This is a genomic window from Streptococcus penaeicida, from assembly GCF_002887775.1.
GTDB lineage: Bacteria > Bacillota > Bacilli > Lactobacillales > Streptococcaceae > Streptococcus > Streptococcus penaeicida.
This window is the reverse complement of the sequence record NZ_LOCM01000030.1, coordinates 57,672-115,342: the sequence shown is the minus strand read 5'-3', so window position 1 is coordinate 115,342 and position 57,671 is coordinate 57,672. Positions and strand designations below refer to the sequence as shown.

Genomic DNA, 57,671 nt, shown 5'->3' with positions numbered 1-57,671 from the left:
TTATCGAACATCACATTACTGGTACTTTTATAGAAATTTTCCAGCTCTTTATCCTTTTCTTTACCTATAGACATCAAGAAAATAACTTGAATCTCATTACTTTCCCATAACATAGGTTTCTCCAAAATTGCTACACAGACAAAATTCTTAGTCGTCATCACCTTATAGGGGTGAGGTAAGGCAATATAACCGAAATTTGTTTGACCAAGAGCTTCACGTTTCATTACCGCCTCATAAAAATCATCAGGTGCTAAGCCATAATGACTAATATGTTGGCACATTTGTTTTAGAGCTTCTTCTTTAGACTCTGCCTTTAATTGAGGCATAAACAGATTAGTAGAGTAATAGTCTAGAAGATAATTCTTTTCCCCTTCTTCAAAGAACTGCTTATAAGTCAGGATGTCATTAGTATCAATAAATAAGTTAATCTCATAGATTGGGACAGGGTATTTCTTATTCAGAGAAACAGTCGTAAAGATATAGTCAATCTGGTGACCTTCAAAATCAAAGAAATCTAAATCTGAAACAGAAGATTCATAAACATGGTCAATGTATTCCCCAAAGGCTTGCAAATATTTGTATTTAAAGAGCTGTGAGCTGCTGGTTCCTGAAATACAGACTAAAAGGATATTTTTTCTGGCTAAAGCACGGTCTCGCTTCTCAGTGGCCAAAGCAAAAATTAAAGCAATGTAGGCAACCTCAGCCAAAGGAATCTCTTTTTGATAATATTCACTGAGAACAGTCACTGCCGTATTAGCAATCGTATAAGGAAAGGGGTACTCTTTAAGAATTTGCTCAGTCAAAGGGTTTTCAAGCAACATATTATAACGCAAGCGAATATCCATAGGAACAAGGTGCTGGCTAAGGGACATGCGCAAATCTAAATTACTGCGAAAATCAAGGTTTAAGGCCTTATTAACTTGTTCAAGCATTGAAAAGGCCAACTGATCAATGTGACTACTAATAATAAAGTTAGGACCAAATTTACTTAAGGAATTTGAAGACAACTTTGATGTAAATTGCAAAGCAATATAGTCGCGCTCATATTTATTGAAGTAGACCCCATTTACCTTATTGAGATAGTTGAGATAATCAGAAATAATCTTTTGCGAAGCAGGACTAATTTCTTTACGACCAGCCAAAGGTGTTTCAATACTAAAATTCTTTTTTATCCGTTGAATAGCAACGAAAACATAATGAATAAAAGCCTCGAGTGCCACTTCAGACATATGAACTTGATAAACTTGGTTACCAGCAATAATATATTCCATCAAGTTTCTAGTGAGCTGGCTATTTTCAATAGCGGCAAAATTATTGGTAACAATAAAGGTTCGAATATCAAACTCATTGCCCAAAAGCTTAATTCCATAATGCGGTTTGCGATCAATCTTTAAGTCATATAAGTCTAGTAAGTTTTCTAACTTCTTGATATGGCTGGAGACAATCCCGCGAGACACATACAATTGACCAGCAATCTCATCGATAGTCACATAATCTTCCGCATCTAAAAGCAAGTGGACCACTTCTTCATAAATCTCACGTTTCTGATTAGACTGGATTTTACTAGAACGGTTGACCTTTTCCAAAAAGAGCTTCTTATCCGAAATTTGGATAGTATAACCTTTTCCTCTTTTTGAAGAAATGGTGGCCCCAAAATCAGATAATATAGCATTTAATTCTTTGATTCTAGTTCTAACCGTTTTCTCACTGATGCCAAGCTTTTCAGATAGTTGCACCGATGAACAATAACTATCCTCGGATAAAAGCTCTACGATTTCATAATATTTTTCTTCCATATCACGCTTTCCTCTTCTAGGGATAGACCATTAATAAGTGGCTACCTGATGAATAGACAAAACCATGCATAAGCATGCATGGAAAATTAAAGTTTCAATTAATTATAACTGTCTTTCTTTGAATAAGCAATAAAGCGTTTTCGTATTTTATGGGAAAAGAAAGTAAAAAAAGCTATAATACTTCAAAAATTAAAATATAAACACCACTATTTTTATCGTTCCTCAACAACTTTTTATTAAAAAACGATATTTTTTTATTGATATTCGATAAAATTGTGCTATACTGGGTTCAAGAAACAGAGGAGATATATTTATGAAACCCCAAAATTATGAAGATTTTTCAATTCTTTTAACTAAAATTTGCTTGATTTCCCTTTTCATTGGAGCAGTCGGTCTCTTGTCAACTGGGACTTGGGTGGTGGATCTAGCCATTATTTACCCATCGCCATTTCTCCATGGTTCAGCCCGTTACCTGACCATGTTAATCATTGGTTATAGTATTGGCTTGATGTCACTCGTTTTTCTCTATCACCTATACAGCTTGGTCAGTCGTATCGGTAAGGAACAAATTTTCATTGAGAAAAATGTCCGTTGCCTGCAAATCCTTGGCTGGGAAGCGGCTGCCATTACCCTCTTATCATTTCTAATGGGGGTTACTTGCTACATTCCCATGCTCCTTATTACAGCCTCTGGCCTAGCCCTAACCCTGGTGATCCGCGTTATTCGCAATGCCTTCGGGAAAGCCGTCCAGTTACAAGACGAAGTCGATTTCACCATATAAGAAAGGGGACATATGATTCGTATTAATTTAGACTTGGTCATGACTCAGAAACATATCAGCGCCGGTCGATTGGCCGAACTGATTGAACTGACGCCCGCCAATCTTTCCATTTTGAAAAATAATAAGGCCAAAGCTATTCGCTTCTCCACCTTAAATGCCCTCTGCCGTGAGTTAGACTGTCAGCCTGGTGATATTTTGGAATATGTGCCCGACTCAGAAAGCGAGGCTATGGAAGAATGATTCTGCCTCAAAGAAGATCTCGCCTGTTGACGCCTCTTTTTATCCAAAAATTGAGCCAAAGGGAGCTGAGACACTATAAAATTGGTGCCTACCTCTCCTATATTCCAGCCTACCTCTACATTGTCAATATCTTTTCGGACAATCGCAGCCATTTGATTCTAGCTGCCTTAGCAGCTATTGGTTTAACCGAGTGGAACCTGGCCCATTTTGACTATCAACACTATTGGAAAGAAAAGAGACTTGAAGATACCTTACTTCTCTTCAGCTTACTGGCCCAACTCCTAGCTATCGGACTTTGGGGCTTGCCAGAAGAATTAGCTATTTTACAATTGCTTGGTCTACACATCACTTTCATCTATTACGTTCTTTCCCGCAACAACTTACTAATTCAAGGACGCTTCGGAGTTCTCAGCTTTATCGACGCCTTTCGCGGTTTTTGGACTATCCCTTTTGGTCATTTTCGCTTTCGTTCACGCATGCGAAAAATAAAAATGGCAACAGAAGACGCAAAACCAGCCATTAACCCCGGAATTCTAGTGACTGTCTTAGTCAGTCTGATAGTAGCCAGCATTTTAGGCTCTTTTGCCATTAGCCAGCTACAAGTGGTCTCAGAAAATTTTAAAGATGTCACACAAGAAATAGCTCATTTCTTTGGCTCCCTTTTTAGTAATCTAACTTGGTTAGATTACCTTTGTGACCTTTTCATCTATGGTCCCTTATCCCTACCATTAGGAGCTTATCTCTACGGATTAATCATTGCGCCAGTCATTCATCAAAAAGCAAGCAAACCAGACTATGCTAGCATTCAAGGCAATCTCAGTAATTACCGTGTACTTCCTCACTATAGTACTTACATCATTATCGGCAGTCTTTGTTTGATTTACAGTCTTTTCCTAGTCACAAGTATCTTTGATTTACAGTCCCTATTACAGTTGAATCACATCAGCCCTGAAGATGCTTCCTCAACAGCCGTCGCTGGCTTTTGGCAGCTGGTTCGCATTGCTTTATTAAACTTTACCATTTTGGCCCTCTGCTACTTTTTCTCCAGTGTCTTTATCTGGGACAAAAAAATAGGTAAAATCTTCCTAACTTTGCTATTTACATATACCTTGGCCTTTGCCCTCCTAGCAGCTTGGAAACTCTTTGGTATCTATATCAACCTTTACGGCCTAACGCCCCTTAGACTCATTTCCGGTTGGTTTATCATGGTTCTGATTTTTTGGACCTGTCTAACCTTAGTTAGACTCTATAAGTCATTCGACAGTATTCGTCTCGCTATCTTCTATACCCTGATTTCCTTTAGCTGCCTACCTTACCTCTTTGGTATCTTTATTAACTAATCAAATAGTCTCCCAGAATTCTGGAATACTATATTTTTATTTTGCCTTACTCTTCTAAATATCATCCCCGATTGGAAATATAAACCCCAAGCATAATAAGTAGGACACCAAGTATCTGAATAAATGTGAAGGATTCACCTAAAAGGAGGACACCTGATAAGATTGCTACTGCTGTTGAGACACCTATAAAGGAGGACACCTGATAAGATTGCTACTGCTGTTGAGACACCTATAAAGGAGGCTGTCCGATTGACCCCTAATTGGCTAATAGCATAATTAGATAAGAAGAAAGCTAGAACAGAACAGGCAATTCCTTGGTAAAGAACCGCCATGCCAAAGGAAGCTTGCTGCAATGGCAGAGCCCAAAGCTCCGCTAAATTACCTGTAGTCAGTCCCTCTATAATGGCCAATATGCTAAAGACGCAGAATCCCACCAAAATCATGACAAAGGTTAGCTCTACTCCCGAGAAAGCCTGGGATTTCTCAACCAAGACACAGTAAAAAGCATAGGATAGGACTGCTAAGAGCAGCATGGCATAGCCAAAGAAGGAAAAACTAGCCTGGACGCCAACCGCAAAGACACTAATCAAAACGCCTAAAACCGTTAGACTAATCCCCATCATTTGGCCCTTGGTCGGTTTATCCTTGAGCACCAAACTGGCCATTAGCAAGGTCACAACTGGAATGGTGGCCAAGAAGGCCCCACTTTCCGAAGCTGTCGTACTCTTTATCCCATAAGTTTCACCCACAAAATAGAGAACCGGACTAAAGAGACCCAATAAAATAGCTTGCCCCAACCCCTTTTTCTTAAGGTTTAGGGAAATGAGACCAAAGGCCCACATGACAAGCATGATTGCCAAAGCAAGAGCAAAACGCCAACCCAATAGAGCCATGGCAGACGCTTGACTAGCAGCCTCCTTGGTAAAAAGATAAGAGAGCCCAAAAAGAACCTCACACGAAAAGGCACTCAGGAAACCCAACAACATATTTTTCTGAGATTGATTATTCATGAGAATATTATAGCATGAAGAGATCCTTTCAGGAATTGTGTTTAAACTTTTTTACAAATGAGTTCAATCTAGACACAAAAAGAAACCTATTATTAAAAATGGGCTTCTTTTTTCTTACTATACCCAACCTTTTTCCTGAGCAATTTTGGCGGCTTCGGTTCGGTTGCTGGCATTGAGTTTGGTAAAGATACAGGTTAAGTAATTACGAACAGTGCCGTTTGATAAAAAGAGTTTTTGAGCTATTTCTTGGTTGGAGTCTCCTTGCGCAACCAGAGTCAAAACTTCTTGCTCTCGTTTACTTAAAGGGTTGCTTGAAAAAGTGACTTCCTCAATCAGCTCGGGTGAGTATTCTTTGCGTCCTTCGAGAACATTATGAATGGTCTGCATCAATTCAGAAATGGAACGGTCTTTCAAAACATAACCATCGACGTGAGCGGCTAAAGCACGTTTAAAATAGCCCTTCCTCTTGAAAGTGGTCACGATAATGACTTTAAGCTCTTGATGTTCCCGAACCCATTCTAAAACATCGAGGCCTGATTTTTCTGGCATTTCGATGTCGAGAATAGCCACATCAACAGTTTCTTGTTCCAGTAAATCAATAGCCTTTTGACCATTTTCGGCTTGAAAGACAGCCTCAACACCTGATTGATAAGTAAGGAGCTGACAAAGGGCGTCTCGTAACATGGATTGATCATCAGCAACTAATAATTTCATTTTTTACTCCTTTACAGGGATCCGAATGCTTATTTGAGTAGGATTTTTAGCTGAGCTAATGACAAGCTCTCCCCTCAATGGCACCAAACGGTCTTTGATACTATGTAGTTCTTGGCCAGTCAGATTTGAAAAACCAATACCATCATCTTGATAATTGAGCAAATAATCCGATTTTGTTTGACCAAAGGCAAGTTGACATGCTTTGGCCTGACTATGTTTCATAAGATTATTAATCAATTCTCGGATAATCATGCTCAATTTACTTTGAATAGCCAAAGGAAAAGTTTCTGCCACTTCTGCACCTTTTACTTGGAGGTCAATGCCAGCTAATTCTAACATATTAGATATGACTACCAGTTCCTCACTGATATTATGGTCCTTGAGACTTTCGACCATTTGTCTGACATCACTCGTCGCATTTTTGGTGATTTTTTGCAAATCAGCTACTTCCTTTTGAGCCTTGGCGATTTCACCATGATCCAAAAGGGTTTGGATTAAGTCAGCCTTAACCGTTAACATGACAAAGACGTGTCCCAGGGTATCGTGTAAGTCTTGGCCGATACGATTACGTTCATTTTCTGCCAAAAGGAGATTAATGGACTTGTTTTTTTCCATCAAGAGTTCTTTGGCTTCATCCCGTTTACGTTCCAACGTCCAAAAAATCAACATGGCAAAGTTGAGGATGGGAATGAGTAAGGTAAAGGTTTGGACCGCAATATCATGGACCTTGATAAAGACATATAGAATGACGAAAATGGTGCTGACAACATAGGAGATAAACCGAAAACTCTTAAAGTCATCCTGTAATCGGTAGACATAGAGGTTGTTGAGGTAAAAGTAGAACCAAATCATTCCACTATTGACCGTTAAGGTCATAAAGGTAATATAGAGCAGCATATAGACCCAAAGAAAGTTGGTCAGCCAGCTGATTTCTTCATGAACTATAATTAGGTAAGCCAGTAAAAATAAGAGGCTAAAAGGCAAGGTCCACAAAGGGTATCCGAAAAAGTAGATTCCCCCAAAAGGAAAAACCATAAACACTAAAGGGATATAATAGAGGGGATGTTGCCAGTGCCATTTGAATGTCATACCGTTACTTCTTTCCTTTGTTTAATTGCAAGCGCTATTATCATCATTATTATGGCATAGGCAAAGACAATAAGCAAGGATTGCCATTGGATGTGCGTTTTCTCAGCAAATGTTTTGACCAACTCATTAACATGGTAGGTTGGTGTTAGTTTCGAAACCTGCTGCATCCATTTCGGGAAAATGGAAATAGGCATCCAAGAACCCCCAACAATGGCTAATAAGAGAAAGGCCACATTCCCAACAATGGACATTAATTGAGGAGAAGGTATCTGAGCAATTAAAAGCCCTATAGCCAAAAAGACTAAGCCTGAAATCAGTAGTAAGATGACTGAACCAATCCATTGTTCCAAAGTCATTTCAACATCTCGGAAGACTTTGGCAATGGCAAAAGTAGCTAGGATAGAACAGGTAAAACTGATATAAACTCTAATAATTTTCGATAGATAGTATTGCAAGATACTAACATTGGCATGTTCCAAATAGAGTAGCCAGTGATTCTTTTGATCCTCAAATAACATGGAAGGAAAAGAGAAGAAGCCGAAACTAGACATGGAAAAGGCGGTCATGGTCAACATATAAGATTGGACAAACTCTTTTTGAACCTCAGGATCTGGTGACATGCTCATACCTGAGTAGAAAAGGAAGAAACCAACCGGCATGCCAATAGCCAGAATGAAAATGGGCCACTCACGCCATAATTTAATCCACTCAATTTTTAATAATGCTTTCATTCTCTTTCTCCTTGTGTTTGTTCAAATAAGCTATCTAAAAGCGACTTGTTTTGAATTTGAATCTCTTGAATGCTAACACCTGCAGCTTCTAATTGGGGCCATAGCTGAGCCAAATCCTTAGTTCTAAACTGCAAACTTTCTTTTTTCAGGATAAGGTGATTAATCAATGGTGAAGGCTCGAGTAAATCCTCATATTTGCGTGGCAAGGTAATTTCTTTTTCCATTTCCTCATTACCCAAAAGATAAGGACTGGTATCTTTCAATAATTTCCCCTGATGTAAAATCAAAATCCGTTCAGCCGTGTGTTCTACTTCTTCAATGTAGTGACTGGTGTAAAAAATAGTCTTTCCTTGCCCTTTTAAATCAGCAATGATTTCCCAAAATCGTTTGCGGGTTGACGTATCCATACCGGCTGTTGGTTCATCTAAGAAGAGAATATCGGCTTGACCGATGAGAATGAGGACAAATGAGAGCAGTCTTCTCTGGCCACCAGATAACTTTTCCGCAAGAAGATTTTTTTGCTGCTGCTCAAAGCCAAGCAAGGCATCAATTTCTTGAAGGGATAGTGGGTTGGTCGCAATATCTCTAAAGAAGGTTATCAACTCTTTAACTTTCAAATGATTAGGAATGGTATTGTCTTGTTGTAAGACAGCTATTTTTTCTTTCAAAGCTTGGTCCTTAGGGTTCTTGGATTGAATACTAATTTTACCTTGATTAATTTTTTTATCACCCAACATGGCACCAATAAGGGTTGACTTGCCGGCACCATTAGGACCAATCAAAGCAACACATTCACCTTCTTCAAGCTTAAAGGAAACATCCTTTAAAATCTCTTTCCCTTTAATCACTTTAGTGATCTTTTCAACCTTAATCATACTAGCCCTTCTTTCATTTAATCCTTTTGATAGTTTAAGTATAGTGAAAAGCTGACTTGACAACTAGTAAAAAAAGTCATGATGTCATATGACAAATGTCATCAAAAAAAGCCCTTCCGGGCTTGACTTAAATGCTCAGCTATTTTCCAAAGAAATCTCAGAGGTTGAGGTCTTTTTTTCTTGGCTTAATTGCCAAGCCAAATAGACACTTCCTACAAGCAAAACAAGACTTGCCAGTAAACTGCCTTCTGTCCCGAAAGCTCCGCCCGAAATCCAATCGGGAGCTCCCATTTTTTGGCCAAAATGCATGAGTGATGGTCCTGCCTGGGTACCAGAAACGGAAATGCCAAAGATGTTCCCTTGGGTAAAATTCCAGGCGCCATGGATACCAGCCACACCCCAGATATTATCCGTTTTGAGCATGTACAGAGCTAGAAAAATACCGACCATGATAATACTTAGAACAGAAAAGAAAGTGACATTATCATTACCTAAATGCATGATTCCAAAGAGACTACTTGAAATTGCAATAGCGATAATCAAGTTGGTTCGTTTGGCAATAATAGGTAATAACCAACCCCGAGTTAAGAGTTCTTCTGTCCCACCTTGGACCAACCAGAGGGGAATAATGAGGAGTAAGTAAGCCAGGGTTTTCAATGAGAAATCAAAGGATTTAAATTCCAAACCACCAAGGAGATAACTCAGACCAAGAGTCACTGCAAAGAGAAGAGTTCCAAGCAACCAGCCTTTCACTAACTGCCAAGCCACTTGTCCCTTGAAAAAACCTAAGCTACTAAAAGGACGTTTTTCGAACCACTTAACCCAAGCAAATAAAACCAGGACAACAAAGGGAAAAATACCCAATTCTACGAAAATACTTTCAGAAATTGCTTGAATCTCTACAACAAAGTCTGAAGTACCTTTAGCCAAGACTGATATGACAATCCCCATTCCCAGAATGAGACCGGCCAGCAAACTACCTGCAATGAAGAAAAGCTCTACCATCCCACAGGCTAATAGGGTCATGACCAGCCTGGAAATTTCTGATAACGCTCTGTCTCAACTTTTAAAATACGTTTTTCCATGACAAGCATCTCCTTGCTTTTTAATCACTTTCATTATAGATTAATTAAAAGAAGATAGCAATGATAATTAAAAATAAAAAACGCTTAATCATGTAACCATTTGATCCTGTCATTCGTTATACTAGTGAAGATAGGAAATGATTGAAAGGAGGACGTCCATATTAATATTGATGCATATGAAAAGGAAATAATGGCCTATGCCAATGAAATTATTGCTTATTTAATAAAATCTGGGATTTCTCCCCACCTAGCACAAGATGTAACCCAGGACGTCTTCATTCAGATTTTGGAAGCTAATTATAACTTACCCTTAAGTAAACATCGGGCATGGATGTATCGCACAGCCATTCGTCGCTATATTGACCTTTACCGTCGAGATAAACACTACTACGACATCCTTAAGCGAGACTTCTTTTCCCAAGAAAGCCTAAATCCTTATGATCACGAAGGATATGATTTTCTTTATGAGACCTTGAGTCAAATGCCTGAAAATTTCCGAATTCTCCTAGATCTCTACTATTTTCAAAATTTCTCCATCAAGGAGATTGCTGAAATTACCGGTAAATCTCAGTCTAATATTAAAATCACATTGATGCGCGCTCGTCGTCAGCTCAAACAGGAACTCCAACTGAAAGGATACACTCATCATGAAATCAAATGATCCCTTAGCTCTTCTAGCCAAAAAACGCCGAAGAAAAACCTTTTTAATGACCATAGTCTTCAGTCTTCTAGCTACTCTTCTCCTCTTTGGTCTTTGTTTTAAATTGCTGAGCAATATGACCGCTAAAAATGGGCAAAAAGTTTATAATGACTACCAACAATTGGCTGAGATTGCCTACCCAAATATCTCTTATAATAGTCTTTACTATTTTCCAACTGGACAATTTTCTGGTAAGGTTCATGCCGACCGTTTCAAAGATTTAGATGGCATTCCAGTCGCATACTCGCCTTTCGAAGCCAATTATAGCTTGACAGGTGCTTTTGATGCTGGAGCAAGTGATGTTTTTTCCAAGAATAAACTCCTTTATGATAGAGGTAATCTACAGAAAATTCCTCAGTTTTATAACACAAAGGTGAAGTTTAGCAAAAATGATGTCAAAACAAGTCCAAGTCAAGATCTTAAATACCTTAACCAGCTAGAAAATAAGGTAATTGAAGTAGCTATCACGTTTGATAAACCTTATTCTTACAAAGAAATAAAGACCATGCTCCCAAAAAACCTTAAGCAGAATTGGCTTTGGATTGGTACCTATACTACACTGGATACCTCGCAATGGCCAAATCAATTTGGTACAGATACCGAGAATATACATTCAACTATAAACACAATGTTCAAAGTTTCAAAAAATAGTCCTCAGGTTGGAATCAATAATGTTAACATCTACTCTGATTTAGATAACTACTTGAAGGATAACAAACACATTAAAGATGTTAATCAACTCAAATTTGCTGGAATAATTTTAACCGGAAAGTCAGAAAACTTTAATAGCCTTAAAGGGGAAAAATGGATATATGGATCTAGCTTAGGATCCAGTATTGATTACCAACCTTATTATCAGTTAGATGTTGAATAATAAAAAGCCCTTACGGGCTTTTTAGAGTGAATACAAAGACTGAGTCTTCACTTTTTTGATGCTTTTCTATGGTAGTTCCGGACGGTAGGTCAAACAGTCAGTGAATTGACTGTTTGAGGAAATCCCAGCGATTCCATGCCTAAATCTCGACCCCTGAGGTCTCAAGATTTCCGAGTGACTTTTTGAGAAATCTGCCACTATCACCACTATAGAAAAGCATCATTTCGGTTTGTAAATTATTAAAATTTTCCGTTAGAATCCCTTTAATTAAAGTTTTATAGTTATTCAGGAGTATATTACAGTATCTCATAAGGAGAGTTTTTCAAATCCTCCATAACAGATAGAACAGACTATTATTGCTACCAATAAGACTACTATGCTCTTGATGAATTGGTTCCAAAAAATTCATTTTCTTTGTCTAGAATTTGGGGCTAATATTTTTATTGTATTTATCACTTTAAATCAATAAACCGAAAAACAAACCTCAAAAATGAATCTTGTCTTCATTCTTAAAAGCCCTTGCGGGCTTTTTCTTTTAGATGCCAAATATCATATTTTGAGTCACTGATATTTTTACTATTCAAAGCGAATGACTTGCTCGTCAGCATCGACGTGAGCCATTTGACCAAAGGGAACAATTGCTCTTGGTGTTGCATGTCCGACATTGACATTGTAGAGAATGGGGATATCATTATCAATAACTTCTAAGAGATTCTCTTTGTATGCTTGGTAATGACTCTCATCTTGAGGTTTGCCAACAAGTAGACCATTGATGACATTAAAAATACCACTTGTTTTTAGGCTCTCTAGCATTTTACGATGACCTTCGACACTAGGCTTTTCTTCACTAGTTTCTAACAAAAGTATTCTACCATGCCAATCTTCAAGGCTAGGGAAAAGCTGATACTTTTCGCAGAGCTCAACAGTATCTTCATAGCGGCTATTGTCAAAGATATCATAGATAGACTCTAGACAGCCCCCTAAAATTGGTCCTGAAAATCTTGCTGGTCCTCTCAATAATTCGAAGCCCTGATTTGGATGGGCTGTCCTCTGCGTCCCTAGGGCATTTTCACTAAAATCTTGACGCTCTTCATACCACAAATCACTTGGCCGAATTTCAGAAATACTGCCTGTTTGAATTAATTCTCTGAAATAATGCTCAGAATAAGGTAACATCTCTATATCTAACTCACAAATGTCAGCGATAAAAGACTGCCCATAAAAGGTTTTTACCCCAACCTTATGTAACATAAAATGGTTCATTGTGGTATCTGAAAAGCCCAGAAAAGTCTTCTGTTTTGCCACTTTTTCCAGTTGATTATTTTCAAAAAGATAAGGCAAAAGACGATAGGTATCATCACCGCCAATAGCACATAGAATCATATCAAGGGAGTCATCAGCCATGGCCTCAAGTAAATCCGATGCACGCGCTTCTGGGTGTTCTTCTAAATACTCAATCCCTTTCAAAGCATTGGGCAAGAATTTGACTTCTAAGCCATAGTCCTCAAGTCGTTTGATTCCAAGGTCTAATTCATGCTTAATAAAGGCTTCACCCAACAAGCCACGCGAAAGGCTAACAATACCAACGGTTTTAATCATAGATACCTCCTCATGCTTTTTTATATCATAGCACATGAAAAGAAGAATGCAAGAGAAAATATACAAGCTTAGAGTCATTTTCAAAATGGAAAAGTACAACTAAAAAGCCCTTACGGGCTTTTGTCCTGTCTGTATCGAAATGGTTTTGCCTGCAAAGCATTTAGTCAGCAGTCATTCCTGTAGTTGCATAGTAGGCTGATAGAACATCTTTGGTGATGCCAAATTTTTCGTAGATACGATCTACTTGAGCTGTTAAGCTCACTAATTGCGCATCTTCACTGGCAACTGATTGCTCAAATGACGAATAGAGAATATCTAATTTATTTTGGATGCTTATGCTTTTTTCAAAGTAGCTGGTTAAAGCTTTTTTATCATTAGCTGATAAATGACTTGCAGCCACCAAAGATTTGACCTCTTCTAAATTGGACCAAGTTTTATCAGGCATTTCTTGGCGAAAAGAACTCAGAAGCGCACTATTGTCCTCATTTAGCTTTTGCAATTCTTGATTAAGACTATTTTCATCAGGTGTTAAGTTTTGAGCTTTTTTACTGGCAATAGAAGCTTGCAAACTGTCCATTGTTTGATAGATTGGTTCTGCTTCTTTGTCTGCCAAGGCCAATTTATCCTCAACACTCTTGACATTAACCTTGACCTGGCTAGGGTTTTGCCCTTGTTCCGCATAGGCAATACTTTGATAGCCAGCAGCTAAGGCCAATAATGAAAAAAGACTAATAAGGGCGTAGGATTTGATACGAGTAGATGATAACATGACTAGGTCTCTCCTTTTTTATCTTTGATTTATATAAAGTATAGACCTAAATCCCAAATCATTCTTCGACATTTTGTGGTAAAACTGTGGCAAATTTGTGGCAATCACAATTGAGTGGTAAAAACAGTTCTCTTTTCATCAGAAGTGACAGAAATCTGACCCTGGTGCTGAAGAATAATCTCCTTAGCCATGGCAAGGCCAATCCCCGTTTGCCCGCCTTGCCCCTTATAGAAACGCTCAAAAACGTGGGGTAAATCAGCTTGGCTAATAGCCGGACCATCATTGCTAATCGTAATGGTCCCTTGCTTTTCTTCAATGGCAATCCGACTCTTTGCGTAACGCAGGGCATTGGTCACGATATTGGAAAAAGCTTTTTCTAGTAGCTCCGCATTGCCCTCAATCATAAAGGGTTCTTCTTCAACATGTCCATCTAAAACAAGGTCTTGCTGCTTGGCAATTGGGCCGAAATAGGCCATCATGTCAGCCAGTAAATCTGTTAAAGAAAGCCTGTCTTTCTTGAATTCTGTCCTACTATCAATACGAGAGAGGAGTAAGATGTCATCGACCAATTGACGCATCTTTTGGCTTTCTTGCATCAGAACCGGATAGGCTGTCTCTGGCGGAATGATGCCGGTTTGAAGGCCCTCCGTATAACCTTGAAGGGACATTAAAGGCGTCCGTAACTCGTGAGAAGCATTTTGGAAAAATTGGGCTTGGCTAGCTTCGGCCTTTTGAATCCGGGCAGCCATTTCCTGACTCTCCTGCAAAAGAGGATCAAAGTCAGAAAAAACCAGTTCTTCTTGCTTCTTTTGGCTTTGACTGTCACGCCAAAGGCTAGAAATATAAGTTTGGACCGAGTGAATGGACTGTCGAATATCACGGAAAGTCTTAAAGACGACCAACATCATCAAGCTAAAAGTCGCAATCAGAATCGATAGAAGAAATAGGTGAATCCTATGAATTAGCTTTTGCGTCTTAGTAACATCTGAAAAATTAATAACGCGGAATTTTTGATTGGAGCCAGAGGCACTTTTTACCACTTCACCATCCTGCAAACGACCGAGATAAGTTTTAGTCATGACAAAATAGGTTTGTTCCCCTATAGTCACCAAAATCCCATCTTTTTTGCCTGCCCTCTGCCACAAATGCTTCGTGCTCAAGTAGGCATAAAGCTGATCACTGACACCCTTTTTTACTTCATTAGTGAAGGTCCTCTGTCCTAAATCACTATAAGTAGCGTAATAGGACCAGACGAAGATACTATCCTGCTCCTTATCTGTATTATCCGGAATTTCTTGGCCTTGATTAAGACTGTCCAAAATCGAAAAATTAGCCTTCATGGACGTTTTGGTCAGTTGGTAAACATAGTCCTTAATCACGTGGTTAACCGACAAGTAAATGAGCCCAAAAGTCAGCAAAAGTGTCAGACAATTGACCAGCAAAAGCCGATTCATTAAATTTTTCTTCTTCCTCATTCTTGCTCACCCAACTTGAAACCATAACCCCAGACGGTTTTAATAGCCACTTGGGCCTGTGCTTGGCTCAATTTTTTGCGCAGCCGTTTAACCGTATCATCCACCGCTCGACTTTCCACATCGTCGAAACCCCAGACCCGATCCAGCAGGGTTTCTCGGGAATAAGCAGAGCCTGCCTCTTCCATTAGCACTAAAAGCAGGTCAAACTCCGTCTTAGTTAGAGGGAAATCCGTGCCCTTTAAAGCAGCCTGACGTTTGTCACAATCAAGCACTAAATCTAAGAATTGATAAGCCTTGCTGGCCTGAGCCGGCTCCTGATGGCTCCTCTTCAAGAGGGCCTTGACGTGGAGACTTAATTTGATAGGTGAAAATGGTTTAGTGAAGTAATCATCCGTCCCCAACTGAAAGGCCCGAATAAAATCAGCATCCGAATCACGGGCCGTCAAAAGAATAATGGGCGTCGCCTGGTCAGTCTGACGAATTTTTTCCATAATGGCCAAGCCATCAGGCCCCGGCATCATGACATCCAAAATAATCAAATCCGGTTTCTGACGCAAATAGGCCTCATATAAGTGGTCGCCCCTTTCAAAAGCTTGCACCGAAAAACCATCATGCATTAAAAAAGGCACCAAGAGGTCACGAATATTCTTTTCATCATCCGCAAAATAGATAAGCTCAGCCATTTAGTCTCCAATCTATGGTGAATTTTACAGATACCATCATAGACTAGAAAAAGGCCTTAGTCAACCGAAAATCGTTAGTCGACCCAAAGCCCTAATTCAAGTGGAATTTTCCAAAAATTAAAACAAATAACTGACAAATAGATTTTAAAAATTCCCTGAATTTCTAATCTTCATCAAGACATGAAATAGTCAGACTAATCTAAAGTAAAAAAAGTGTATAATAGGACTATCAAAAGACAGAAAAGGAAAGACCATGTTAGCTTTTAGTCAAACCGCCAAGTACTTTACCTGCCCCATCTGCCAAGAGCAGCTTAAACTGACAGGTAAAAGCCTGATTTGCCCTAAAAATCATACCTTCGACTTGGCCAAACAAGGCTATGCCAACCTGATTCTCAACGCCAAAAAAGACCCCCATTACGACAAAGAATCCTTCATCAGACGGAGTCACATCTTGGAAGCTGGCTACTACCAGCACATCCTTAATGCCATCAGTCAAGAGCTTCCTCAAGACCAGCCTGTCACCATTCTTGATGTCGCCTGCGGCGAAGGCTACTATGCCCGCACCCTCGCCCAAACCCCGACCAACCAAATCTTAGCTTTTGACCTATCTAAAGATTCCATCTTAATGGCAGCCAAAAAAGACCCCCAGCGATTAGTCACTTGGTTTGTCGGCGATTTGGCCAAATTGCCCTTGGCAGAACAGTCTGTTGATATCATTATTGATGTTTTTTCACCAGCCAATTACCAGGAATTCAAGCGAGTGCTCAAACCAGGCGGAAAAATCATCAAAGCAGTTACAGCCAGTGACCACCTCAAAGAATTACGTCAGGCTGCCGCTGACCAACTGCTACATCAAGACTACAGCAATGACAGTGTCATCAATCATTTCGCCCAGGCCTACCCAGACTACCAAGTCGTCCATAGGAGTCAAACTTACCCTATCAACCAAGCTGATTTGGCTGATTTCATTGAAATGACGCCCCTCTTCTTCCATGTCGATAAAAGTCAGCTTGAGTTGGAAAACCTGAAAGAAATCACTGTGGCAGCTGATATTTTAGTGGCTAAACATAAAAATTAAGATGTTCAATAATTAGATTGAAAAAGTCTTAAAATGATAACCAAAGATGCTAAGATTTTAACATAAACAAACAACCAAGTCCCCCGGGAGCTTGGTTGTTTGTTTATTAGGGTCTTTGAGCTTATAACAATTTTAACTGAAGTATCGTTTTAATCGTAAATGCCTTGGTGTAAAGAAATAATTGAATCATGTCCAGGTAAGGGCGGTAAACCTCCTGAATCCTTAAGGGTAAAGATTTCCTGTAGCCCCTTGCTCCAGAAGGTCTTTTCAAGTTGTTCTGGCGAAATGGTTTGAACAATATCCTGTCCACGACCTTCTTTAATTTTCAACCAGAACTGAGGATCAATCAAGGTACCGCGACCAACCCCAATTAAATCAGCATGTTGGTCAATAGCATCACGGGCTTGGTCTTCTGTAAAGACAGAACCAACGACCATGATTTGAGTGTCTGGACCTACTATTTCTTTAAAGAGTTGGCCAAAAGATTGCTCACTTCCCGCAGGTTTGGCAGCGTAGCCACCCCAAATGGATAAACTGATATAATCTAATTCCTCTTTAGCAACCTCTCTGATTAGTGCTAACGATTCTTTAAAAGTATAACCGACAACATCACCATGAATTTCTTCAGGTGAAATCCGGTAACCAAGAATAAAATCTTTCGGGGCATGGGTTGCTATGACTGCTTTGACCTCTTTAATGACTTCGAGTGCGAAAGTCATCCTTTTTTCCAAACTTCCTCCCCATTTGTCTTGGCGCTTATTGGAAAAGGCAGAGAAAAATTGTTGAATTAAGTAATGGTTTGCACCATGAATTTCAACACCGTCATATCCTGCTTCAATAGCCCGTTTGGTTGCACGCCCAAAATCTTTGATGATATCCTCAATCTCTTTATTGGTCATTTCGCGAACGGGGTATGGGAGAAAATCAAAATCAATAGCACTTGGCGCCAACACTTCTTTTCCTTCTGCTGCACGAACCCCAGCTTGACGACCTCCATGATGGATTTGTAAAATAGCCTTGTTGCCATCTTTTTTGATAGCGTCTGCGATAGCTTTAATCGATGCTGTATGCTCATCATCATAAATGGCTAATTGTTCTGGATAACCTGGCTTAGAACAAGGCCCACCATTTTCTGAGACATAATGAAACTCTGTAATAACCATGGCAGCTGACTGTGAGCGGGCACCATAATAAGTTAAAGTTTCATCACTAGCAAAACCATCTTTAAGACCTGAGTAAGAAAGCATTGGCGGTTGAACAATACGCCCATCTAATACAGCACCGTGGCGTAAAATCATTTGATCAGTCACTAATTTCATAAGTCTCTCCTTTTGTTCTTTTTCAACATTATAACAAATATAGAAAGGAAAGTTACTTTCTGACTATGCTTGTTTATCAGCAGGGAATAGAATGCCGTTTTCCAAGCGGGCTTTGGTTTGGATCTTGCTGACCATTAAGCTACGTGACATTGCATCTTGATAAAAGTTTTGATCATTACTATTAATAGCATTGATAAAGGCCGTAAATTCTGGTAGTAAACGATTTTGAAAAGTATCTTCCTCAAACTCTAAAACTGTCCCATCATTTTTCTCAAGTATAACTTTCCCAATGGCATTTGGCGAAAGACTGGTTCTAATGACACCTTTGTCCCCTTGAATAATGGCTCCAATCATGCCCTTACTGTCTTTAGCTGCCAAACAGAAAGCTTGGAAGTCAGGATAATGAAGGGTCAGAATACCATTGGTATCAATCCCTCTTTCAATGGTTGGGAAATAATGACTATCCTCTGGTTGACCAAATAATTCTAAAACTAAATGAAGGTTATACAAGTTCAAATCCATAAGAGCGCCGCCTGATTTGCTTGGGTCAAAAGCTGGCAAAATTTTTCCTTCTTTAAAGGCATTATAGCGGCTCGAATATTGACTATATTGACTCTGGACAAGTTTGATTTGACCAATTTCAGGCAACCACTCTTTAATTTTAGCGAAGCCTTTGAGGTAGCTTGTGGTGACCGCTTCAAAAATGAAGACCCCATTTTCTGCGGCTAACTGAGCTAATTCTTTTAGCTCTGCCTCATTGCTTGTAGCTGGTTTTTCAACGATAACATGCAAGCCTTTTTGGAGTGCCAATTTGCTGTAATGAACATGCAGGAAATTGGGCACGGCTACATAAACAGTATCAATTCCCAAAGCCACTAAAGCCTCGAAATCACTCACTGCATGGGCAACTCCGTTAGCATCAGCTAATGCCTGAACCTGTTCCATCTCTTGAGGAATGCCTTGCAAGCCCAGCACCTCAATCCCAGGAATAGTCACTAATGTTGGGAGAAACTCTTGCACAATCATTCCTGTTCCAATAATACCTAATTTCATCTGAATGACTCCTTTTAATCTTTTGATAAACTCATCTTACCCCTTTTTTACCAAAAGAAAAGCCCTTTTACCGAACTGGGTAAAAAGGTTCAAACTTGGCAAATGATTAGCTCATATTTCTGGAAAAAAAGTTCACTTCAAAGACTTACAACCCTGAAAAAGGAAAGTGTAGATGACATTCAAGAGGTAGTCAAAAGCCAACTGTGAATAAAAAGTACCGACTTTATCATCCTTCTCCAAATCCGGAATCAAAAGATGACTGGAACTCCATGCAATCAATGGACTCTTCTGATTAGCCGTAATGACTTGAATGGTCACGCCTTGACGGCGCAATTGCTGCGCATGAGACAACATTTTGTCATTGTTGCCACTATAAGAAACAAATAGTGCTACGTCTCCGGCTTTCAAATGAGTAATAATGCGGTGTTCCTCATCATTGTCCGTCGCCAGAATCGGAAAATAATTGATTTTAACCAGCTTATTACTAAAGCTCTTTAAAGTCAGTTTAACATCGCCATATCCAAAAAGAAAGAGACGGTCAGCAGCTTTAATCTGCTCAGCCATTTTCTCCAATTGATCAAGAGACAGTAAGGACTGGACCTGATCCATGGTGTTTTTGTAGAGGGAAAAAAGCCCATTAACAATTGCCTGACTAGACTCCTCTTGAAAAGGATGGGTGAAATCCACCTCTTTATCCAAATAACGCGAAGAGGTCAACTCGGCTACTAAGGCCAAACGAAAATCGCGAAAACCCTGAAATCCTAGCTTATGGCAAAGACGAATAATACTGGCATTAGAAGTAAAAGTCGCCTTAGCCAGCTGACTGATGGTCAAACTCTCAATAGACTGAAAATGAGCCTGTAAGTAGTCAATAATCGCTACTTCCGTCTCCGTAAAGGCATCCCGCTCCTCAAAAGCTTGTAAAATGGTCATTCCCTACTCCTTGCATCCTGATTTTCTCTATTTTAGCAAAAAAAGCTATTCAAAAATAGCTTTTAGCGACTCCATCTTGAGGTTTTCTTGAGCATCATTGGGTAACTTTTCGTCATCATCCACTTAGCAAGAGCATTTCCGGGACTAGCTTGAATGCCCGCCTGCCCCTTAGCAACCATCTGCTCAAAAGTAATATCTGGCTCAGTAAAACGGCCATTAACATAGCACATGTAGCAATAAGTATCTGATTTGCTGCCATCGGCATTGTTCCCTCTTAGGTCTTGACCTTTTGGCATTAATGGCATCGCGCAAGATTGGCAAAATTTTTCCATCACATTCTCCTTGTTTACCCTATTTTACCATAGCTGTGCTTTAAAAATAATATTTTCAAAAAATTAATTTTACCCTGATGCATTCACCAAGACTTCTCGTTTCCTAGTCCTGTCAGGACACAAAAAAACCATGATCGCTCATGGGTTCTTTATTAGTGACTTATTTGTCACTTTTTATCTCTCCAACTAAAGTTGACAAGGCCTTAATCACACGATCTTGCTGCCCAGAAGAAAGTTCTTTAATTTGGTCCATCAAATCGGATAAGTCTTCATTTTTTTCGACTAAACTAATGTCAAAAAATTCTTCAAAATCAACTTCCAAGGCTTTCATAACCTTTTCTAAAGTTTTAACTTTAACATTTGTCGACTGGTTTTCCAACTTATAGACATAATTAGTACCAAGGTCAGCTTTTTCTTCTAATTGTTCCTGTGTTAACCCCTTGTTTAACCTTAACAGTCGTATTCTTTTTGAGATGTACTCCTGCAATACCTTATTTTCCATACAAATTTTCACCTCATGAAATCAATTCTACACAGATATATAATATTTTTTAAGTTTTTAAAATCTCATTTTTCCATCCAATCAACTTTTAAACGTCAAGTTATCATTTAAATGGATAAAGTGTCTAAAAATGGAACTTTTTTCAATAAATTATCTATATTTTCCTATTATAACGTATATTAAAAAATTTTTTGACATTTAACCTAATTTTGCCCAAAATTTAATGAAATCGAGATATTGTTATCCATTTCTTGACCATTTTTACAAATGAGTATCTTTCCCGGACTATGATATAATGACACTATAAAGGAGGTTATTTATGAAAAGTGATGCACAATTAAAAGAAGTCGCAACTCAGCTCTTATTAGAACGCGGTGTCCAACATGAGGATATTGCAGACTTAGTTATGTCCCTTCAGAATAAATACATACCCGACTTAACCAAAGAAGAATGTCTGGAAAATATCCGTGCTGTTCTTAAAAAAAGAGAAGTTCAAAATGCTATTATCACCGGTATCGAATTTGACAAGCTGGCAGAAGAAAACAAACTATCCCAACCTCTCCTAGAAATACTAAAAAGCGATGAAGGACTCTACGGTATTGATGAAATCCTAGCCCTTTCAATTGTTAATCTCTATGGCTCAATTGGCTTCACCAACTATGGTTATTTAGACAAAACAAAGCCCGGCATTATCGCCAAATTAAATGCCAAAGATGGCAAATCCTGCCACACTTTCTTAGATGACATTGTCTGTGCCATTGCTGCCGCAGCAGCCTCACGCCTGGCTCACAACGACCCTGACAAGAGCGCCATTGCTAATAAAAAATAATGTCGTCAAAAGGAAGATCTGAATCAGATCTTCCTTTTTTTATTGGTTTATTCGGTGATTTGGCAAGTACACCGTCACAGTCGTTCCTTTACCAACTTGACTTTGCAATGAAATCTTACCCTCTAACAAAGTAATTATCCGTTTAACAATAGCTAGTCCAAGCCCGTTACCCTCACGGTTATGAGATTGGTCAGCTTGATAAAATTGTTGGAAGAGGTATCTTTGTTTACTCTCTTCAATTCCTATACCATGGTCAGAAATCAGTATTTCTAACCCTTTATCTTGCTCAATCAAATAGATTCCTAGCTTAACTTTATCTCCAGAATATTTAATGGCATTATCTATTAGATTAATCCATATTTGCATGCTTAAGTCAGCATCTGTCCCTAAATAAATAGCTGGCTATCAAAATCAATTATGATATCTTTGTCTCGCCATTTTTCACTAAGTAAAATGAGAACATGTCTGATTTGTTCATCAATTCTAACTTTTTCAATTCTTAAATCGGTCTGTCGATCCAGTCTTGATAAGTTTAAGATATCGTCACAAAGGCGACTAAGTCTTAAGGTTTCTGATTGCATTAATGCTAGTAGCTCGGCCTGCTCCTGACCCTCTAAGTGAGAATCAGACAAGAGGTCTGTCAAGCCAACTAGAGAAGCCACTGGCGTTTTCAACTCATGGGAAATATTCGAAATAAAATCCTGTCGTAGTTGGGCCAAATTCTTCAAATCTTGCGCCATTTGATTGACGTTCTGCGACAACTGATCGATCTCGTTATGGTAAGTAGCCTTATCCTTTGGATAAGTTTTGCGAATGATTTGATAGTCGAAATTGCCTTGGGAAACCTCAATCACAGCCTGATTGAGTTCTTGAATGGGACGGGTCAAATGGATGGAGCCTTGCCACATGATGACTCCTCCGACCAAGATGGTCAAGAGTGTATAAAGCATGAGCCAGAAGAATAAAGGAGCCTCTACCTTCAAGCCTTCTTTCAAGAGCATAATGACTGCAAAAGAAATTAGGTTAGTGATGATGATAATGGCAATAAATAAAAAGACAAAATAGGAGCGCAATGACCACTGTAATTCTTTAGATTTTGTCATCTACTACCCTCCCCTTGTAGCCGAGGCCACGAACTGAAACAATCTCAAAGTCAGGATTACCCTTGCATTTTTGCCGAAGTCTCTTGACACAAGTATCAACCAAACGTTCGTCCTTATCATCTTCCATGCCCCAAATATCATCCAACAAATCGAGTCGCGTAAAGATTTTTTCAGGACGACTTAAGAGTTTAAAAAGCAAATAGAATTCTTTTGGGGGCAAATGAATCGTCGATTGATCTCGCAAGTTATTCATGCTTAGTTGGGCATAGTCCAATTTAGTCTGACCCAAATGCAATTCTTGCTCGGCCTCTAAACCGGCTCGTCTTAGCAATGCTTGCACGCGCAACAATAGTTCCGGCAAACGGATGGGTTTGACTAAGTAGTCATCAACGCCCAATTTAAAGGCCTCTTCCAGAGAGTCCAACTGGGACTTAGCCGTAATCATCAGAACAGGCCGCTTATCGCCAACCTGACGAAGACTTTCTAATAGCTCGTAACCGTCCATAACCGGCATCATAATATCCGTAATGATCAAATCAACCTGCTGTTTTTCCATCAAATCAAGGGCTTCTTGCCCATTAAAAACGGAAAAAACAGTGAAGTGATTCTGTTGCAATTTGGTGCTAATAATTTTATTGAGGGAAGCATCATCCTCAGCAACTAGTATCGTAAACATGACCTCTCCTTTGCCAAAATTATACCACAACCACTCAGCCCTTCACTAGTTTCCGCTCTTGCAACTCATAAACCGTATCCACCAAGTCCAAAATAGAATGGTCATGGGTCACCATCAAAGCTGCTTTTTCCTTATTTTTAACCTCAAACTGGATCTGCTGCGCAATATCACGCCCCCGTTTAGTCTAATGAAGCTGTTGGTTCATCAGCAAGAATGACTTGAGGATTCCCAATAAAAGCTCGCGCAATGGCTGCCCGCTGCTTTTGCCCACCAGACAACTGACCCGGATATTTGTCCTGACAAGCAAGAATGTCTAATTCTTCCAACAAGTGCAGAACTTCTTGAATCATGCTTTGCTTATCCTGACCACCCTTCATTTTTGCCACCATTAGCAATTGGTCTTTAATGGACATAAAGGGCAAAAGCTGATGGTCCTGAAAAATAAAGCCGAGTAACTCCTGTCTTTTTTGGGTCCACTGCTTCTGCTTCAAAGCTGATAAGTCCTGACCAGCAATAGCAATACGGCCAGAATCAGCTGACAAAAGGAGCCCTGCGATAGACAAAAGCGTTGATTTTCCTGAACCTGAGGGTCCTAATATAGCCACAAATTCATTCTTAGCGATCGATAAGCTCAAGTCAGCTAGGACCGTCTGACGACCGTCGCCATCCTGAAAACTTTTACTGATATGTTCTAATTCTAATAGTGCCATCTTATTCTCCATTTCCACCTATCACATCCAAAGGATCGACTTTACTTACCTTGATTAAAGACAGTGCTCCACAAAGCATTGAAATCATGATAAAGCTAGCCGAGACAAAAGCCACATGATCCCACTTGAGGAAAAAGGCCATACTAGCCGGCAATCCTTGGGATAAGCCCCAAGCAGCAAGCACTCCAAAAGCAACTCCAAAGAGGGACAATAAACTGATTTGAGCCATTTGAATGCCGGAAATCTGACGCATGGACATGCCAATAGCTTTTAAAACACCAAATTGTTTTAATTTCTGCAAGGTTAAGATATAGAAGAAAACTCCTAATATTGCTGAAGAAGCTAATAAAAGCACCCAAGTTATCATGGTTAGGGTAAGGTGTTCTGCCTGATAACCAGGAATTTTTTGAATCAAGGCATTCTGTCCCAATTGACTAACTTCTTTAGGTAATTCTTTCTTGGTCACTTTTTTCTTGGTCACAAAGGCTTGTGCTTGCCACTTGAAACCAGGCATACTGTCTTTTTTAATCTCTTGATAAGTTGATGGTCGCATAAAAGCAATCGCACTATGCCCATACATAGCATCTTTTGCGAAGCCTATCACCTTAAGTGATTTCTTACTGTTGCTATCAAGGATTTTATCACCCAGCTTGATGCCGTGGCTCTTGAAGGACTGATCCAGAACTATCTGTCCTGAGTCTGTTGACAGGGAGTGGCCTGATACCACTTTAGGATTTACCAAAGCACTATCCTCAACCACAAAGTAAGTGACATCAATTGTCTCTGATTTGGCTGTTTTTTTGAGGCCAGCTCTTTGAATCGCCAAGCCTGCCAATTGATTTTCAGGCAAGTCTTGGATCTCTTGCAAAGACTGATCAGAAAAATGAGAAAAACTGATAATATCTTCCGCGTCCTCGGACAAGAGGTAATGAACCTGTCCATAGTTCTCGATTTGAGCACTAACTGCCCGACCCAAACCATTAGTCAAACCGGTCAAAAAGACCACCATAAAAATCATCAATACAATTAAAAATTCAATTAAAATATATTTCTTGGGCTGATAGGTCAGCTCTTTCCAAGCAACTTTCATCTTTATACCTCCTGCATTTCTTACAGTCAGTATAAAACAGAAATATGACCTGAATATGACCAAATGAAAAAGTCATACAAAAAGAAACTCCTCCTGATGAAGGAATTTCTTTAAAAAATTATTCTTTATCTTTTGGTGCTTCTAGCCCAACTCCACTAGGTTTTTGAGCTTTCTTTTCGACTTTTTTATTAGCTTTTGAATCCTTGCCATTAAAGCCCATGGCTTCCGCAACACGAATAGCGACATCGGTATCATCATATTCACCATCAAACATGATTGCACCTGAACCCATGGCATAGACAGGAACTTTTTCACCAGAATGGTCTGTTGTTGACCAAGCAAGTCCTGCTTTTTTATCTAAGATGCGAGTTGCTGTGATGGATACAGGAATGTACTCGCCATAATTAGTATTTTGTTGTTCTGGAGCTTTTTTAGATTCTTCAAAGGCATCTTCTAAAGCTTTGTATTCTTCTTGTGAACAAAGCGATCTGTTTTCTTCTTGTTTTTTAAGATAGTCCTCTTCTTGCTCAACACTTACTTTTTCTGAAGGGGCACTCTTATCAAGTTTTAAACCAAAGAATTCTTCAATTTTTGGTGCAAATTCTTCGAAAGTCATATCTGGATTTTTCTCTAATTCTGAGGTAACAGTCTTATCAAATTCAACTTGTGACCCTTTTTGCTTTGTCAATTGATCAAAGTAAGTTTCATAACCTGTTGACTCATTTCCAATGGTAAAACCACCTGTTGAATGGTCTGCTGTGACAACAATTAAAGTTTCATCTGGATGCTCATTATAGAAATCGATAGCTGTTTGGATTGATTTTTGGAAACCAATGACTTCATTAACCGCTGTTGCACCGTCATTGGCATGTTCAGCCCAGTCAATCTTCCCAGATTCTGCCATCATGAAGAAACCTTCAGGATCATCCTCCATGACTTCAATCCCTTTTTTCACCATGTCATCAAGGCCTTGACTATCTTTTTTCTTATCGATTTGATAAGGCATAGCCCCATCATCTTGGAGTTCTTCAGAAACAATATAGGTCTTCTTAGATTTAGCGTTTACTTTTTCAGCATCAGCTTTTGTGTCAACAACATTGTAACCTTTTTCTTTCATGACATCATAAAGGTCTTTTTGATCCTCATTTTCCCCAGTGCGGTCTTTTAAAGATCCACCTGCAAAGAAATCAAAGTTAGAATCAGCCATTTGTAAACCGATGTCATAATATGACGAGCGGGACTCTTCATTCGCATAAAAGGCTGCCGGTGTTGCATGATTAAGTGTTACTGTTGTTAAGATTCCTACAGATTTACCTGCCCGTTTAGCTTTTTCTGCAACCGTATCACTGGATTTTTTAAAGTCTCCCGAAAGTCCAACTGTATTGGTCTGCGTTTTAATCCCTGAAGCAAAAGCTGTTGCTGTAGAGGCAGAGTCTGGAATGAAAGAATGGCAATCATACTGAGATTTCAAACCGATAACAGGCATCTCTGTAAAATTCATTCTAGTAGGGTAAACCTCATCTTTATTGGTTTTGGTATAGCAAGGTAATCTTCAGCTGCAGTGACTGGCGTTACCCCCATCCCGTCGCCAATAAATAAAAAGACGTATTTGGCTTGCTTGTCATTAACTTTTGAATAGTCTTCTGTTTTTGCACGTTTACTATCATACATTTGAACGGATTTCCCGTTAGCTGATTTCTTAGCAGCACTGCTACTATTAACTGCCTTTAAGTCTAACTTCAGACCGCTACCACTAGCTTGATTGCTACAAGCACCAAGAACCATTGTTGAGGCAAGCAATAGCATACTTAATTTCTTGAAGGTTTTTCCTTTTTTCATCATAATCTCCTTTGATAACCCTAAATAAATAACCTACATTTCTATTTTAGGCTTCAATTGTAAAATACCATTAGGATTTTTGTAAAAGTTCTGTGAAAATTCAAAATATTTAATGAACCGGTAAAGAACCAGTTAAGTTTACCTTTGGAAATGGAAACAATAATATTTATTCAATAGCATATAAAAAGCCTACTGATTTTGGATTAGGAATCAGTGGGCTTGGTCTCATCTTTGTTTTTTAGGAGGAAAACAGAGATTCGTTTTTTGTCTTATGGATTCAGAGGAGTCTTTTTGGATTAGGAAAGGCCCTCTACATCTTCATTATATACCTTGAATGTAAATCTTTAATGCTCTTTATGTAAAAGTTTGGTAAAGATTAGTTTTTTAGCAGACCAACTTTGATTTGCTTGATGATTTGTGCTATTTCATCCTCTCGTTTTCCTGATGGACTTCCTAAGAATAAGACTTGCACGACATAAGTCATGATGGGGCCTGTTAATCTTCGGACAAAAATTGGGAAGGGGACTTCTGCATCCATTTGAGGATTGGCTTTGAGCAATTTTTGATGCCACTGCATCAATACCGTATCAATCTCTTGCTTGCGGATGCTGGTCAAAATGGTCTTTTTCAATTCTGGATTGACTTGGACCTCTTGAAACAAGATGGTCAGTATGCTCTGATTACGCTCGATGAAGGCGATTCGGTCCTGGACGAGGACAGGGATTAATTCTTCAAGTTCCGAAATATCTTTAATCACTATGAAAAAATCTGTAAAGAGGGCTGGTATGACTGGTTCAAGCATCTCTAGCAGTAATTTTTCCTTAGTCTTAAAGTATTTAAAAAGGGTTGCCTGGCTGACGCCTGCTTGATTGGCAATCTGGGCTGTGCTTGTTCCATGGTATCCCTGTCGAGAAAAGAGTTCTAGACTAGCAAGGATCAACTTGCGCTTGCCAGCAGGCATTTTAGCATCATCCAGCAAAGTAAAATAATGGTAAAAACTGGTTTCCGTCATAAAAAACTCCTTTTAAACTTTGCGGTAACGTTTAAGGCCGATAACATTAGCAACTGTTAAGACTACTAAGAAAATCAGTAAAATCCCAATATCTTTGGTAATGGCATCCAGTCCCTTTCCTTCAAGAACAACAGCTGATATAGCGTGACCTGAATAAGATAGGGGCAGGAATTTCCCTAAGGTTCTCACCCAACTAGCCATGGAATCCAAAGGTATTAAGCCTGAAAAGAAGAGTTGGGGAAGGACAACAAGTGGGATAAACTGCATCATCTGGAATTCTGACTTAGCTAAGGTCGACATCAAAATGCCAAAAGCTAAAGCAACTAAGGCTAAGACTTCACTAACCAAAATAATATGAAAAATATTGCCTAGAACTTGTAAATGCAAGAGGTAGATGGCTGAGGTCACAATGATTGAGGTCTGAATCATGGCAAGTAGACCATAAGCAATCATATAGCCTAAAACAATTTGTGCCCGTCTAACAGGGGTCGCCAAAAGGCGATCCAAAGTGCCAGAGGTGCGTTCTTTTAAGAGGGCCATCCCTGAAATGAGAAAAACAAAGAAAAAAGTCAAAAAGCCAATCAGTACAGGCATCATCTTAGCAAAGAAGCCTGTATCCTTATCACCATAGAAGTATTTTTCTTTGATACTTGTATTGTCCTTCTTAGGATTAACTGTCATGGCCAATTTAGGATTAGCTACAAGTAATCGTTTCAAAAGTTCTTTCATGTCCTGACTCTTATTAAGCATCAAAGAAGACTTAAGAATCTGTCGACTGACTTGTGTTTTAGAGACATCTTGGTTAGCGTAAGTCACATTAAATCCATCCGCTTTAGAAGAAACAATTAAAGTATCTAGTTGGCCATTTTTTAAAGCCGCCTGGCCTTTTTCTTCTGAAGAAAAGTCGCTCACATCAATATGTTTTGCCTTATCCAAGGTGCTGACTAAATGAGGATCAACTCCCACTGCCCCGAGTCTAACATCAACCTGAGACTCGGCCGAAAACATGATGTTCATCAAAAACATGATAAAAATGGGGGCTACAAACATGAGCACCACTGTCCGCTTATCCCGAAGAAGTTCCAAGATAACCTTTTTTACAATCGCTACTACTCTCATCTCATTCACCCTCAGCCTTCAAAAAGACTTCCTCAATACTATCCACCTGATAGCTCCTTTTGAGCTCGGCCGGACTATCAAAAGCAATCATTCGTCCGCCTCGCAATAGACCTACAAAGTCTGTTTTTTCCGCTTCATCCATGACATGGGTGGTCACCAAAATGGCAACCCCTTTCTCTTTCAAGAGCCTTAATTCACGCCAAATCTGTTTACGCAATGAAGGATCAATTCCAACAGTTGGCTCATCCAAGATTAACAAGTCGGGTTCCCCTAAAAGAGCAATAGCCAGAGAAAGTCGTCTCTTCATCCCACCAGAATAACCGCTGACCATTTTGCCTAAGTGATCAGTCAGATCGACAATCTCCGCTACGTGGGCAATGGATTCTGCTAGCGCAGCTTTTTGAAGACCCAACATTTGGCCGAAAAAGCGTAAATTTTCATAACCAGACAGACTAAGGTAGAGGCATCCGATTGTGCCATATAACCCAACTGGCCTAAAACCTGACGATTGGGCATTTTTTTGTTAAAAATTTGAACTTGGCCTTGGTCGGCTTTTTCCATACCAAGTGCAACCTTAATCATAGTCGACTTACCAGCACCTGAGGGTCCAATCAATCCAATAATTTGTCCCTTATTGAGGGTAAAATTAATCTGGTCAAGAATCCGCTCTTTATCATAGTCTTTACTAACATTTGTCAGACTGAGTACAGTTTCCATAAAAGCCTCTTTCGCTTGGTGAGTAAACACTCACTCTTTTTGTTATACACATTATAGTGAGTGAACACTCACTTGTCAATCATCATTTTTCAGAAGATTTAACTTTTCCTAATCAATACGATTCCAATCACCTTTCATTATTTTTTCATAATGTACGAAATTTTTAATTCGATTTTCTAGAAACATTTGTCAAATATTCGGATTTATTGTAAAAGATTTGTAAAACCTAACCATTTAATTGACACCCCTTACATGATGTTGATACAATAATCTAGAGGGGGTTTTGGTATTATTTGATGATGTTTTTGAAAAGCTGTCTTTCTTTTCAAGAAAGCAGAAGCAATCTTATTGCTTTGATAAATAAGAATGGGATTAAAATTTTATTTTTTTCATTGTTTAAATGGATAAGATATTTTAATAACATGCATATAGTCTAGCAATTTTAATTTTGCAAAGTTGGCCGATCTATAGTTTTCATTAGGAAACGAGATAACGCTTCAAGAAAAGTTTAGGAGAAAGGTTTATGAAAAAAAACAAAATTGGTTTAGGATTATTAACATTAACTTCAGTTCTCGTACTAGGTGCCTGTGGTGGCTCAAGTACTAATGGAAAAGACACTTCTACCACTAAAAGTGGTTTAGAAGTAAAAGTTCTTGATGGCGAATATATCACTTCTAAAGACTTAACACCTTCAAGTTCATCTAAAGGTTTCTTAGCACTTCAAGTTAAATTAACGAACAATGGTGATGAGAGTATTACTTATGGACAAGATAACTTCACTTTAGCAACAAAAGATGAAGACGAAGACTTAGAACCAGAAAATGTCTATGATAGTCTAGATCATTTTAAAACACTCACTTATGGTAAAGTTTCAAAAGGCCGTTCTAAAACAGGTTATGTTGTCTATGAAGTCGATAAAAAAGAGAAAAAATACGACCTTCTTATTGATGCCGCACCAATTGGTGAAGATGAAGAAGAAATTAAAATCCCTGTAAATGCAGCAAAATACCCAGATAATTCAGAAAAAGTGAAAGAGCTTGCCAAGACTTTTGTTACTCAAACTTTCTTAGACGGTAGTGCAACTGTTGATGGTTCTGATGCGGAAGCAGCAAGTACCACTGGTGGAGCCCAAGTGGAACTTCTTGCTAAGAAAAAATCAAACAATAAAGATAAAGAGTGGAAATTAGCAAACAAAGCTGATGAAGATAAGGCAACTTATATGAAAGCCTTTATTGAATCAGCTAAAAGCGGCTGGTCATATTACCAACCAAGTGATAGTGACGCTGAAAAATTTGCACAACAATACATTACAGCAAACTCAAAACGGGCTCAAATTGAAACCACAATTATCGACTACTTACCAACTTCAGCTAAAGTAGCTATTAAACCGTCAATTATCAATTTCAAAGATCTTGACACCGACAGTTTAAAAAATGAGTACATCGATAAACATAAAGGGGATAACTTCTCAGATTATGATGCCCTCTATAAAGATGCGGAAAAATATATCTTTGAAAATGTTCATACTCGTTATGATGGTGCTAAAATTGCCACACCTGAATACATGGATGGTGAAGGCTACGAAATCAATTTAACTAGAGATACTGACACTGGCGAATGGACAGTTGATACTTCAGATGATACTGGAAATTACGACTACAAACAATTAGTTCAAGCATTTATCGGCGGCCTCTAAAAACATCAAATACCAAAAGCCAAACACAATGAAAAAAGCCTAGTCATAGGCTTTTTTTATGTCTTAATTAACAAGTGCTATTTCAGATGCCTTGTCAAAAAGGTAGAGGGCATCTTCAGGGAATCCCAAGTAAACCGTCTCATCAACCTGATAAATATCTTTAGCAGAAGATTTAACAACTAAATCTTTTTTACTTGCTTCTAAACGAACATGGACGATGGCATCTTCACCAAGCATTTCATAAACTCTAACTTTACCAACTAAATAGCCTGGATGCACTTCTCGACTAAGTATGACATCATTTGCTCTAATACCAACGATAAGATTTTTCCCAAAGGCTCCTCTTTCTTCAAATAGCTGAGCTTTTTCTGGGCTGATTTCTTGCTCATGGAAATCTGTTAAAAGGTAAGTAAAGTTTGCTTCACGATCTAGCTTGGCATCAAGAAAATTCATTGGGGGCGTCCCAATAAAGCCAGCGACAAAGAGGTTTGCCGGATGGTCAAAAAGATTTTTTGGACTGTCAATCTGTTGGATGCGACCATCACGCATAACAACAATACGTGTCCCCAAGGTCATAGCTTCCGTTTGATCGTGAGTGACATAGATAAATGTCGCATCCAATTTCTGATAAAGACTGGCAATTTCTAAGCGCATTTCCCCACGCAATTTAGCATCTAGATTGGATAAAGGCTCATCCATTAAGAATACTTTAGGATGACGAACCATAGCCCGCCCCATGTCAACACGCTGTTTTTGGCCCCCTGATAATTGACCTGGTTTGCGATCAAGGTATGAATCTAATTTTAGAATTTTGGAAACTTCTTCAACCTTATCATTGATATCAGCCTTGCTCATACCCCTAATTTTCAAACTATAAGCAATGTTATTGCGAACGGTCATATGAGGATAGAGAGCATAGTTTTGAAAAACCATGGCAATATCCCGGTCACTTGGACTAAGGTGATTAATCTTCTGATCATCAATTAAGAGGTCACCTGAAGAAATGTCTTCCAGCCCAGCAATCATTCTAAGCGTTGTTGATTTACCACAACCAGAAGGTCCAACAAAGATAATAAATTCCTTGTCATCAATGACCAGATTAAAATCATCGACAGCTTTAGTGTCCTCATATATTTTATTAATATGTTTTAATTCAATTTTTGCCACTGGAGGCCTCTTTCAGTTTATTTGTTCTATTAGTGGCAGTAATTCAGCCACAGATGGAATCACATAGGATGTGTATAGAGATAAGCTCTCAGCATCAGCTGTTCCACTGGTTACACCAATAGCTACTGCTTTGCCATTTTTAGCAAAACGCATGTCATTTGGGGTATCTCCGACCACAACTATTTCTGACGGCTGACAGCCCCAGAGAGAGGCTGCCTGTTCAACCAAGGCGCCATCCGGCTTGATTGGTCGACTATTATCAGAAGTTCCAATAAAGGAAATGAAATGGTCAAGTCCTAGTTCTTCCATACATTGCCAGGTCGACAAGAAGGTATCTGTTGTCACAATACCAATAGCAATGTCCTGTTCCTTCAATGTTGTAAAAAGTGAAACCATATCGGTAAAAGTTGGAATTTTCCCCTGAAATGATGCAACTGCTTCGGTGAAATAATTTTGTAAGCGATGAATGAGCAATTGATAATCAATAGTCTCATGCTTTTCCTTGATGATTTCTCCCAAATCCTCAGCAATCAGTTGATAGGGTTTCCAAGCTATGGCTCCCTCTGGATCAATCTTGCCATTTTCATAGCCAATAGCCTTTTCCAACTTTGGTAGGTAATAGGCATAAGGAAGCAAGTCATAATCATCCATAATACGATGAAGGACTGGTTCTATTGCTGGTTGCCAAAGTTTAAAAAAATCAATTAGGGTACCATCTTTATCAAAGAGAATCCCTTTAATCATCATTCCACCTCCAATTCCTGACAGGCTTGACCAAATGTTTTAATCTTTGGAATATGATGACCACGAGTGATAGGGTTACCATAAAATCTAAAGTCCCCGTCTTTGGTATTAGCCCCAAAACGAATCCAGTGATAGTCTACTTCATTAAGACTAACTTTCCCTGCGACTTGATGGTTACCATCTTGATCCACCTCTGCTTCAAGTATAACTGTTTGACCATCTAAGATGTAAAATAGTTCCAGCTCTTCTTACTATGAATCGTCAAGGAATAGTCCAAATACTTAGCTTGCTGGGGCATAATGTCACCAAAAGCTAATTCATCACCATAATCACTTGTAAACTGAGCATCAACTTGGCAAAAATGCGTCACATAACTATTACATGCTTTAAGGCCGTCTTTTAAGTGAGAGGCTGACAGATGATCCATCAAAATCCAAGTAGCCGGATCTCCGGGAACTGATGGAGTAGCAGCCGTTGGGTAACACTCTCCCTTAAGCATATGCGAGTCACTGCCACCAATAGCACAAATACGATAACCTTGAGACCAAAGGAGGTCAGCTAAGGCAACAGCTTGTTGATTAGCTAACTTCCCTTCAGCATTTGGCTCAAGTTCATAGGTCGGATCATTAATAATTTCTAAACAAGAAAGTCTGTCTAAGGCCAGGTCTTTAAATTCCCATTTCCATTTGTAGAGGAAGGGATGATTGATTGAAAAAAGCCAATCATTTTCCTGACATTCTTGTATAAAAGCATCAATAGCATTAAGGACATTTTCTTTTCCACTTTCAAAGATGATAGCATCCAGACTTTCAGGTCTCTTTGTTAAGCCAAAGACATTAGCATGACCAAAATTTGTGGTCATTTCCATTCCAGGTAAAACCATGAGTGGCGTCTTATTCCAGCCAGTATGAAGTAGGTTATGCTCTGTCGCAACATAGAAATCCAAACCTTCTTCTATGACCTTCTCAGTTACCGTTGGCAACAATTCTTTACCGTCAGAAAGTTGCGTATGGGTATGAAAATCACCCTTATACCATTTTCTACCTTTTTGATAAATCTTAACGGTATCTAAATAACGATATTCAAAGGCTTCGTTGACCCAGATTGGCCCAGAAATGGATTCTTCAATGCTACTTTCTGTAAAGCGCAGCTCAGCGTCGAAACTGATTAACTCTTCATCAAAGTGTTTGCCATACTCTTGATTGTAGATAGCTTCAATTGTCCAAGTCCCAGGAGTCAGAGGGCCAGGAATGCCACCAATTGTCGTCGTCTCTGCCTTCTCACTAAGTGAAATGAGAGGCGTACTGTAGCTCAGTTGCTTTTGAAAACGAAGGTTTCCCTTATCATCCCTAATCATTAAAAGGACTAACATCGTATAAGGTGCTTCTAAAGTATAGGATAGACTGATACCTTTACAATCCTCGGGCATTTGGAAATGGACAGTACACAAACGCTGATCGTCTTCATTTAATTGGAAATGATAAGTTTCATTCATGAGGCAACTCCTTTATTTTTTTTCTAAAGCTTTATCAAGAGCCTTCTGAGCTGTTTTTTGGGCTTGGTCAAGAGCTTCTTGGGCTGGTACATTTTCAAGTTCAACTTTATCAGCCGCAATCTTCAAGGCATCATAGACAGCTCCATCTGTTGGATCAATTGGTAAGACAGAGCCATGTTTAGCTTGATCAAAAGGTACTTTTGCTTGTGGGTTTTCCTTGATATAAGCTTGGTAGTCTTTGTTTTCAGTGATGGCTTTATTTACAGCTACATAACCAACTTCTTTTGTCCATTTAACTTGGTTTTCTACATTGGTAAAGAATTTAATGAAGTCGTATGCCCCTTTTTGTTCTTCTTTACTTGATTTAGCCATGACATCCATAAGAAGTGCATCTGCCGCTGGTGCTGATTTAGAATCTTCATCCCATGCTGGTTGTTCAAAAGCTTGAACTTTTGAGAAATCTAAGTCTGCTTGGTCACCTGAAGAACCAACATAACCACCTGCTGTGTTTCCTAAAACATCATCAATTGTTTTGTACCAATATTCCCAACCTTGCCCACCTGAATTAACAGCCATGGTTTTATCGTCATGGATCCAAGCACGGAATTGTTCCCAAACAGCAACCCATTTTTCATCGTTGATGGTTACTTTTTTACCATCTTTACTGAACATTTCAGCATCATTACTCAATGAAGCATCGATCAAGTTATATTGACCCCACATCGGTTCCCAGCCATATTTGAACTTGCCAGTATCTTTGATGGCTTTAGCTGCTTTTCCAAGATCCTGCCAAGTTTTAATAGAGTCAGGTTGGATATTAGCTGCTTTAAAGGCTGCTTGATTGTAGTACATGACTTGGGTAGTTCCATAAGCTGGTAAACCATAGCGTTTGCCTTTAGAATCTAAACCTTGGTCAGCGAATACTTTAAGGTAATTGTCTTCTTTAAAGTCCTTATCATCTTTAGCTAACTCATTGATGTCAGCTAACATTTTTTTATTGTTAAGGTTACGTGAAGGTGCCGCATCTAGTAAAACTAAGTCTGGAGCTTTATTACCAGCAACAGCTGCTTGTAATTTAGTATAAGTTTCGTCGTAATCTGCTTGTGTGACAACTTTAATTTCATATTTATCTTGTGATGCGTTGTAATCTTTGATAATGTCTTTCCAAACGTTCACGGCTGTTTTACCGCCAGCAAACCAAAATTCAACTTCGACTTTACCGTCTTTTGTTTTTGGTGCTGATGAAGATGAGCCACATGCTGATAAAACGACTGTACTTAATAAACCAACTGCTGCAAGTGATAGAAGATTCTTTTTCATTTTTTCTTTCCTTTTTATCCTTTTACTCCGGTGTCGCCACCAATTCCATTAATAAACCATTTTTGAGTGAATGCAAATATTATCAACAAGGGTAAGACAATTACAGCACTGGCTGCCATTACCTTGGCCCATTCCGTCCCGTAGGCACCGCCTTCGATAAAATAGCTTCTTAACCCTTGTGAGACCAAATATTTTGGTTGATCATTGGTAATCAATGATGGCCACATATAAGAGTTATAAGCTGCGATGAAACTCATCAAACCAAAAGTTATAAATGAAGATTTTGTCATAGGACAAACAATTTCCCATAAAACTCGGAAATGTGAAGCACCGTCCATGCGTGAAGCTTCAATCAGTGTTTTTGGTACTTGCATGAAAGCCTGTCTGAGAAGAAATATCCCAAAAATGCTAATCGTGCTTGAGACAATAAGACCTGTTAATGTATTTAACATCCCCCTTTTGATAATATGATGTAACTTGGAATATAGGTTGCTGCCGCAGGTAACATGTAGGTACCCATAACAATGGCAAATATGAGATGTCGACCTCTAAACTTTAGAAAAACTAAAGCGTAGGCCAACATGGCACCAGTGATAATTTGAATGAGGACAATGACTAATGATGTCCATAAACTATTCCAAATATAAAGAGGAATAGGGGAATTTGTGAGGACTTCTGTAAAATTCGACACTGTGGGGAATTTGGCCAGAAGACATCCGTATTCATGACTTCAGCCTTTGTTTTTAAGGAACTAATAATCATCCATAAAAAGGGGAAGGCGGTGAAAATACTAACGGCAATCAGAACGACCCATTTAAGGAGCCCTCCCAAGAGAGTCGTTGCATCAAAGCTTTTTTGGTTTTCCATGATTTCTCCTTAATAATGAACCCATTTTTTCGATCCCACAAATTGCATATAAGATAGAACAATAGTAATCAATACCATGATGACGGCAATTGCTGTAGCTTGTCCCATATTATATTCTTCAAAACCGAGTTGGTAATACATGTAAAGTAAGGTTCTAGTACTACCACTTGGACCACCTTGTGTTAAAATCTGAATTTGGTCATAGGCTTGCAAGGAATTTACCATGGTGATAATCATTAAGAAAAAAGTCGTCGGTGAAATACTTGGAAGTGTCATATCGATGAATTGTCGCCACGATTTGGCACCATCTAGTGAACTTGCTTCGTAGATATCCTTTGGAACTTTTTCTAAGGCTGACAAGTAAAAAATCATGGCATAGCCCAAACTCTTCCAGACAGTTACTATAATGACAGCTAACATGGCTGTCTGGGAACTCTTCAGCCATTCCAATTCAGGCATATGCAAGAAACGAAGAATCAGGTTGGCAAAACCACTTTTTGGATCATAAATCCAAGTCCAAACAATCGAAATCGCGACCGTAGGCGTAATCCATGGTGAAAAGAGTATGAATTTAAAGAGGCCTGAACCTGCCATCTTCTTTTGTAATAGCATGGCTAAAACTAAGCCTCCAATTATGGTTGGGGCTAAAGTACCAAGGTAAAGACCAAGGTATTCATCAAGGCTGCATAGAAGCGTGTATCCGAGAATAAACTCTTGTAATTATCAAATAAAACCATTTGATATTCTGGTGTCATAAAGTTCCAGTCAGTAAAACTTAACCAAAATGTTCTTAAAATGGGATAGATCCAAAATATGAACAAGGGAATAAAAGCCGGTAGTACAAAAAGTGCTACTAATAGAGCATTTTTGAAGCGACTGTTTGCTATCGTCATGAATTAACTTCCTCCTAAATTGACTAAGAGACAACCAGATAAAATCAGTAGTATTCCTATTAACCCCGTCAGGGAAAGGCTTTCCTTATAGAAAGCTAAGGAAACAAAAACTGTCAGGAGTATCCCTAATCCACACCATAAAGCATAAGCAACACCTAAATTGAGTTCCTGAACTGCTTTGGCAAAGTAATAGTGACATACCATATAGACTAAACTACAAAAGAGACTAGGCCATAGTAAGGTAAAGCCTTTGGTCAACTTTAAAGTTGACGTCGCAATAATCTCTGCAATAATGGCAAAGAGCAAATAATAGAAGGCCATTGTCCTCTCCTTTTTTTCATCTAATTCAAGTATAGCGAGCAACTATAAATTTCCCGTATGTTTTTTGTAAAAATATTGTAAATTTTTTAATTTTTTTATTTTTTCCGATAATTTATCTTTTATCGACAAATTTTGTTCATTTTTCATCAATCAAAAAATCCCCCTTCTTCTGAAGGGAGATTGAGTCAAACTTATCTTTAGATTAACCCCATTCCTAAATACAATTCTGACCATGAATGGCCTGCCAATCTTTACCAAAGTCGTCGACAGCTTTTTGGATGGAAGGCATGACAAATCCAGCTTCAAAGACATCTGGTCCAGCGGTAATCGCTTGGGCACCTAAGGCGAAGGCTTTATTGATTTGACCGATATTTTTGAATGAGGCTGCTAAGATTTTACTTTCTGAGCAATCCCGATCAATAGCTTCTGATAATTGTCCAATCACAGCTTCCGCGTCAATGTTAAGATTTTCCATGCGATTATAATAGGGCGCTAAATAATCAGCTCCGGCCTCGATTACTAACAAACCTTGGAAGGTGCTGTAAATAGCTGTTGCCGTAATATGATAGCCATCTGCTTTAAGCGTCTTAATAGCCGCCAAGCCCTCTTGGGTAACCGGAACTTTGACAAAAATACTATCACCGCATTCTTGACGAATCTTAGCCGCATCCTTGAGAATACCCTCGTAATCCTGGGCAACGACCTGGACATGGATAGAAGCCTGGTCACCAACAATCGCCCGAACTTCTTTAATGCGTTCAAAGAAATCGATGTCACCTTCTTTTTTAGCAATTGTCGGATTAGATGTCACACCAGCAAGAGGTAAAATGCGACTCCATTTTTTAATCTCATCTAAATTCAAAGTATCTAACATGTATTCCATTTTTATCACTATCTCCTATAAAGTATGTTCTGTTCGTTCAATAATATCATCCTGAGTTGCTTTAGAAAGAACGTTGAAGAAGGCTGAGTAACCCGCCACGCGCACAATTAAATCGCGGTGTTTTTCCGGATGTTTTTGGGCATCAATTAAAGTTTCTCTTGAAACCACATTGTATTGAATATGGTAGCCGTGCAGACGGTTGAAGAAGGTTCTCAACAAGGCCATGAGTTTAACCACGTCTTCCTCTTTCGCCAAGGTTTGCGGATTGACCTTTTGATTCAAGAGGACACCACCAACAATTTCATCCGTTGGTAATTTGGCAACTGATTTAAGCACAGAGGTAGGGCCTTTTTTGTCCATACTGTGCTCAGGGGAGCATCCTTCTGCTAATGGTGTTCCTGAATGACGGCCATCTGGGGTTGCTAGGGTACCTTTACCTTGGCGACGTTGGCTGAAATCGATGAGGTACCTGAATAACGAATGCCACCAATAGGTCCCCGCCCATAACGAGTGTTAGGATATTTAGCAATTTCATCCACATAAGTGTCATAAGCTTCAACCACTAAACTATCGGCGTAATCATCGTCGTTTCCGTATTTAGGAGCATCATTAATCAGCATTTGGCGGATTTCTTCACCACGGTCACCGGCAAAGTCGGTTTCCAAGCATGCCATAATTCTTCCGTACTTAGCTTGTTTTCTTCGAAGACTAATTTTTTCAGCGCAGCTAGAGAGTCAGAGAGGTTGGCGATTCCAACTTGCAAGCCAGAAATGAAGTCATAGACTGCTCCGCCTTCTTTTAAAGTCTTACCGCGACCAATACAATCGTCTGTAAGGGCTGAACAAAGGATATCTGGCACTTCTGCTTCTAAGCCTAAATCGATAGCATTTTCAACGATAACACTCATGCGGGTGATTTCCCGTAGGGTTTCATCAAAGGCTGCTTTCAGCTCTGCATAAGAACTCATTTGAGTAAAATGGCCATGCCCCTTAGCAAAGCGTTTGCCTGATGAAGGATCAATTCCATCATTCATAGTAATCAATAAGATTTTAGGGAAATTGATATAACTCATACCAGTACAACGGTAACCCCATTTGCCTGGAACAGCCGTTTCGACACAGCCGATAGCTGAATAGTCATAGGCATCATCTTCCAAAACACCTTTTTTGATAAAGGAAGGAATGATAATTTCATCATTGTTGAAGGCCGGCATCCCAAATCCCAGTTTCATGACTTCGATACATTCATTCATGAAACGGTTGTCCAAACCTTTGTGATAACGAACAGTTAGGTTAGGTTGTGGCAATTTTGTTTGGGCCACACTGCGTAATACCAAGTAAGAAAGTGGATTAACAGCATCCTTCTTGTCTCTAGTTTGACCGCCAATGGTTACGTTTTGATAGAGTGGGCTACCTGCTGATGAGAAGGTATGGGATTGGCTACGCACTTTATTGATGGTAAGGGTCTTGATCCAAAGGTTGGTCAAGCGTTCAACAATAGAGTCTTCTGTCTCGCGGCCTGCTTCTAAATCAGCTTTGACATATGGGTACATGTATTGGTCAAAGCGACCATAGGAGAGGGAATGGCCATTGGATTCTATCTGGAGAATGCACTGGATGAACCAAACGGACTGGACAGCTTCAGCAAAGGTTTCAGCTGGTTGATAAGGGACCTTATCACATATTTTGGCAATCTCTAACAATTCAGCTTGGCGATTCCCAGTAGCCTTTTTCGCCAATTGACGAGCCAAGTCAGCGTAACGGCTAGCGTATGTTTTGACGGCATCAATGACGATGAAGACTGAGTCGTAAAAATGATATTTATAGATATTTTCAGGAACTGTCAAATCCAAGGCATCTTTGGCTGCACGGGCTCTTTCTTCAAAGCCTTTGAGACCAAATTCTAATAATTTTTGATAATTAACAGCAAGGTGAGCATCCCCGGAATTCATTTTGCCTTCCATACCAAAGAAGCCTGTTTCCATGTAAACATCTACTTCTTTAGGTAAGAGAGCCCCTGCACGCGCCCGCAAATTGTTGTTTTCCCAGAAAGGGGCAATTGAACGCAATTGCTCTTTGGTTTCTTCAGTAATATAAAAGACATCACCGTCTCGTTTTTCAAACAAGTCCAGTTCTTTCATGACAAAGTCTAAGGTATATTCTGGAAAGATTGGGGCATCCTTATTAGACGATGCTTGGTTACCTGCTATCAAGCTATCTTCTTCAATGTAGATGGACATGTTTTCCAAGATGTTTTGTAACATGTAAGCACGTTTAAGATTAGCTGGCTTATCCATGTGTTTCTTGTAGGTTTCAGTTACCAATAATGCCCGTTCCGCATCAATATAAGGCTTTTTAGTTAAAACATCTTCTCGGTAATGGTTCATTCGTTCTGTCAATTGACCAAAATATGCTGTCATAGCTACACCTCTTTGCATTCGTAATTATTTTTCTTTCGTTCGTAACTATTTTACCATATTAGAAGCCTATTTTTCGAAAGGGTGAGGAATTAAACAAAAGAAAAAAGTAATGCACAATTGTGCATTACTTTAGCTATTATCCGAAGGGGTAATTTCGGAAATCATTTTATGCTTACGCAGAAGGTAAGATGATTATTTAACAACTGGAGGAGTTCCTTCAGCGTTACCAACTGTTGCGTCGATTTGAACTGAAGCACCTTTTGGTAATTCAGAAACACCTACGAAACGAAGGGCTGGTTTTGTTTCAGCAAAGATTGCTGAGAAGACTTCTTCTACTGCAGCCATATCATTAAGGTCAGTCATGTATACGTTGATTTTAACAACATCTGCCATCACGTGATCTACACTTTCGATGATTGCTTGGATGTGATCGAAGGCTTTTTGAGCTTGCTCTTTAACACCGCCAGCAACTAATTCACCACTTGTTGCATCAACTGGAAGTTGACCTGAAATGTGGTTGTAGTGTGAGAAAGCTACTGTTTGGCTAGAATAGTCACATTTAGGAGCTTTTTCAGTGTTAGAGTGTTCAATGATAAGGCCATGACGGTCTTCGATTGCTTGTGGAGGAGTACCATCACCGTGTGATACAGTTGCTTCCATTTGAACTAATGCACCCATTTCAAGAGCAGCAACTGGAACAACAGTACGAGCTGGTAAATAATTGACAGCACGCGCAATACCTGAATCTGGTAAGAATGTTTTGTATACTTCATTAACTGCGTCAAGATCTGCTAAGTTAGTTAGGTAAACATTCATTTTAACAACATCATCAAGTGGTACATCGATACTTTCAAGAACAGCTTTGATGTTTTTCAAACATTGGATAGCTTGTTCTTTAACACCACCAATTGCCAAACGACCTGTTTTAGGATCAATTGGTAATTGAGCAGTTACGTTGTTATAGTGTGAGAAGGCTACTGTTTGAGTTGATAAAGCTGAAACAGGAGCATTGTAAGTGTTGTTTGTTAATTTGATTAAATCGCCTGCTTGAGGAGCATTTGGAATAGTTCCCTCACCGTTAGAGATGATAGCATCCATTTGCACTTTAGCTCCCATTGGTAATGAAGCTACTGCCATAACTGTACGAGCAGGTGCATATGTTGGGAAGAATTCAGTTTGAACTAGGTTAACAGCATCAAGGTCTTGAATATCTGTAACAAAAATAGTTAGTCTTACAACGTCAGTAAGGACGTGGTCAATGCTTTCAACAACAGTCTTCAAGTTTTTGAAACATTGTTGAGCTTGTTCTTTTATACCACCTTCAACCAATTTACCTGTTTTTGCTTCAACTGGTAATTGTGCTGAAAAGTTGTTGTAGTGTGAAAATGCTACAGTATGAGATCCTAGAGTTTTAGGAGCAAGTTCTGTACTTCTTGCTAAGACTTCGTTATTAACGCTCATGCATTAATTCTCCTTTAGATTTAAGTTTTTTGATGAACCCTTAAGTTTAAAGCAAGCGCTTTTACTCTAAAAAGCTTAAGTAATCCCGTATCCGCAAGCGGTTACATTTGTCAGTATAACAAGCCTCTCTTACGACTGTCAAACCCTAAAGGGATACTGTATGGCCATCACTTTCACTTCGCAAAAATCCTTTTTGCATAGTCTTATATTTATAATTTTTTCTCTTTTTTATGCTAATTGTTGAGCAGTAAGTCAACTCTATTTCAAGAATTATCAGACAAAAGTAAAGAGGGTAAGGAGGACTTTTATAGCTTATTACTTATTTTCATTCGTTTTTTCATTTCAAAATCTCATTTTTTCTCAAAAAAGTGTATAAATTATTTTGAGAAAAAGGAAATACTTTAGAACTAGTGCTCTATTTTCAATTTCGATGCTTTTACGGGATTAATATTTTGAACTGAAAAAAACTTGTCTCAATAGACAAGTTTTTTGCAATTCACTATGAAAATCTCTTATCAGACTTTCAGATATTTACCTTTAACAATTTCATGGCTCAATTTTCCTTCTTAACCACTTGGTCTCTTGATTAAAAATCAACTTATCTATTTTCCTATAAAGTATACTTAAAAATAAAATGTATAGGAAACAGAGTTTTGCACAATAGTGCATTCCTAGTCTAGTTTTTCTTGCAGGTAAGAATCACCATCTAGAGCCAATAAATCTTTGATGGTTTCTTCATCGGTTACCAAATAATTAATGCATTTTACCTTTAATGCCGCCAAAATCGCCTTTGCTTTCTCTTTCCCACAAGCTATCGCAAATACATTTGGTACTTGACGCAACTGCTCTAAGGTGATACCGATCGTGCGTTCTTGCAGGTCCTTATCAACTGATAACCCATTCTTGTCAAAGAAGCGGCAGCAAATCTCGCCGACTGCTTTTAATTGACGCAATTTGACATAGTCGTTTCCCATCAGGAGATCACGCCATTGGCTATCTTTTTGAGCATCGGGCTCAGCACCAATCCCAATCACAGCCCAATCCAACTTATCCCATGACAACAAGGTCTTTTCGAAGTACTTGGATTTCTTAATTCCCTTGGCAATTTCAGCATTTTCCTGAATCACGGTAGCATTTATAAAGGAACTTTGCCCATGGAAAAGGCGAGCTAGGCGATAGACCAAGGTATTAACATGGTAGTTGGCGTGAATAGCGCTAGGCCCTCCAGAAAGAGGAAAGACCGAAATGCCCTTCAAACTCTTTTGTGTCATATGGTCAATCAAAGCACTAATACTTGACCCCCACGAAATCCCAACCACTTCATTATCCTTAATCATCGACCGGAGAACTTCCGCCCCCTCTTTAGCCAACTGATTGAGATTATCCTGACGGTCAAGATTCGCTTGATAGGGAAGAATGATCACTTTCTTTAGACCATACTTTTCTTGAATATAGGATTCTAGAGCAAAAAGGGAGGAATCGTACCCTTTTATCTCAACTTTGACAATCCCCTCATCCTTAGCCTTGGCCAACATCCGACAAACTGTGGTCCGATAAATGTCCAATTCCTTGGAAATAGTGGTTTGGCTCTTGCCCTCGACATAGTGCATATAGGCAATTTTAGCTAACAGACGCTTTTTCTCTTCCTTCATGACTTCCTCACTTGCTCTTATACGTAGTCTATGGATATGCCGGAGGTGCTTAGAAAGTCTTTACTCTCTTGATCAATCCCCTTGTCAGTAATAATTTGACTAACCTTGTCAAGGCAGAGCTGATGCACCAAACTTGGTTTGAGAAACTTACTAGAATCAGTAAGAATAATCGTTTCTTCAGCCGCGTCAGCCATGGTTTGGACCGCTTCACAGCGCATCATATCCTTACACATAAAGCCAACTTGAGGGCTAAAGCCATCCGTCCCCGCAAAAACCTTATCCACGTGAAAGAGGTTAATCATTTGCTTAAGCAGAGGACCAACGGTAACCTCCGAATTGGGCTGATAAGTTCCACCCAAGAGAATAATTTGGCAAGAGTCGTATTGGCGCAAGAAATTGGCAATAAAACAAGAATTGGTAATAATCTTTATGTTGCGTTTGGTTTGGCAAAGCACCTCAGCCAAAAGAGCACAGGTAGAGCCAGACTCAATCATAACCGTATCATTGTCTGAAACCAATTCAGCCGCTTTCTCAGCAATCTTTCGTTTGATATTATAATTGTAAGAAAGGCGGACATTGAGGTCATCACCACTGTTCAAAACAGCATAACCATGCTCCCGATGCAGGAGACCTTTGCCTCTAATTTGTCTAAATCTTTCCTTATAGTTACTTTCGAAACTGATAACTTACGAGAAAGGGTATTAACATCAATTTTTTGATATTTTGATACTAATTGGATAATCTTTTCTAATCTATTCATAGGACACCTCACTAGCCATTATACCAGTTTGAAGACAAAAAATGAAAGAAAAAATAACTTACGAACGTAATTGCAAAACTTACGTTTATGTGTTATCATGTCCTTGAAAGAAAGGGTAAGCCTATGACCGAAAAAGGAATTGTCTTTAACATCCAACATTTTAGCATCCACGACGGACCCGGCATCCGAACCACTGTTTTTTTAAAGGGATGTCCTCTAAGATGTCCTTGGTGTGCTAACCCCGAATCCCAAAAGAATCAACCTGAAAACATGCTAACAGCTGATGGCAGACACTATGAAGTGGTTGGTCAGGAAAAAACCGTTGACCAAGTCTTAGAGGAGGTCCTCAAAGACCAAGATTTCTATGAAGAATCTGGAGGTGGCATGACCCTATCGGGTGGTGAACTCTTTGCCCAATTTGACTTTGCCAAGGCTATCCTCAAAGCAGCCAAAGAAGCAGGACTCCACACTGCCATCGAAACCACAGCCTACACTAAGCATGACCAATTTATGGACTTGATTCAATACGTTGACTTCATCTACACAGACCTCAAGCACTACGACCAAATCAAACACCGCAAAGTAACCGGCGTTGCCAACCAGGTCATCATCAAGAACATCCACGCCGCCTTCCAAGCCGGCAAAGAAATTGTCCTGCGCATCCCCGTTATCCCTAATTTTAACGACAGCCAAGAGGATGCCAAAGCCTTTGCCCAACTCTTTAATGAGTTAGACATCGACCAAGTGCAACTCCTACCCTTCCACCAATTCGGCGAAAATAAATATAAACTCTTAGGCCGGGACTATAGCATGACCGACGTCCCAGCCTACCACCCCGAAGACTTAAAAGACTACCAACAAGTCTTCTTAGACCACAAAATCCATTGTTATTTCTAAGAAAAAAGGACAAGCCGAAATCAACTTGTCCTTTTCATCTACTCAAGTTACCTATTTAGTAACCATTTTTTACTTATCATACTTATCGAAGACTTGCTCGGGACTTTTGCCTTTAGCTAGCCAGTCGACCAATTTGTCTAATTGCCGTAATTTTTGCATCTTGTCGTCTTCAATGGCTTCAATTTGAACCCCACATATTTTACCAGTGATGTTTTGCCGTAAGGGATTATAAGCCGGTGCTTGCTCTAGAAAATCACCGTAAGTAGCATCCGATTGGCTGAGGGCAGCCACTTGGTCTACCGAATAACCCATCAACCACTCAATGACAGCATCAACATCCTGTGCTTGACCACCCTTGCGTTCGACTTTGGCTACTAAAGCCTTATAAATTGATTGAAATGACATTTGAAATACTTTATGTGACATCTACTTACCTTCTCTGTTTTGTTCTATTTTACCATAGAAGGGGCACAGAGTATTACAAAGTGATTTAGGAGCAACTTAACTTTTTCTGTAAAGCACTAAAACGATGATGTCCAAAAAATGTAAGACACCAAAAAGTGACGACACGATGACGTCTTCACTTTAAAAGATTGATTTGTTTCAATTAGATATTAGCCCAAACAGATTCAAGGATGTTTGTTTGGTCACGGTCTGGTCCTACTGAGAAGGTAGAAATGCGGACACCTACTAATTCACCAACACGGCGAACGTAGTTACGAGCATTTTCTGGTAGGTCTTCTAAGCTGCGAACACCTGTGATATCTTCCTCCCAACCTGGAAGTTCTTCATAGATTGGTTTGCAACGGTTTAGGGTTTCTAAACTTGCTGGGTAGTAATCAATGCGTTCGCCATCAAGGTCGTAAGCCACACAGATTTTAACAGTATCAAGACCTGAAAGAACATCGATTGAGTTTAATGAAAGATTTGTGATACCTGATACACGACGGCTATGACGCATAACAACTGAGTCAAACCATCCTACACGACGTGGACGTCCTGTTGTTGTCCCATATTCATGACCAACTTCACGGATACGATCGCCAACTTCATCAAAGAGTTCAGTTGGGAATGGACCGTCACCAACACGGCTAGTGTAGGCTTTACATACACCAACAACTTTGTTGATTTTACTTGGGCCAACACCTGAACCGATAGTAACACCACCAGCCACTGGGTTAGATGAGGTTACAAATGGGTAAGTACCTTGGTCGATATCAAGCATAACCCCTTGTGCCCCTTCGAAAAGAACACGTTTGCCAGCATCTAGTGCATCGTTTAAAATAACTGAAGTGTCAGTCACATATTTTTTAATTTCTTGACCATAAGCATAGTATTCTTCAAAAATGTCATCAAAGTCAAGTGCTGTTGAATCATACATTTTTTCGAAAAGACGATTCTTTTCAGCCAAGTTAATTCTTAGGCGTTCAGCAAAAATATCTTTGTCCAAAAGATCAGCGATACGAATGCCGACACGCGCAGCCTTGTCCATATAAGCTGGGCCAATACCCTTGATTGTTGTACCAATTTTGTTAGCACCTTTGGCATCTTCCTGCAATTGATCCAATGTAATATGGTATGGCAAAATAACATGAGCACGATCTGAAATACGAAGATTATCAGTGGTCACCCCTTCTTCATGAAGGTAAGCCAATTCTTTGACCAAAGATTTTGGATTAACAACAACCCCATTACCAATAACAGAAATCTTTTCTGGGAAGAAAATACCTGATGGGATTAAATGCAACTTGAACTTCTTACCATCGATAACAATGGTATGTCCAGCATTATCTCCACCCTGGTAACGAGCAATCACTTCTGCATCTGAAGATAAAAAGTCAGTGATTTTACCTTTACCTTCATCACCCCATTGGGTACCAACAACTACTACTGATGTCATATGTCTTTGATATGGGCCTACAAACTTCGAAGGCCTCCACCTTTCTTGAGCAACATGGCAGGAATCTCACCTGCGAGTTTGTCTTACAACTTATTATAGCAAAAAATGATAAAATGTGCCATCTTTGCCAAAAAGATTAAGAAAAAATTATTTTCACGACTTTTCATTCTTTTGAGAATTGGTAAAACCCGAACATTGAAACTCCAACTAGCATCTAGTTCCGAACCTTAATAGCCTACCCCCTATGGCTGTGGCTTCAAAATACGATAAATGCTTTAAGAAAGATAGCTTTTGCGGTAGAATAAGATTAGGAAGCCCTAGCTTTCTAAAACGATATGAAATGGAATGATGAAAATATGAAACAAAACTTTGAAAGGCTATTGGCAGGACTGCCACAATTCCCTGGTTGGCTCTGGGTTTTGGTCTACTTTATAATCATTGGCTCCTTTAGTGAATTCATGCCAAATATACTGCTTGTACCATCGGCTATCGCCCTAGCCATTGGCTTTAAACAAGTCAAAAGAAAACAAAAACTCTTAGCCGGACAGGCAATGGCTAAACGCATCCAAAATCTCAAAGATACGGTTAATCTTGCCGATAAACAAAGTCAACTAATGAACCGCTATTTATTAGAAAACGACATGCAAAATTTTCAGTTGGTCGCCCAACAATTATTGCCTAAGATCCAATTCATCAAAGAAGAATCTTACCAATTAAAAGGCGCCATTTCACCCCAGGTCTATCAACGCATCAACCACAAGGCCGATGAGGTCAAAGTGGACGCTGTTCTACAATTGGAACAAATGCAAATCGACCACAAACTGAGCGCAAGCATCCTGACTGAGAAAGTCATTAGTGAGAAGGCTCCTGAAATCCAGGAAATTTACCAAAATGTCCAAAAAGACAACAAGAGCATCCTCGAAAAAATAGCTACTGCTGATAATAAGGCCGAGCTAGAAGCCCTTCAAGAATCAAGTATGCAACACTTTAATGACATCCTAAATGGTTATCTGAAAATCAAAGCCTCACCTAAAGATTACTACAATGCTGAGGAGCGTCTGACTTCTGCCCATCAAGCCTTACAGGACTTTGACCTAGACTTAGATGAAACCTTGAGAAAACTCAACGAAAGTGAATTAAAAGATTTCGACGTCAGCCTGCGCATGATGCAAAAACAAAACCAAATGCGTAAGCAAGAAGAACTAGAAGAATAGGAGATTATCATGTCTGAATTTAATTTTGATATTGACGCTATTGCGGATAACGCCATTAGTAAAAGTGACAAAACCACTGAAATCATCACCGACCAGTCAAGTACCGATGAAAAAACCATTTCTTTCTTTGAGAAACTAAGCCCTGACCAACAAACAGCCATCATCAGTAAAGCACCCGCTTTAGTGGATTCCTTCATGTCTAACCAAAACACCCTTTTAGATTTTGGGCAATCAGCAGTTGAAGGGGTTAACACAACCGTCAATCACATCCTCAAAGAACAGAAAAAATTACAAATTCCACAGGTTGATGACTTACTAAAAAATACCAATCAAGAGTTAAATGGCTTTGTCAAAAAATATAAGGATGTCGGTCCAGCTGATTTAGAGAAAAAACCAAATCTCATTCAAAAAATGTTTAAACAAAGCAAAAATACCTTGCAAGAATTCTACTTCGATGCCCAAAGCATTGAACAAAAAATGGACGGTATGGCTGCTGCAGTTGTCAAACAAGAAGACACCTTAGCCCGCAACATTGTCTCAGCTGAGCTCTTGATTGAAGATAATACTAAGTCAATTGAAAATCTGGTTGGAGTCATCGCCTTTGTCGAAGCCAGCCAAAAAGAAGCCACCAAGCGCGCTCAGGCTTTGCAGACAGAATTAGCAGCTATCGACGCAGCGACGCCTGAATACCAAAACAAAACAGATCTCCTCGCACGGACAACCGAAGTCATCAATACCTTGGAACAACAACATACTGAGTATGTCAGCCGTCTCTATGTAGCCTGGGCAACAACACCGCAAATGCGTAACTTGGTCAAAGTCTCATCAGACATGCGCCAAAAATTAGGCATGCTCCGCCGAAACACCATCCCAACCATGAAAATATCCATCGCCCAGCTTGGTATCCTACAACAATCTGTTAAATCAGGCATGACCGCCGATGCCATCGTGAATGCTAACAACGCAGCCCTTCAAATGCTGGCCGAAACCAGTAAAGAAGCCATTCCGGCCTTGGAAAGATCTGCTCAGAACCCAACACTTTCTATTCAGTCAGTCACTGCCTTAGCAGAAAGTTTAGTCCAACAAAACAACGGTATCATCCAAGCCATCGACACGGGCCGTCACAAACGAGCTCAACTTGAAGCAACCATCATCAAATCGGCGGAAACCATTAATGATTCTGTCAAATTAAGAGATGAACGCATCGTCAAAGCCTCTTGGATGAAGGACGGGAACAGCAGATGGAAGTTGAAAAATAGAAAAAAGATGCTCATTCAAAAATGGGCATCTTTTTTCTATTAGTTATAAAATATTATCAATGATAAAAAGACTTGGTATAATTTTCCCAGCATTCGTGTATGGATTTCTGCTGAAATCAATGATTTCAGCAGGTATTTCTTTTGAATACTCTATCGCTTGGTGAACCTTTGAGACCAGTTTTTCAATAAAATGCTCATCCGTTTTTTGATATTTTCCGCCGATGACTTGATTAAGTCTCCTTAGCAAGGCTTGATTTTCCATAAAAGTTGACACTCTCTCAAAATGTAATAAAATCCACAATTCGAAACTATGATTAGAAAAGATCACTTGATACCCTTTTTGATGACAGCCTTCTTTCAATCGTTCCAAATCACTAATAGATGTTTGATCATTATCAATCACTAAAACAATATCAGTCGGTGACACATCGAAATCATGTTTTCGATATAGGGTATTAGCATGATGAAAAAGGTTTAGCCCCTGCTTATTAAGATGTTTTATGGTTAATTTTTTTCTATCTTTAACCCTAAAATGTTTCTTCAATTGGTTAAAATAAAGAACTTCTGTTTGACCTTCGGTATAAATTTGTATTTGTGGTGGATTTTGTCTTCCTCTGCTCTTTTTTCTTGCCATTCATTATCCTCGTATTGCTTGTTTTAATTTCCCAACCAAGACCTCTGGAATGGCTCCAAATAAGCCCTTCTGATAACGTTTAATGAAAGAATAATCCGTTCGATTTTCTTCAGATTTAAAGTCATAAATAGAATATAAGTCAGATGCTCCACTAACATCCTTTTCACAGAAATAAATTTGTTCTTTCTTAAATCCAACATCCATTAAAGCTAATTCGTGACTGGTTAGAATAAATTGATTTGTGTTTTCTGGTGAATGAAAAAGTTCAATCATTGCTTTTGATAAAGCTAAGTGAAAAGAATCGTCAAATTCATCCATGATAATTGTACTATCTTTAACCAATAAAAGAATCAAAGCTAAAGAAATCAGTTTTTTGGTTCCATCTGATTCTTCATCTAAGGTTAAGGTGAATTCTCCATTAGCCTTTCCATCTTCCTCATACCTTTTATGTCTTAAAATCATATTGTATTCTTTAAAGCCATCGGTAGATTTCAAAAGGGTTTGCAATTCCTCTGGCAAGACAAGATTTGATTCGATGACTTCAAAATCTAAAATATTAAGATCAGAAGCCTGCAAAAAGTTGATTAACTTTCCTTTATAGTCTGCATGATTCTGCAATTTATAAAGCTGTTCCAATAATGGTTCGATATCCCTTGATACAAAAATAAGATCATTTCGAAACCACCTAAAAACTGCTAAACTATGCTGATCATTAAAGGTTTTTGCAGTATTCAAGAAAAGATTATCCTTACGTGTTTTGGGAACTAATAATTCCAATTCCTTTGGCAAAACAGGGTAAAGTTCTCCCTCTCTATGAAAATAAGTCTCAAATTGCCCTTTTTGATCAATTTCTAGACATTCCTCACATATCGTATCTAAGGTGTAAGTGACAGAATATCGGTATATAAGGGATTCCTTAACCAAAGTTACTGATAGATGAATCGGTTCATCATTACCAGCATAAGTCGGATAAGGATTATTTCGTTTATCTTCTTTAAGGATGAGATTTCGAAACGTGCCTAGAGCCTTCAACATATTACTTTTACCCGAAGCATTTGCTCCAAAGATAATAGCTGATTTTAAGATTCTTCGCTTATTAATTCTATCAAACTCATTTTTTATTTGCGTTCTAGGAGCGGCTTCCATTGAGAAGTATGCCTCTTTGTGATAAGAAAAAAGATTTTCAAATGTAAATTCCAATAACATAGCATTCTCCTAAAATACGTTTTTTCGTATTTTATTATATCGTATTTTTATTTACATGGCTACTACCAACTAAAAAGTGTTGCAAAAAACTAAAAAACGTTTTTGATGTTGATTATTACAAAGTCATAAAAGCCAAGTTTTTAAAAAAACTGACTCCAAAAGTCTGATTCTTCAATGAATTTATACAGAGTGAAAAAAGAGTGATTTGTTTTCACTCTTTTTCGATGTCTTTTTTCCTGTCTTTTTTGGCTTTTTTTGTGTCAATAAATTGTATTTCATGTCCTAAAATTGTAAACTGTAACAAGAAGATTTCAACGGAAAGTAGGCACTAGATGCTCAATCAACTTTTACAAAAATTACCTGAAAATACCAATATTTTAGAAGCTACTTTTGGTTTAGAAAGAGAGGGCTTGCGGGTTAGCCCTGAAGGCAAAATTGCTAAGAGCGACCACCCTTCTGTGCTGGGTTCACGTACCATGCATCCCTATATCCAGACCGATTTTAGCGAAGAACAGTTAGAACTGATTACTCCTATCTCGACATCAACAAACCAAGCTAGACGCCGGCTTGGGGCTATTTATGATGTCACCCAAAGGTCCTTAGAAGCTGATGACGTCATCTGGCCGCTTTCGATGCCCCCTTACCTCCAAGCAGAAGACATCCAGATTGCCAAACTGGATAATCCTGAAGAAGTGGCATATCGCCAACAGTTGGTTGAAACCTATGGCAAATTGATTCAATCTATTTCTGGTATTCACTACAACTTTGGATTAGGGGAAAACCTGTCTAAAGCCCTTCTTGAACTTAGTCCCCTAGACAATCCTGTTGACTTTCGCAATCAGCTCTACATGAAGCTAGCCCGCCAATTCCTCAATTACCAATGGTTTGTCACCTATCTATTTGGAGCAACACCACTGGCTGAGAAAGACTTCTACCCAAACATGCCTCAAGGCCCAGTCCGCTCTCTGAGATCCAGCAAGGCTTATGGTTACGCCAATGAGGATAAGGTCCAAATCTCATTTTCATCGCTAGAAAACTATATTTCCGATATTGAGAGCATGATTACTCAAGGCCATCTATCCCTTGAAAAAGAATTCTATTCAGCTGTTCGCCTCCGTGGCAGCAAGCACTCCCGCGACTTCCTAGAAAAAGGCATCAGCTACTTGGAGTTCCGCAACTTCGACATCAACCCTTTTGACCCACTAGGCATCACCCAAAAAACATTGGATAGTTTCCACCTCTTCATCCTCAGTCTGCTTTGGATAGATGATTTGGAAAATGCCGATGCCGACCTGACAGCAGCTAAAGCAATCAACGAAACCATTGCCCTAGCACATCCACTAGAGCCACTCCCAGAACAAGCTCAGCCACAAATCATCCTAGACGCCATGCGCGACCTGATTCAACACTTCCATCTGGATGCATACTATCAAGGCTTGGTTGACCAAATGGCACTGGCTGTAAAGGCACCTGAAACAACCATCTGCGGTCGTCTTTCTGGTCAAATCGCTGACGCATCCCTAGCGGCCTTTGGATTAACCAAAGCCAAAGCATACCACCAAGAGGCTACCCAGGCGCCCTACGCACTGAAGGGCTATGAAAGCATGGAGCTGTCAACGCAAATGCTCATGTTTGACGCCATCCAAAAAGGGGTCAACCTGGAAATTCTGGACGAAAACGACCAATTTTTAAAACTCTGGCACCAAGACCACGTCGAACTGGTCAAAAATGGCAACATGACTTCGCGTGACAACTACGTGGTTCCCTTAGCCATGGCCAACAAGACCGTCACCAAAAAAATCTTGGACCAGGCTGGCTTCCCGACACCGCAAGGGCAGGAATTTGATAGCAAAGATGCGGCTCTCCGCTACTACCCGTTGATTGCTGACAAGGCCATCGTGGTCAAACCCAAATCGACTAACTTCGGTTTAGGGATTTCCATCTTCCAAAATCCAGCCAGCCAAGCAGATTATGCCAAGGCTTTAGACATCGCTTTTGCTGAAGATACAGACGTCCTGGTGGAAGAATTCATTGCCGGTACCGAATACCGTTTCTTCACCTTAAACGGCAAATGTGAGGCCGTTCTGCTTCGTCTAGCAGCTAATGTGGTCGGTGATGGTAAACACAGCATCAAAGAGCTTGTTGACCTAAAAAACCAAGACCCCCTTCGTGGCAGTGATCACCGCTCACCCTTGGAAAAAATCCAACTGGGCGCTATTGAACAACTGATGTTAGCTCAACAAGGTTATGACGTGGACAGTATTCTTGAAGATGGTGTCAAAGTGGAACTGCGTGGAAATTCCAACATTTCCACCGGTGGCGACTCTGTCGACTTAACCGAGGAAATGGACCAATCCTACAAGGATTTGGCAGCCCAAATGGCCGAATCCATGGGCGCCTGGGTTTGTGGGGTCGATTTGATTATTCCCGACATCAACCAGAAAGCTGATATCAGCCAGCCTAACGTGCACTGTATTGAACTGAATTTCAACCCATCCATGTACATGCACACCTACTGCCACCAGGGTCCTGGCCAAGCCATTACCCCAAAAATTCTCCAAGAACTTTTCCCTGAATTGCCCATTTACAAGAGATAAAGAAGGCTAAGATAAGCAAAATCCCCAGTCGAAGGACTAGGGATTTTTGTGTCTTATGGGAATCTGTTGACTATCAATTGGCTATTCAAATAGATTTTGAAAAGAGTGAGACCAGTTTTAGTCTTTTTTGCTACGGCCAGCGTAGGCGTAAGTACCAGCACCAAGCAAGAAAGTAAGGCCAGCAGCCACTAAGAGTGGGTTAGCTGCTTTTTCACCAGTTGAAGGCAATTGATGGCTTTCTTCTTTTTTCTCTTCAACTTTTGGAATATTGTGGTTGACCGGATTTGGCAATGATTTCTCTTGCCCATCTCCTTTGTTAGCAAGAGGTTCAGGCATTTTAGCTGTCATTTTGTCAGCTAACTCTTTTTGCAGACGCTCAATGTCCGCTTGGAATTGTGCTTTTTCTTGCTCAGACATCTTTTCTTTGTCTTCAAAAGCTTTTACTTTATTAGCTAATTCTGTCTCAAGACGGCTGATGTCAGCACCTTTTTCTTTAAGAAGGGCTTCTAACTTAGCCACTTCCTCAGCTTGTTTAGCTTTCATGTCTTCAATTTCTTTTTCAAGACTTGCTTTAGCTTCTTTTGTACTTGCAAGTTCTTTATCGACTTCCTCAGCCTTAGCTTTAAGGTCCTCAGCTTCAGTCTTACTTGCTTCAAGCTCTGCCTTTAAAGTCTCAACTTTTTCAGAGTATTCAGACATGCTGCTTTCAGCCGTTTCAAGGGCTTTTTGCGCATTCTCAAGTTCAGACATTAACTGTGTTTTCGCTTTTTCAGCCTCTGCTAATTTCGCTTGGCTTTCGTGGTAAAATTCCTCCGCAGTCTTAAGGTTAGCAGACAATTCTTTGTTCTTATCTTCTTGATCTTTGAGTTTTTGCTCATCTAAGGCCAACTCTTTTTCATAATCTTCTTGAGCAGCTGCGGCAAGCTTAGCAAAGTCATCATGTTCTTTATTTACTTTTTCAAGTTCAGCCTTAAGCTCAATCATACCATAACCATTTAAATTAGCACGAATCTTTTCAGAAGCAAGCTTATCTTTTGTATCGACAAGTTCAGCTTCAGCTTCTTTTAATTTTTGACCTTTGCTTTCAGCTTCAAGACCTTTTTCTTCAAGTTGAGACTCAATTTTAATTTTTTCATTTTCCAAATGTTTTAATTCATCGTTTACTAGTAACAATTCTGCTTCTTTATCTTGAATATTTTCAAGTGCATTCTCTTTATCTTTGTTTAACAATTCAATTAGTTGACGTTTCTCCTCAACCTCGGTAACTTTACCTTTTAAAGTCTCTACTAGTAAAGATCTTAACGATGCAGAATTATAGCCATCTCTTAAACCTCCAATCCTTCGATCTAAGAAATCTAACATACTATTAGGATAGGTTACATCACTTGGATCAAATCCTTTTAATAATCTAAATAATGTATCTTTATTTGCATTATTTAGTAATTCTCTTATCGTAGCAATACTACGTTCATCATTTCGGTCAAACTTATTATCAACAATAACTTTCAATAGTCCATTTTCTACTTCTTTTTCAATTTGCGGTAGTCTCCTCTCATCCGCCTTAACCTCCATGGTCGTTGCTAGGGCGCCGCCGAAGGTTGAAAAGGCTGTGCCGGCTAGGGCTGCATTGGTGATGAGTCGACGTAATAAGTGTTTACGTGCTTTTTGTTTTTTATCCATGATACGATGTTCTCCTTTACTCTTTCCTCATGTGATAGTAAGTGGGCAAGTTTTGCCGACAGCAAAAAGGCTTTGGCCTCTTGTCCAAGCTATGGTTTTAGTATATATGAGTTTTAAGTGAGAATAAAGGTCACTATTTTAATTTATTTTAAATTTATGATTACTCTATTAAAATATTGATTTCTATAATAAAATAGCTATAAAAGCTCTTGTTTTAGGTTATTTTCATCTAAATACAACGGATTCACCTTTATTATTTTCTAATTTTAATCTAACTGAATCCAAGGTTAAAAAAGAGCTGATTCCCAAGGAGACCTATTGATGTTCATTAACAAAGACTTATTTTCCAACCAACAATTGCGCGAACTTAATCTGGTAAAACTGATGAGCCAGAAAAAACAGGCTTATGATTATAAAAGCATTTGTCATTATCTGGACTGTTCTTTTATGACCCTGCAAACGGAAATCGCCCACCTATCAACCTTTCCGGAAATCAAGGCCTTTCCCTATATTGAGCCTCATTTAAGTTTGTC

54 protein-coding genes and 7 pseudogenes (2 of these 61 cut by a window edge) are annotated in these 57,671 nt (G+C 39.2%); 13 read left to right on the top strand and 48 right to left on the bottom strand.

What is annotated here, in order from left to right:
• Nucleotides 1-1,796 carry the 5' portion of a BglG family transcription antiterminator gene (locus tag AT575_RS08470; RefSeq protein ID WP_102777965.1) on the bottom strand. 64 nt of this gene lie to the left of the window's left edge, so only the first 1,796 of its 1,860 coding nucleotides appear in the window; the start codon lies at nucleotides 1,794-1,796; its stop codon lies beyond the left edge, outside the window.
• Nucleotides 1,797-2,109: 313 nt separating this feature from the next.
• Between AT575_RS08470 and AT575_RS08465 the strand changes: the two genes are divergently transcribed.
• Genes AT575_RS08465 through AT575_RS08455 form a run of 3 tightly spaced genes read left to right on the top strand, consistent with a single transcriptional unit; the run spans nucleotide 2,110 to nucleotide 4,157 of the window.
• Nucleotides 2,110-2,577 (top strand): DUF2975 domain-containing protein, encoded by a 468-nt coding sequence (locus tag AT575_RS08465; RefSeq protein WP_102777964.1) that lies wholly within the window; start codon nucleotides 2,110-2,112, stop codon nucleotides 2,575-2,577.
• 12 nt (nucleotides 2,578-2,589) lie between these two features.
• Nucleotides 2,590-2,817 carry a helix-turn-helix domain-containing protein gene (locus tag AT575_RS08460; RefSeq protein ID WP_102777963.1) on the top strand — a complete coding sequence of 76 codons (228 nt, stop codon included), beginning with the start codon at nucleotides 2,590-2,592 and terminating at the stop codon, nucleotides 2,815-2,817.
• Entirely contained in the window at nucleotides 2,814-4,157 is a 1,344-nt protein-coding gene (locus AT575_RS08455; protein WP_102777962.1) for a DUF4153 domain-containing protein, read from the top strand. Before AT575_RS08460 ends, AT575_RS08455 begins: the two co-directional genes overlap by 4 nt.
• A gap of 61 nt (nucleotides 4,158-4,218) precedes the next feature.
• On the opposite strand, the gene AT575_RS11015 is transcribed toward AT575_RS08455, so the two are convergent.
• From AT575_RS11015 to AT575_RS08425, 7 genes and pseudogenes are all read right to left on the bottom strand, one after another.
• Nucleotides 4,219-4,356: an EamA family transporter gene (locus AT575_RS11015; protein WP_281254365.1), complete on the bottom strand. Its 138-nt coding sequence runs from the start codon at nucleotides 4,354-4,356 to the stop codon at nucleotides 4,219-4,221.
• Complete coding sequence (locus AT575_RS08450) at nucleotides 4,292-5,143, bottom strand: DMT family transporter (protein WP_281254368.1); 852 nt, start codon at nucleotides 5,141-5,143, stop codon at nucleotides 4,292-4,294. Before AT575_RS08450 ends, AT575_RS11015 begins: the two co-directional genes overlap by 65 nt.
• A gap of 141 nt (nucleotides 5,144-5,284) precedes the next feature.
• Nucleotides 5,285-5,881: a response regulator transcription factor gene (locus tag AT575_RS08445; RefSeq protein WP_102777961.1), complete on the bottom strand. Its 597-nt coding sequence runs from the start codon at nucleotides 5,879-5,881 to the stop codon at nucleotides 5,285-5,287.
• A gap of 3 nt (nucleotides 5,882-5,884) precedes the next feature.
• Complete coding sequence (locus tag AT575_RS08440) at nucleotides 5,885-6,970, bottom strand: sensor histidine kinase (protein WP_102777960.1); 1,086 nt, start codon at nucleotides 6,968-6,970, stop codon at nucleotides 5,885-5,887.
• Complete coding sequence (locus AT575_RS08435) at nucleotides 6,967-7,701, bottom strand: ABC transporter permease (RefSeq protein WP_102777959.1); 735 nt, start codon at nucleotides 7,699-7,701, stop codon at nucleotides 6,967-6,969. The genes AT575_RS08440 and AT575_RS08435 overlap by 4 nt, the downstream gene beginning before the upstream one ends.
• A complete protein-coding gene (locus AT575_RS08430) occupies nucleotides 7,698-8,576 on the bottom strand; it encodes an ABC transporter ATP-binding protein (RefSeq protein ID WP_102777958.1) in 879 nt (292 codons plus the stop codon). Before AT575_RS08430 ends, AT575_RS08435 begins: the two co-directional genes overlap by 4 nt.
• Nucleotides 8,577-8,711: 135 nt before the next feature.
• Nucleotides 8,712-9,661: pseudogene (locus AT575_RS08425) on the bottom strand (CPBP family intramembrane glutamic endopeptidase).
• Between the two features lie 160 nt (nucleotides 9,662-9,821).
• On the opposite strand from AT575_RS08425, the gene AT575_RS08420 reads away from it, so the two are divergent.
• On the top strand, nucleotides 9,822-10,322 hold the full coding sequence (locus tag AT575_RS08420; RefSeq protein ID WP_281254367.1) for an RNA polymerase sigma factor: 501 nt from the start codon (nucleotides 9,822-9,824) through the stop codon (nucleotides 10,320-10,322).
• On the top strand, nucleotides 10,309-11,235 hold the full coding sequence (locus AT575_RS08415; protein ID WP_102777956.1) for an anti sigma factor C-terminal domain-containing protein: 927 nt from the start codon (nucleotides 10,309-10,311) through the stop codon (nucleotides 11,233-11,235). The genes AT575_RS08420 and AT575_RS08415 overlap by 14 nt, the downstream gene beginning before the upstream one ends.
• Before the next feature lie 576 nt (nucleotides 11,236-11,811).
• On the opposite strand, the gene AT575_RS08410 is transcribed toward AT575_RS08415, so the two are convergent.
• The 4 genes and pseudogenes from AT575_RS08410 to AT575_RS08395 all read right to left on the bottom strand — a co-directional run bounded on the left by AT575_RS08410 (nucleotide 11,812) and on the right by AT575_RS08395 (nucleotide 15,761).
• Nucleotides 11,812-12,834 carry a S66 family peptidase gene (locus tag AT575_RS08410; protein ID WP_102777955.1) on the bottom strand — a complete coding sequence of 341 codons (1,023 nt, stop codon included), beginning with the start codon at nucleotides 12,832-12,834 and terminating at the stop codon, nucleotides 11,812-11,814.
• Nucleotides 12,835-12,994: 160 nt separating this feature from the next.
• Nucleotides 12,995-13,603 (bottom strand): chromosome assembly protein, encoded by a 609-nt coding sequence (locus tag AT575_RS08405; protein WP_102777954.1) that lies wholly within the window; start codon nucleotides 13,601-13,603, stop codon nucleotides 12,995-12,997.
• Nucleotides 13,604-13,661: 58 nt separating this feature from the next.
• Nucleotides 13,662-15,078 (bottom strand): annotated as a pseudogene (locus AT575_RS08400) (sensor histidine kinase).
• The gene (locus AT575_RS08395; protein WP_102777952.1) at nucleotides 15,075-15,761 is read right to left on the bottom strand and encodes a response regulator transcription factor; all 687 of its coding nucleotides are present in this window, start codon (nucleotides 15,759-15,761) and stop codon (nucleotides 15,075-15,077) included. Before AT575_RS08395 ends, AT575_RS08400 begins: the two are co-directional and overlap by 4 nt.
• Before the next feature lie 253 nt (nucleotides 15,762-16,014).
• Here AT575_RS08395 and AT575_RS08390 point away from each other — a divergent pair, with 253 nt between their 5' ends.
• Nucleotides 16,015-16,839 carry a methyltransferase domain-containing protein gene (locus AT575_RS08390; protein ID WP_102777951.1) on the top strand — a complete coding sequence of 275 codons (825 nt, stop codon included), beginning with the start codon at nucleotides 16,015-16,017 and terminating at the stop codon, nucleotides 16,837-16,839.
• Between the two features lie 149 nt (nucleotides 16,840-16,988).
• Here AT575_RS08390 and AT575_RS08385 read toward each other — a convergent pair whose 3' ends face one another.
• The 5 genes from AT575_RS08385 to AT575_RS08365 all read right to left on the bottom strand — a co-directional run bounded on the left by AT575_RS08385 (nucleotide 16,989) and on the right by AT575_RS08365 (nucleotide 20,978).
• Entirely contained in the window at nucleotides 16,989-18,158 is a 1,170-nt protein-coding gene (locus tag AT575_RS08385) for an NADH-dependent flavin oxidoreductase (protein ID WP_102777950.1), read from the bottom strand.
• A 63-nt stretch (nucleotides 18,159-18,221) separates the two neighbouring features.
• Nucleotides 18,222-19,211 (bottom strand): Gfo/Idh/MocA family protein, encoded by a 990-nt coding sequence (locus AT575_RS08380; protein WP_102777949.1) that lies wholly within the window; start codon nucleotides 19,209-19,211, stop codon nucleotides 18,222-18,224.
• A gap of 132 nt (nucleotides 19,212-19,343) precedes the next feature.
• A complete protein-coding gene (locus AT575_RS08375; protein WP_102777948.1) occupies nucleotides 19,344-20,144 on the bottom strand; it encodes a MurR/RpiR family transcriptional regulator in 801 nt (266 codons plus the stop codon).
• 62 nt (nucleotides 20,145-20,206) lie between these two features.
• Nucleotides 20,207-20,476 (bottom strand): zinc ribbon domain-containing protein, encoded by a 270-nt coding sequence (locus AT575_RS08370; protein ID WP_102777947.1) that lies wholly within the window; start codon nucleotides 20,474-20,476, stop codon nucleotides 20,207-20,209.
• Nucleotides 20,477-20,636: 160 nt separating this feature from the next.
• Entirely contained in the window at nucleotides 20,637-20,978 is a 342-nt protein-coding gene (locus AT575_RS08365) for a helix-turn-helix domain-containing protein (protein WP_102777946.1), read from the bottom strand.
• Between the two features lie 319 nt (nucleotides 20,979-21,297).
• Here AT575_RS08365 and AT575_RS08360 point away from each other — a divergent pair, with 319 nt between their 5' ends.
• Nucleotides 21,298-21,807 (top strand): phosphatidylglycerophosphatase A family protein, encoded by a 510-nt coding sequence (locus AT575_RS08360; protein WP_102777945.1) that lies wholly within the window; start codon nucleotides 21,298-21,300, stop codon nucleotides 21,805-21,807.
• Between the two features lie 39 nt (nucleotides 21,808-21,846).
• On the opposite strand, the gene AT575_RS11040 is transcribed toward AT575_RS08360, so the two are convergent.
• The 10 genes and pseudogenes from AT575_RS11040 to AT575_RS08320 form a co-directional block, all read right to left on the bottom strand.
• Entirely contained in the window at nucleotides 21,847-22,173 is a 327-nt protein-coding gene (locus AT575_RS11040) for a sensor histidine kinase (protein WP_342748318.1), read from the bottom strand.
• Between the two features lie 20 nt (nucleotides 22,174-22,193).
• Nucleotides 22,194-22,910 (bottom strand): histidine kinase dimerization/phospho-acceptor domain-containing protein, encoded by a 717-nt coding sequence (locus tag AT575_RS08355; RefSeq protein ID WP_342748317.1) that lies wholly within the window; start codon nucleotides 22,908-22,910, stop codon nucleotides 22,194-22,196.
• The gene (locus AT575_RS08350) at nucleotides 22,897-23,586 is read right to left on the bottom strand and encodes a response regulator transcription factor (RefSeq protein ID WP_102777944.1); all 690 of its coding nucleotides are present in this window, start codon (nucleotides 23,584-23,586) and stop codon (nucleotides 22,897-22,899) included. Before AT575_RS08350 ends, AT575_RS08355 begins: the two co-directional genes overlap by 14 nt.
• A gap of 34 nt (nucleotides 23,587-23,620) precedes the next feature.
• Nucleotides 23,621-24,296: pseudogene (locus AT575_RS08345) on the bottom strand (ABC transporter ATP-binding protein).
• A 1-nt stretch (nucleotide 24,297) separates the two neighbouring features.
• The gene (locus AT575_RS08340) at nucleotides 24,298-25,386 is read right to left on the bottom strand and encodes an ABC transporter permease (RefSeq protein WP_102777943.1); all 1,089 of its coding nucleotides are present in this window, start codon (nucleotides 25,384-25,386) and stop codon (nucleotides 24,298-24,300) included.
• A gap of 118 nt (nucleotides 25,387-25,504) precedes the next feature.
• Nucleotides 25,505-26,887: an alkaline phosphatase gene (locus tag AT575_RS08335; protein WP_245871528.1), complete on the bottom strand. Its 1,383-nt coding sequence runs from the start codon at nucleotides 26,885-26,887 to the stop codon at nucleotides 25,505-25,507.
• Nucleotides 26,884-27,225: a hypothetical protein gene (locus tag AT575_RS10905; protein WP_245871527.1), complete on the bottom strand. Its 342-nt coding sequence runs from the start codon at nucleotides 27,223-27,225 to the stop codon at nucleotides 26,884-26,886. Before AT575_RS10905 ends, AT575_RS08335 begins: the two co-directional genes overlap by 4 nt.
• 376 nt (nucleotides 27,226-27,601) lie before the next feature.
• Complete coding sequence (locus tag AT575_RS08330) at nucleotides 27,602-28,237, bottom strand: TetR/AcrR family transcriptional regulator (protein ID WP_102777942.1); 636 nt, start codon at nucleotides 28,235-28,237, stop codon at nucleotides 27,602-27,604.
• Nucleotides 28,238-28,249: 12 nt separating this feature from the next.
• Nucleotides 28,250-29,356, bottom strand: coding sequence for an ABC transporter permease (locus AT575_RS08325; RefSeq protein WP_102777941.1), 1,107 nt, complete (start codon nucleotides 29,354-29,356; stop codon nucleotides 28,250-28,252).
• A 1-nt stretch (nucleotide 29,357) separates the two neighbouring features.
• Nucleotides 29,358-30,073: pseudogene (locus AT575_RS08320) on the bottom strand (ABC transporter ATP-binding protein).
• A gap of 523 nt (nucleotides 30,074-30,596) precedes the next feature.
• Between AT575_RS08320 and AT575_RS08315 the strand changes: the two are divergent.
• The gene (locus AT575_RS08315; RefSeq protein WP_102777940.1) at nucleotides 30,597-31,769 is read left to right on the top strand and encodes a DUF4352 domain-containing protein; all 1,173 of its coding nucleotides are present in this window, start codon (nucleotides 30,597-30,599) and stop codon (nucleotides 31,767-31,769) included.
• A gap of 63 nt (nucleotides 31,770-31,832) precedes the next feature.
• On the opposite strand, the gene AT575_RS08310 is transcribed toward AT575_RS08315, so the two are convergent.
• The 16 genes and pseudogenes from AT575_RS08310 to AT575_RS08255 form a co-directional block, all read right to left on the bottom strand.
• On the bottom strand, nucleotides 31,833-32,936 hold the full coding sequence (locus AT575_RS08310) for an ABC transporter ATP-binding protein (RefSeq protein WP_102777939.1): 1,104 nt from the start codon (nucleotides 32,934-32,936) through the stop codon (nucleotides 31,833-31,835).
• Nucleotides 32,937-32,948: 12 nt separating this feature from the next.
• Complete coding sequence (locus tag AT575_RS08305; protein ID WP_245871526.1) at nucleotides 32,949-33,683, bottom strand: HAD family hydrolase; 735 nt, start codon at nucleotides 33,681-33,683, stop codon at nucleotides 32,949-32,951.
• Nucleotides 33,680-33,871, bottom strand: coding sequence for a hypothetical protein (locus AT575_RS10900; RefSeq protein WP_245871525.1), 192 nt, complete (start codon nucleotides 33,869-33,871; stop codon nucleotides 33,680-33,682). Before AT575_RS10900 ends, AT575_RS08305 begins: the two co-directional genes overlap by 4 nt.
• Nucleotides 33,872-33,900: 29 nt before the next feature.
• Nucleotides 33,901-35,175: a CehA/McbA family metallohydrolase gene (locus AT575_RS08300; protein WP_245871524.1), complete on the bottom strand. Its 1,275-nt coding sequence runs from the start codon at nucleotides 35,173-35,175 to the stop codon at nucleotides 33,901-33,903.
• 12 nt (nucleotides 35,176-35,187) lie between these two features.
• Nucleotides 35,188-36,495, bottom strand: coding sequence for an ABC transporter substrate-binding protein (locus tag AT575_RS08295; RefSeq protein WP_102777938.1), 1,308 nt, complete (start codon nucleotides 36,493-36,495; stop codon nucleotides 35,188-35,190).
• A gap of 14 nt (nucleotides 36,496-36,509) precedes the next feature.
• On the bottom strand, nucleotides 36,510-36,947 hold the full coding sequence (locus AT575_RS10895; protein ID WP_245871523.1) for a carbohydrate ABC transporter permease: 438 nt from the start codon (nucleotides 36,945-36,947) through the stop codon (nucleotides 36,510-36,512).
• Nucleotides 36,948-37,110: 163 nt separating this feature from the next.
• Nucleotides 37,111-37,362 (bottom strand): hypothetical protein, encoded by a 252-nt coding sequence (locus AT575_RS10890; RefSeq protein WP_245871522.1) that lies wholly within the window; start codon nucleotides 37,360-37,362, stop codon nucleotides 37,111-37,113.
• 9 nt (nucleotides 37,363-37,371) lie between these two features.
• Nucleotides 37,372-37,974, bottom strand: a complete 603-nt coding sequence (locus AT575_RS08285) for a carbohydrate ABC transporter permease (RefSeq protein WP_245871521.1) — start codon at nucleotides 37,972-37,974, stop codon at nucleotides 37,372-37,374.
• 32 nt (nucleotides 37,975-38,006) lie between these two features.
• Complete coding sequence (locus AT575_RS10885) at nucleotides 38,007-38,255, bottom strand: carbohydrate ABC transporter permease (protein ID WP_245871520.1); 249 nt, start codon at nucleotides 38,253-38,255, stop codon at nucleotides 38,007-38,009.
• 3 nt (nucleotides 38,256-38,258) lie between these two features.
• Nucleotides 38,259-38,576 carry a DMT family transporter gene (locus AT575_RS08280; RefSeq protein WP_102777937.1) on the bottom strand — a complete coding sequence of 106 codons (318 nt, stop codon included), beginning with the start codon at nucleotides 38,574-38,576 and terminating at the stop codon, nucleotides 38,259-38,261.
• A 214-nt stretch (nucleotides 38,577-38,790) separates the two neighbouring features.
• Nucleotides 38,791-39,459, bottom strand: a complete 669-nt coding sequence (locus tag AT575_RS08275; protein WP_102777936.1) for a fructose-6-phosphate aldolase — start codon at nucleotides 39,457-39,459, stop codon at nucleotides 38,791-38,793.
• 15 nt (nucleotides 39,460-39,474) lie between these two features.
• Nucleotides 39,475-39,819 carry a glycine radical domain-containing protein gene (locus AT575_RS10880; protein ID WP_245871519.1) on the bottom strand — a complete coding sequence of 115 codons (345 nt, stop codon included), beginning with the start codon at nucleotides 39,817-39,819 and terminating at the stop codon, nucleotides 39,475-39,477.
• 62 nt (nucleotides 39,820-39,881) lie between these two features.
• Nucleotides 39,882-41,845, bottom strand: a pseudogene (locus AT575_RS08270) (formate C-acetyltransferase/glycerol dehydratase family glycyl radical enzyme).
• Between the two features lie 225 nt (nucleotides 41,846-42,070).
• Nucleotides 42,071-43,339, bottom strand: a complete 1,269-nt coding sequence (locus tag AT575_RS08265; RefSeq protein ID WP_102777935.1) for a RidA family protein — start codon at nucleotides 43,337-43,339, stop codon at nucleotides 42,071-42,073.
• 671 nt (nucleotides 43,340-44,010) lie between these two features.
• Nucleotides 44,011-44,991 carry a sugar-binding transcriptional regulator gene (locus AT575_RS08260; protein WP_102777934.1) on the bottom strand — a complete coding sequence of 327 codons (981 nt, stop codon included), beginning with the start codon at nucleotides 44,989-44,991 and terminating at the stop codon, nucleotides 44,011-44,013.
• Nucleotides 44,992-45,008: 17 nt separating this feature from the next.
• Nucleotides 45,009-45,751 (bottom strand): annotated as a pseudogene (locus tag AT575_RS08255) (DeoR/GlpR family DNA-binding transcription regulator).
• A gap of 123 nt (nucleotides 45,752-45,874) precedes the next feature.
• On the opposite strand from AT575_RS08255, the gene AT575_RS08250 reads away from it, so the two are divergent.
• The gene (locus AT575_RS08250) at nucleotides 45,875-46,648 is read left to right on the top strand and encodes a glycyl-radical enzyme activating protein (protein WP_102777933.1); all 774 of its coding nucleotides are present in this window, start codon (nucleotides 45,875-45,877) and stop codon (nucleotides 46,646-46,648) included.
• Between the two features lie 69 nt (nucleotides 46,649-46,717).
• Here the strand turns inward: AT575_RS08250 and AT575_RS08245 are convergent, their stop codons facing one another.
• Together AT575_RS08245 and AT575_RS08240 are read right to left on the bottom strand one after the other, a co-directional pair.
• Nucleotides 46,718-47,074 carry a DUF2200 domain-containing protein gene (locus AT575_RS08245; RefSeq protein WP_102777932.1) on the bottom strand — a complete coding sequence of 119 codons (357 nt, stop codon included), beginning with the start codon at nucleotides 47,072-47,074 and terminating at the stop codon, nucleotides 46,718-46,720.
• Nucleotides 47,075-47,255: 181 nt separating this feature from the next.
• Nucleotides 47,256-48,548 (bottom strand): adenylosuccinate synthase, encoded by a 1,293-nt coding sequence (locus AT575_RS08240; protein WP_102777931.1) that lies wholly within the window; start codon nucleotides 48,546-48,548, stop codon nucleotides 47,256-47,258.
• A gap of 356 nt (nucleotides 48,549-48,904) precedes the next feature.
• Between AT575_RS08240 and AT575_RS08235 the strand changes: the two genes are divergently transcribed.
• Together AT575_RS08235 and AT575_RS08230 are read left to right on the top strand one after the other, a co-directional pair.
• Nucleotides 48,905-49,762, top strand: coding sequence for a hypothetical protein (locus AT575_RS08235; RefSeq protein ID WP_102777980.1), 858 nt, complete (start codon nucleotides 48,905-48,907; stop codon nucleotides 49,760-49,762).
• Nucleotides 49,763-49,771: 9 nt separating this feature from the next.
• Nucleotides 49,772-51,021: pseudogene (locus tag AT575_RS08230) on the top strand (toxic anion resistance protein).
• A 43-nt stretch (nucleotides 51,022-51,064) separates the two neighbouring features.
• On the opposite strand, the gene AT575_RS08225 reads toward AT575_RS08230, so the two are convergent.
• Both AT575_RS08225 and AT575_RS08220 read right to left on the bottom strand, forming a co-directional pair.
• Nucleotides 51,065-51,655, bottom strand: a complete 591-nt coding sequence (locus AT575_RS08225) for an RloB family protein (RefSeq protein ID WP_102777929.1) — start codon at nucleotides 51,653-51,655, stop codon at nucleotides 51,065-51,067.
• Nucleotides 51,656-51,658: 3 nt separating this feature from the next.
• Nucleotides 51,659-52,861 (bottom strand): AAA family ATPase, encoded by a 1,203-nt coding sequence (locus AT575_RS08220; RefSeq protein ID WP_102777928.1) that lies wholly within the window; start codon nucleotides 52,859-52,861, stop codon nucleotides 51,659-51,661.
• A gap of 332 nt (nucleotides 52,862-53,193) precedes the next feature.
• Here AT575_RS08220 and gshAB point away from each other — a divergent pair, with 332 nt between their 5' ends.
• Nucleotides 53,194-55,458, top strand: coding sequence for a bifunctional glutamate--cysteine ligase GshA/glutathione synthetase GshB (gene gshAB / locus AT575_RS08215; protein ID WP_102777927.1), 2,265 nt, complete (start codon nucleotides 53,194-53,196; stop codon nucleotides 55,456-55,458).
• 117 nt (nucleotides 55,459-55,575) lie between these two features.
• On the opposite strand, the gene AT575_RS08210 is transcribed toward gshAB, so the two are convergent.
• Nucleotides 55,576-57,138, bottom strand: coding sequence for an LPXTG cell wall anchor domain-containing protein (locus tag AT575_RS08210; RefSeq protein WP_102777926.1), 1,563 nt, complete (start codon nucleotides 57,136-57,138; stop codon nucleotides 55,576-55,578).
• A gap of 321 nt (nucleotides 57,139-57,459) precedes the next feature.
• Between AT575_RS08210 and AT575_RS08205 the strand changes: the two genes are divergently transcribed.
• Nucleotides 57,460-57,671: the 5' end (the start) of an AcpB/EbpR/MafR family transcriptional regulator gene (locus AT575_RS08205; protein WP_102777925.1), read on the top strand. It continues 1,306 nt past the right edge of the window; the window shows 212 of its 1,518 coding nt (coding positions 1-212); the start codon lies at nucleotides 57,460-57,462; its stop codon lies beyond the right edge, outside the window.

Bases quoted from the DNA above. Each gene is read 5' to 3' on its own strand.
- AT575_RS08285 (WP_245871521.1), bottom strand. From the start codon at position 37,974: ATGCTATTACAAAAGAAGATGGCAGGTTCAGGCCTCTTTAAATTCATA.
- AT575_RS08405 (WP_102777954.1), bottom strand. From the start codon at position 13,603: ATGTTATCATCTACTCGTATCAAATCCTACGCCCTTATTAGTCTTTTT.
- AT575_RS08335 (WP_245871528.1), bottom strand. From the start codon at position 26,887: ATGAATTTTACAGAGATGCCTGTTATCGGTTTGAAATCTCAGTATGAT.
- AT575_RS08245 (WP_102777932.1), bottom strand. From the start codon at position 47,074: ATGTCACATAAAGTATTTCAAATGTCATTTCAATCAATTTATAAGGCT.
- AT575_RS08340 (WP_102777943.1), bottom strand. From the start codon at position 25,386: ATGAAAGTTGCTTGGAAAGAGCTGACCTATCAGCCCAAGAAATATATT.
- AT575_RS08395 (WP_102777952.1), bottom strand. From the start codon at position 15,761: ATGGCTGAGCTTATCTATTTTGCGGATGATGAAAAGAATATTCGTGAC.
- AT575_RS08225 (WP_102777929.1), bottom strand. From the start codon at position 51,655: ATGGCAAGAAAAAAGAGCAGAGGAAGACAAAATCCACCACAAATACAA.
- AT575_RS08360 (WP_102777945.1), top strand. From the start codon at position 21,298: ATGAAAAGTGATGCACAATTAAAAGAAGTCGCAACTCAGCTCTTATTA.
- AT575_RS10890 (WP_245871522.1), bottom strand. From the start codon at position 37,362: ATGGAAAACCAAAAAAGCTTTGATGCAACGACTCTCTTGGGAGGGCTC.
- AT575_RS08295 (WP_102777938.1), bottom strand. From the start codon at position 36,495: ATGAAAAAGAATCTTCTATCACTTGCAGCAGTTGGTTTATTAAGTACA.
- gshAB (WP_102777927.1), top strand. From the start codon at position 53,194: ATGCTCAATCAACTTTTACAAAAATTACCTGAAAATACCAATATTTTA.
- AT575_RS08355 (WP_342748317.1), bottom strand. From the start codon at position 22,910: ATGACAAAATCTAAAGAATTACAGTGGTCATTGCGCTCCTATTTTGTC.
- AT575_RS08465 (WP_102777964.1), top strand. From the start codon at position 2,110: ATGAAACCCCAAAATTATGAAGATTTTTCAATTCTTTTAACTAAAATT.
- AT575_RS08380 (WP_102777949.1), bottom strand. From the start codon at position 19,211: ATGAAATTAGGTATTATTGGAACAGGAATGATTGTGCAAGAGTTTCTC.
- AT575_RS08375 (WP_102777948.1), bottom strand. From the start codon at position 20,144: ATGACCATTTTACAAGCTTTTGAGGAGCGGGATGCCTTTACGGAGACG.
- AT575_RS08260 (WP_102777934.1), bottom strand. From the start codon at position 44,991: ATGAAGGAAGAGAAAAAGCGTCTGTTAGCTAAAATTGCCTATATGCAC.
- AT575_RS08450 (WP_281254368.1), bottom strand. From the start codon at position 5,143: ATGTTGTTGGGTTTCCTGAGTGCCTTTTCGTGTGAGGTTCTTTTTGGG.
- AT575_RS10895 (WP_245871523.1), bottom strand. From the start codon at position 36,947: ATGTTAAATACATTAACAGGTCTTATTGTCTCAAGCACGATTAGCATT.
- AT575_RS08445 (WP_102777961.1), bottom strand. From the start codon at position 5,881: ATGAAATTATTAGTTGCTGATGATCAATCCATGTTACGAGACGCCCTT.
- AT575_RS10880 (WP_245871519.1), bottom strand. From the start codon at position 39,819: ATGGACAAAAAAGGCCCTACCTCTGTGCTTAAATCAGTTGCCAAATTA.
- AT575_RS08430 (WP_102777958.1), bottom strand. From the start codon at position 8,576: ATGATTAAGGTTGAAAAGATCACTAAAGTGATTAAAGGGAAAGAGATT.
- AT575_RS08350 (WP_102777944.1), bottom strand. From the start codon at position 23,586: ATGTTTACGATACTAGTTGCTGAGGATGATGCTTCCCTCAATAAAATT.
- AT575_RS08315 (WP_102777940.1), top strand. From the start codon at position 30,597: ATGAAAAAAAACAAAATTGGTTTAGGATTATTAACATTAACTTCAGTT.
- AT575_RS08390 (WP_102777951.1), top strand. From the start codon at position 16,015: ATGTTAGCTTTTAGTCAAACCGCCAAGTACTTTACCTGCCCCATCTGC.
- AT575_RS08330 (WP_102777942.1), bottom strand. From the start codon at position 28,237: ATGACGGAAACCAGTTTTTACCATTATTTTACTTTGCTGGATGATGCT.
- AT575_RS10905 (WP_245871527.1), bottom strand. From the start codon at position 27,225: ATGAAAAAAGGAAAAACCTTCAAGAAATTAAGTATGCTATTGCTTGCC.
- AT575_RS08415 (WP_102777956.1), top strand. From the start codon at position 10,309: ATGAAATCAAATGATCCCTTAGCTCTTCTAGCCAAAAAACGCCGAAGA.
- AT575_RS08220 (WP_102777928.1), bottom strand. From the start codon at position 52,861: ATGTTATTGGAATTTACATTTGAAAATCTTTTTTCTTATCACAAAGAG.
- AT575_RS08250 (WP_102777933.1), top strand. From the start codon at position 45,875: ATGACCGAAAAAGGAATTGTCTTTAACATCCAACATTTTAGCATCCAC.
- AT575_RS08435 (WP_102777959.1), bottom strand. From the start codon at position 7,701: ATGAAAGCATTATTAAAAATTGAGTGGATTAAATTATGGCGTGAGTGG.
- AT575_RS08410 (WP_102777955.1), bottom strand. From the start codon at position 12,834: ATGATTAAAACCGTTGGTATTGTTAGCCTTTCGCGTGGCTTGTTGGGT.
- AT575_RS08365 (WP_102777946.1), bottom strand. From the start codon at position 20,978: ATGGAAAATAAGGTATTGCAGGAGTACATCTCAAAAAGAATACGACTG.
- AT575_RS08240 (WP_102777931.1), bottom strand. From the start codon at position 48,548: ATGACATCAGTAGTAGTTGTTGGTACCCAATGGGGTGATGAAGGTAAA.
- AT575_RS08370 (WP_102777947.1), bottom strand. From the start codon at position 20,476: ATGGAAAAATTTTGCCAATCTTGCGCGATGCCATTAATGCCAAAAGGT.
- AT575_RS08460 (WP_102777963.1), top strand. From the start codon at position 2,590: ATGATTCGTATTAATTTAGACTTGGTCATGACTCAGAAACATATCAGC.
- AT575_RS08385 (WP_102777950.1), bottom strand. From the start codon at position 18,158: ATGAAATTAGTGACTGATCAAATGATTTTACGCCACGGTGCTGTATTA.
- AT575_RS08300 (WP_245871524.1), bottom strand. From the start codon at position 35,175: ATGAATGAAACTTATCATTTCCAATTAAATGAAGACGATCAGCGTTTG.
- AT575_RS08210 (WP_102777926.1), bottom strand. From the start codon at position 57,138: ATGGATAAAAAACAAAAAGCACGTAAACACTTATTACGTCGACTCATC.
- AT575_RS11040 (WP_342748318.1), bottom strand. From the start codon at position 22,173: ATGCAAATATGGATTAATCTAATAGATAATGCCATTAAATATTCTGGA.
- AT575_RS08325 (WP_102777941.1), bottom strand. From the start codon at position 29,356: ATGAGAGTAGTAGCGATTGTAAAAAAGGTTATCTTGGAACTTCTTCGG.
- AT575_RS08280 (WP_102777937.1), bottom strand. From the start codon at position 38,576: ATGGCCTTCTATTATTTGCTCTTTGCCATTATTGCAGAGATTATTGCG.
- AT575_RS08440 (WP_102777960.1), bottom strand. From the start codon at position 6,970: ATGACATTCAAATGGCACTGGCAACATCCCCTCTATTATATCCCTTTA.
- AT575_RS10885 (WP_245871520.1), bottom strand. From the start codon at position 38,255: ATGACGATAGCAAACAGTCGCTTCAAAAATGCTCTATTAGTAGCACTT.
- AT575_RS08265 (WP_102777935.1), bottom strand. From the start codon at position 43,339: ATGAGCGTTAATAACGAAGTCTTAGCAAGAAGTACAGAACTTGCTCCT.
- AT575_RS08305 (WP_245871526.1), bottom strand. From the start codon at position 33,683: ATGATGATTAAAGGGATTCTCTTTGATAAAGATGGTACCCTAATTGAT.
- AT575_RS08455 (WP_102777962.1), top strand. From the start codon at position 2,814: ATGATTCTGCCTCAAAGAAGATCTCGCCTGTTGACGCCTCTTTTTATC.
- AT575_RS08235 (WP_102777980.1), top strand. From the start codon at position 48,905: ATGAAACAAAACTTTGAAAGGCTATTGGCAGGACTGCCACAATTCCCT.
- AT575_RS08275 (WP_102777936.1), bottom strand. From the start codon at position 39,459: ATGGAATACATGTTAGATACTTTGAATTTAGATGAGATTAAAAAATGG.